The following is a 56,775-nucleotide window of genomic DNA, read 5'->3' on the forward strand; positions in this document are numbered from 1 at the left end:
GATCTGCTGGTCAATGTGGACGCCCGGCAGACGGATGGTTCGGGGCGGTCGGGAATCTTCAAGTCGGCGGTGCTCGTCGGTCCCGACGGGCCGACCGGGGGCCGCTACGACAAGATGCGTCTGGTCCCGTTCGGCGAGTACGTCCCGGCCCGCTCCCTGCTGGGGTGGGCGACCTCCGTGGGCAAGGCGGCGGGCGAGGACCGGCTGCGCGGCGAACGCCAGGTGGTGATGGCTCTGCCGGACGGCGCGAGCGGGCTGCGGATCGGCCCGCTGGTCTGTTTCGAGACGGCGTTCCCCGACATGAGCCGCAGGCTGGTGCGCGACGGTGCGCAGGTGCTCGTCGCGCAGTCCGCCACCTCGACGTTCCAGGACAGCTGGGCCCCGGCGCAGCACGCGTCGCTGGGGGCGCTGCGAGCCGCGGAGAACGGCCGCCCGATGGTCCACGCCACGCTCACCGGGATCAGTGCGGCGTACGGGCCCCGGGGCGAGCGGGTGGGCCGCCCGCTCGGCACGGACGCGAGCGCGGCGGAGGTCTTCGACCTGCCGCTGGCCCGCGGGGAGACGCTCTACGGCCGGTTCGGCGACTGGCCGGTGTACGGGGCGTTCGCGGCGCTCGCCGCGCTGTGCGCCGTCGAGGGGCTGCGGGCGCTCAGGCGGCCTGCTCCAGGGCCTCCCGGACCACCCGCTCGCACAGCTCATGGGTCGCCAGGGCGTCCCGGGCGCTGAGCGTCTCGCCCCGGCGCACGGCGCCGAGGAATGCATGGACACAGGCCTCGATGCCGCGCTGCCGGGCCACGGGGACCCAGTCGCCGCGCCGCAGCACCGAGGGCCGGCCCTTGTGGTCGACGATGTCCGCGAGGTTGAGGACCTGTCGTTTGGTGTCCTGGCCGGAGACTTCGAGGATCTCCTCGGTCGATCCGTTCAGCCGGTTCATCATGCCGATCGCGGTGAATCCGTCGCCGGACAGCTGGAGCACCACGTGGTGCATCAGGCCGTCCACGATCCGGGCCCGCACGGTGGTGTGGTCGACGGTGCCCGGGGCCAGGTAGCGCAGGGTGTCGACGACGTGGATGAAGTCGTCGAGGATCATCGTCCGGGGGTCCTCGGGCAGTCCGACGCGGTTCTTCTGCATGAGGATCAGCTCGCGCGGGTGCTCCGCGCACTGCGCGTAACCCGGGGCGAAACGGCGGTTGAAGCCGACGGCGAGGCTGACACCGCGTTCCTCGGCGAGGTTCACCAGCCGTTCGGACTCGGCGTACTCGTAGGCGATCGGCTTGTCGACATAGGTGGCGACGCCGGCGTCGAGGAGGCGTTCCACGATCTGCGGGTGCACGGCGGTCGGGGCGTGTACGAACGCCGCGTCCAGCCCCGCGTCGAGGAGGGAGTCGAGGGTCTCGTGACGGCCCTCGGCCGGAACGCGGTGGGCGTCGCCGACCGCCTGGAGCGTGGCGGGGGTGCGGGTCTGCAGATGCGGTTCGACCCCCGGTACGGCGGTGAGCACCGGCAGGTACGCCTTCTGCGCGATGTCGCCCAGTCCGATGCAACCGATCTTCACGAGGGTCTTCCTGTCGCCGTGCGGGCCGCTGTGCGCGGCTGTTCGCGCCCCGGCAGCATACGTCGCCGCCGCCTGCGGCCCGGCTGCCGGTCCGCCACAAAACCCCTGGCCAGCCCCGTGATCATGGGTCACGTTGACTCCCGATGTTGCTGCCGGACGTCAGTGGACCCCGGTCAGCGCGGTGCGGGGCGCCGTGCTGACCGGGTCACTCGTGCGGGCCATTCCCCGCCCACCCGGTCCCCCGGGGCCGGGCCGCACCGCAGAGTTGCCCGGGTGCAGAGAACCAGAATCGCCGTGAAACTCCTGGTCGGGTTAGCGGCCACCGCCGTCTCCGGATGCGTCTCCGTGGCGCCTGGGACCGTTCCTTCCCCGCCGCCCGGTCCGGGAGCCACCGGGCCGGCCCAGGACGTGGCTGCGCAGATCGTGCAGCCCCCCGCCCGTGAGGGGTTGGAGGTCGTGCCGGATCCGAGCCCCCCGCCGGCCTGGCCCTCCTCCCCCGCCCCTCCGGCCGCCGGCTCCCCCGCAGAGGTCCGGGGCGCCGGACCGGTGGGGGCCGCCCGGCCGCCCGAGCGCGCGGACCCGCCGCAGCGGCGGGCGCCCGACCGGGCCCCGAGGGTTCCGTCCGTCAGCGTGCCCGTCCTGCCACGCGTCCCCGGCGGCGCGGACGTCTGTGCGCTCGGCCGGGGGTACGGCGGCTGGCCTGCGGGCAGCCCGCAGGCCCGCATCTGCTCGGAGGCCTACGGCCGCTGACGCCCCCCGGGGCCTGCGGGGTCCCCGGGGTCACTGTTCCCGCAGGCGGAGCTCCAGGCGGTCGATGGCGGCGCGGACCCCGCCGCCGTACCCGTCGTCCGCGAGGGACTCGGCCGCGGCACGGGCCCGCTGGAGGTGGATGCGGGCGGAGTCGGGGCGCTGGAGCTTGAGGTAGTCCGCCGCGAGGTTGAGGTGCAGCGAGGGGTAGAACGCCCGGACGGCCGGAATCTCCCGGTGCTCCGCCGCCCGCCCCTCGCCCGCCCCCTCGGCGGCCGTCAGGGCGCGCAGGTCCCAGGCCAGCTCGTCACCGGGGTCGTCCTGGGTGTCGGCCATGTAGTGCGCGAGGGTGCAGCGGTGGAGGGCGTCGCCGTCCGCTCCGAGCTCCGACCAGAGCGCGCCGAAGCGGTTGCGGGCCTCCTCCCGGTCACCTCCGTGGAGCAGCATGATCGCCTGGCCGATCCTGGTCATGACGGCGTCCTCGGACGCCTCCTGCCGCTCCACCACTGCGCTCTCCTCGTCGCCCGTCCGGCCGGTCACCCGTCCGTCCGACGCTAACGCCGGGCTTCCGCATAACCGGTCAGACACCCCCTGGGAGGGTGTCTTGCCGATCGTGCCGGGGGAACCCGTCAGCCGAGGTCGGGGATCCGCCAGTCGATCGGCTGGTGCCCCTGGGCGGCCACGGCCTCGTTGATCTGCGTGAAGGGGCGGGAGCCGAAGAACTTCTTGGCGGAGAGCGGCGAGGGGTGCGCGCCCTTCACCACGATGTGGCGCTCCTCGTCGATCAGGGGCAGCTTCTTCTGCGCGTAATTTCCCCAGAGCACGAAGACCGCCGGGTCGGGCCGGTCGGCGACGGCGCGGATCACGGCGTCGGTGATCTTCTCCCAGCCCTTGCCCTTGTGGGAGTTGGCCTCGCCGCCCCGGACGGTCAGCACGGCGTTGAGCAGGAGGACGCCCTGTCGGGCCCAGGGCATCAGATAGCCGTTGTCCGGGATGGGCAGGCCCAGCTCCTGCTGCATCTCCTTGTAGATGTTGCGCAGCGACGGCGGCGTCTTGACCCCGGGGCGCACGGAGAAGCAGAGCCCGTGCCCCTGGCCCTGGCCGTGATACGGGTCCTGGCCGAGGACGAGGACCTTCACCTGGTCGTAGGGCGTGGCGTCCAGGGCGGCGAAGACCTGCTCGCGGGGCGGATACACGGGGCCCTTGGCCCGCTCCTCCTCGACGAAGTCCGCCAGCTCCTTGACGTACGGCTTCTGCAGTTCTTCGCCGAGGACGCCGCGCCAGGACTCGGGCAGCAGGTCGATATCGGTCACGTCCACAACCTCCGGTGAGCAACAGGTTCTTGATCCCAGAACCTACCGGTGGCCACTGACAACGGGCCCCGAGGAGGCCCGTCGTCCCTTCCGCCGGGTCCTCTACCAGCTGGCCTTGCGGTACAGCTCCCACAGCTGCATGACGGTCTGCGGGTCGAGCGCCCGCTCGCCGCCGCCGATGTCCTCGCCCGCCGCGACGTACAGCTTGCCCTGCCACAGCGGCAGCAGGCGGACGTCGTCGACGAGGATCTCCTGGGCCCGCTCGAACTGCTTGCTGACCGCTCCCCGGTCGCTCTCCTGGCGCGAGGCGGGGATCAGCTGCTGGGTGATCTCCTTGTTGATGTACGGGCTGCCGGTGACGGGCTCCTGGCCCACGAACGGGGCGACGAAGTTGTCGGGGTCCGGGAAGTCGGGGAACCAGCCACGGCCGAAGACGGGGTACTCACCCTTGTTGAAGCCTTCCTGGAACTTCTGCCAGGGCTCGCCCCGCAGCGTGATCTTGAACAGTCCGGACTCCTCCAGCTGCCGCTTGAGCTCCTCGAACTCGGGCTCCGTGGCGGATCCGTAGCGGTCGGTGGTGTACCAGAAAGTCATCTTCACGGGCTCGGTGACACCGGCCCCGGAGAGGATGTTCTTCGCCTTCTTCACATCCGTGTCGCCGTAGGCGTCGAAGAAGCTCGTGGTGTGTCCGGCGATGCCCTTGGGGATCATGGAGTAGAGGGGCTCGGCGGTGCCCCGGTAGACCTTCTCGACCAGCGCGTCGCGGTCGACGACATGGGCGATGGCCTTGCGGACGGCGGGGTTCGCGGCGGCCGGGTCCTTCGGGTTGAAGACCAGGAAGCGGATGTCGGCGCCCGTGCTCTCGACGATCTGGAGGCCGGCGTTGTCGTCCTTGTTGTCCTCCAGGCTGACGACCTCCTCGGCGGTCAGACCCCGGTAGGTGGCGTCGATCTCGTCGGCCTTGAGCGCGCTCACCATGTCCGCGGACTTCTCGAAGTAGCGGATGGTGACCGCGTCGTTCTTCCGGTTGGCGAAGCCCTTGTAGTCCGGGTTCTTCTTCAGCTCGGCGGTCTTCCGGCCCTCGTAGGACTCCAGGAGGTACGGGCCGGAGCCGGTGACCTTGCCGTCGTCGCGGATCTTGTCCTTGCGGTAGTCGCCGGGGGCGACGAGCGACATGGCGGGCGTTGCGAGGATGAACGGGAACGTGGCGTCGGACTTGTTCAGGTGGAAGACGACCGTGTCGTCGCCCTTGGTCTCGATGCGGTCCAGCGAGCCGAGCATCCCGGCCGGGCCGCCCTTGAAGTGGATGTCCACGACGCGGTCGATGGAGTACTTCACGGCCTCGGCGTCGAGCTTCTCGCCGTTGGAGAATTCGAGGTCCTTCTTGAGCGTGCACCGGTACGCCATGCTCGTCGCGTCGGTGAACTTGCAGGATTCCGCCGCGTCCGGCTCCGGGCTCGTACTGCCGGTGGGGAAGCTCACCAGGGTCTGGTAAACGTTCCGCATCAATTCCCAGGAACCGTCCCAGGCCGCCGCCGGATCGAGTGTGGACGGGGAGCTGGTCGTCCCGACGGTTATCTTCTGGTCCGTTTCCGATCCGCTGTCGGAAAGGAGACCGCAGCCGGCAAGCAGAGAAAGGGAAGCAAGGGCTGCAGCAGCCTGCAGACTGGCCCGGTAGAACACGCGCACGCTCCTCGATCAGCCATGGGTCGGCAGACCATACCGCAGCGCCCCGCCAGGTCAATCCGCTGACCCGGCGGGGCACTTGACTCAATCGGGGCCAAATCGGTTCAGGCTGCTCTCAGCCCACGCCCGCGTTGAGGAAGATTCCTCCGTCGACCACGAGGGTCTGCCCGGTGATCCAGTCGGACTGTGCGGAGGTAAGGAAGGCCGCCGCGCCTCCGATGTCCTCGGGCACACCGAGCCGGCCCAGCGGGTAGGCGGCGGCCGCCTCCGCTTCACGGCCCTCGTAGAGCGCCTCGGCGAACTTCGTCTTGACCACGGCCGGGGCGATCGCGTTGACCCGGACGACCGGGGCGAACTCGTGCGCCAGCTGGGCGGTCAGGTTGATCATGGCCGCCTTCGACATCCCGTACGCGCCGATGAACGGCGAGGGGGCGACGCCGGCGACGGAGGCGATGTTGACGATCGCCCCGCCGTTCTCCTTCTGCCATGCCTTCCAGGTCTGCTGGGCGAAGCCGAGCGCCGAGATCACATTGGTCTCGTAGACCTTGCGGGCCACGTTGAGGTCGAGCTCCGCCATGGGTCCGAAGACCGGATTCGTCCCGGCGTTGTTGACCAGGTAGTCGACCCGGCCGAACGCCTCCATCGTGCGCTCGACCGCCGCGGCCTGGTGCGCCTCGTCGTGCGCCTTGCCCGCGATGCCGACCACCCGGTCGGAGCCGAGCCGCTCCACGGCCTCCTTCAGGGCGTCCTCGCCCCGCCCGGTGATGACGACCCGGTCGCCGCGGGCGACGAGCGCCTCGGCGATCCCGTAGCCGATGCCCCGGCTGGCGCCCGTGACGAGGGCGACCTTTCCGCTGTCCTGCACCGTCATGATGTCCGCTGCCCTTCGGATCAGTTGAGGGGTCCGCCGGCCACGTACATGACCTGGCCGGAGACGAAGCCCGCGTCGTCGCCCGCGAAGAAGGCGATGGCGTTCGCGACGTCCTCGGGACGGCCGACACGCTGGACCGGGATCTGCGTGGCGGCCGCCGCCTGGAACTCCTCGAAGCCCATGCCGACGCGCTCGGCGGTCTGCGCGGTCATCTCGGTGACGATGAAGCCGGGCGCGACGGCGTTGGCGGTGACGCCGAACTTGCCGAGCTCCTTGGCGAGCGTCTTGGTGAGGCCCTGGAGCCCCGCCTTGACCGCGGAGTAGTTGGCCTGGCCCCGGTTGCCGAGGGCCGAGGAGGAGGAGAGCGAGACGATCCGGCCGAACTTGGCCTCGACCATGTGGGCCTGGACGGCCTTGGCCATCAGGAACGCGCCCTTGAGGTGCACGTTCATCACGATGTCCCAGTCGGACTCGCTCATCTTGAACAGCAGGTTGTCGCGGAGCACGCCCGCGTTGTTCACGAGGATCGTCGGCGCGCCCAGCTCGGCGGCGACCCGCGCGACGGCGGCTTCCACCTGACCGGCGTCCGACACGTCGCAGCCGACGGCCAGCGCGGTGCCCCCGGCGGCGGTGATCTTCTCGACCGTGTCCTTGCAGGCCGCTTCGTCGAGATCGAGTACGGCGACGGCGCGGCCCTCGGCCGCGAGGCGTACGGCGGTGGCGGCGCCGATGCCCCGCGCCGCTCCCGTCACGATGGCGACGCGCTGCTCGGTGGTGGACATGCTTGGTTCTCCTCGCCCTTGGATAGCGGCTCAGCGGACAGCGGGGCGCTTGCCCGCCAGTCCCTGACACTCCCTGGCGGAAAGACCCCCGATTGCTGAGCAACCGCTTAGTACCTTCAGCAGACGAGACGCTAGAAGCCCTGGCACCCGGTGTCAACGGCGCACGCCCCGGCGGGCCGTACGTCACACCGGGCGGGAGCGTCCGCCGCCGGCCGTCGCGGCCCGGCCGGGGCGCGGATCAGCGCACGAGGAGGTCGAGCAGCCGTTCCACCTCACCGGCCGGGTCGGTGGTCAGCCCGCTGTGCACCGCCCCGGGCTGGACGACCGTGGAGCGCGGGGCGATCAGCCAGCGGAACCGCCGTCCGGCGTCGTCGCCCGCAGCCTGGCCGGCCTCCGCACCGCCGCCGCAGACCCCTTCGACGGCGCGCAGGGCGGCCCGCACCCCGACGACGTCGGCGGCCGGGTCGAGCGCCTTCAGCTTCGCCTCGTCGAGGTACGTCCGGGCGGCCACGAAGGAGTGGGCCCGGCAGTAGACGAGCACCCCGGCGTTGAAGCACTCCCCCCGCTCGACCCGGGGCACGACGCGCAGGAGCGCGTACTCGAAGACATCGCGCCGCGTCATCGGCCGCTCTCCTCGCCGGTACGGGCGACCGCCGCGGCGCGGTCGCCGCCCGCGGCCTGCTTCCGCCGCGGGGGCAGCCGGTCGGTGAGCCAGCCCGGGGCCTGGGAGGGCCGGGTCGCGGTGGGCGCGTCCAGCGTGATCCGCTCGTGGATGGTCGCGGCCCGTGCGAGCAGCGGGGCGACATAGGCCCGGCGCACCTCGTCGGCGGAGTCGAAGCCGGGCTCGTCGGCCAGCCAGACGTCCGGCACATCGGCGGCCACTTCGGTGAGCAGTTGCTCGGTGACCAGCGGGGCGAGCTCGGCGGCCGCGGCCGCGATGTCCGGCCCGAAGGGGGCCAGGACGTGGTCGGAGGCGTTGTACGGCTTGGCGGCGGAGGCCCGGGCGCCCGGCCAGTTGTGGTGCCAGATCATGGTCGCGCCGTGGTCGATGAGCCAGAGGTCGCCGTGCCAGACGAGCAGGTTGGGGTTGCGCCAGGAGCGGTCCACGTTGTTGATCAGCGCGTCGAACCAGACGATCCGCCCGGCCTCGGCCGCCCCGACCTCGTAGGCGAGCGGGTCGAACCCGAACGAGCCCGGCAGATAGTCCATCCCGAGGTTCAGCCCACCGCTCGCCCGGAGCAGCTCCTGCACCTCCTCGTCGGGCTCGGCGAGACCGATGACGGGGTCGAGCTCGATGGTCACCAGCTCGGGCACCCGCAGCCCCAGCCGCCGGCCGAGCTCTCCGCAGATGATCTCGGCGACGAGCGTCTTGCGCCCCTGCCCGGCCCCGGTGAACTTCATGACGTACGTGCCCAGGTCGTCGGCCTCGACGATCCCTGGGAGCGAGCCACCCTCCCGCAGGGGCGTGACATAGCGGGTCGCTACGACTTCTTGCAACACTTTCCCAGGTCACCCATCTTTTCAGCCTTACAATCAACGGAGGACTACTGCCGGGCGCAGAGGCGGGAACCGCCGGTCGACGGCGCCGGGGAGAATCTGGGGAGTTTCGGCTAGCGAGCCGATGCCCCGCCCTTCCCAAGCAGACCGTCGATGGTGCCGCGCCCCCTTGCTGCCGGCATCCGGCATGAAGTGAGCATAGTAACCGAGAGTGATCGCCGGCGAGGAATGTCCGAGCCACCGCGCCATGGTCACGACGGACTCTCCGGCTTCCAGGATGGTCGAGGCGTAGGTGTGCCGAAGCACGGGGAAACCGTCCGTTCGGGGCCGCCGCCCACTGCCAGGCTTTCGTCCCCTCGGCACGTGGCGGGATGACACCGGCCTTGGCCAAGGCCGGCTTGCAGGTGTAGGTGTTCCATGTGTTCCCCGCGATGGCGTTGCCGAAGCGGGTGGTGAGCAGCAGGGAAGACTTCTTCCTCTCCCCCTCCGGCTTCCCCCACGGCAGCTCCATCCCAACTGGCGGGAACACTTCGATGTGACGCCTGAGTTCCTCGGCCACCGAGGGGGCAGATCCACGGTGCGGATCTTCTTCCCCTTCGGCGAGGTGAAGTACAGCCTTCCGTATATCGCCCGCACTTGGCGCCGAACGTGAAGCATGCCGCGTTCACGGTCGATGTCCTTTGGACTCAGTCCGAACACCTCGCCCTGGCGGAGTCCGCGGCCCGGACCGACTACGACGGCGATCCTGTTCCGCTCGTTGACGGCATCGCGGACCCGCAGTGCCGTAGCCATCGGCCACGCGCCGCGCCGCTCCCGTGGCGACTTGGGCCACCGCGCAGATTTTGCGTGCACGGGGTTGCGCGCGAGGCGCTTGTCGCCGACGGCCGCTTCCAGGATGGAGGAAAGCTCGGACAGGATGCCGCGCTGGTAGTCGACCGACGAGACTGTCGACTCCAAGTTGGCTACGAACGCACGGAGATCGGCGATACTCCTGAGAGGAAGCCGGCCCCGGTACGGGATGATATGGAGACGCGTTCCACGCTCCTGCCTGTCCTGGGTTTTCGGAGCACCTCCTCGACCTGGCGTCCAGTGCGACAGCCGGTCCCACAAGGCGTTCTCCACACCTGCGTTGAATCCCACGTGCCGCCCTCTCGAGCGAGCGTGACCTACTCAGCTTCGCCGCCTTGTCAAACGCCCCTGGCGGAACAACAAGCTCTTTGACTCTCCCTGTCATCGACACCAAACCGAGAGATCGCACCTTGATTCCTCACGCCTCGTCAAAGGCCTCGATCAGGCGCTCGTACGCCAGCTTCGGCCGCAGGGCCGCGTCCCACGGCAGGGAATCGGCCGTGCGCGGAGGATAGATCTTGGTGTCGGCGGTGGAACCGTACCGGTCGGTGAATCCCCAGGTGGAGAACGATGTGCAGGTCGGCTCCTCCAGGCAGACCCGCAGCTTGCCCGCCATCTCATCAGCCTGGGTCTGCCGCCCGTCCTCCTCGTCCTCACCTATGGGGACGTCCATCTCCGACACCCGCGCCTGAACCCCGAGCTCCGCCAGATCCCGCACATGGCTGCGGAAGGTCTCCGGGTCGATGCGGTCGCCGGGTGCGTACTCATGGTTCTGGAAACCCACGCCGTCGATCGGCACGCCGCGTTCCTTGAGCCGCTTGATCAGATCGTAAAGGGCGTCCCACCGCTCGCCTTCCTCCTCGACCCCGTACTCGTTGAGGAACAGCCGTGCCTTCGGATCGGCCCGGTGGGCGGCCCTGAACGCCTCGTCGATGTACTCCTCCCCCATGGCCTCGAACCACGGGCTCTGCTCGGAGCGCAGACCGAGATCCCCGTTGGTGTAGCTCTTCTCGTCGTCGGACATGGGCTCGTTGACCACATCCCATTCCGCGACTTTTCCCTTGAAGTGCCCGGCGACCATGGCGATGTGCCGGAGCATGGTCCGGCGCACCTCCTCGGGGTCGTCGTCCTCCCGCATCCAGCTGGGCAGAGCCTCGTGCCAGACGAGGGTGTGCGCGTGCACCTTCATGTCGTTTGCGCGGGCGAAGCGTACGAGTAGGTCCGCGTCGCGGAAGTCGTAGACGCCCCGGCGTGGGTGGAGGAACTGTGGCTTGAACGCGTTCTCCGGAGTGAGCATGGAGAACTGGCTCCCCGCGAGCGCCCGGTAGCGTGAGTCGGTGAGCAGCGGGTTCTCGGCCAGGGCGGCGCCGACGTCGAACGGCCGCCCCACGTCTGCGGCCCGCGCACGCAGCGACTCGTCGGACTGCTCCTGGCGTAGCCGCGGGGCCTTGATCACGCGGAGCGAGTCACCGCTCTCTGCCCGCGCGATCAGCTGGGTCAGACGCCATCCCTCGCGGCGCTCGTCTTCGCCCGCGTCCGCCTCCAGACCGAACCAGACAGTGCCCTCGGCGAACACCCCCGGGTCCTGCACGGTGCCCAGCCGCCGCCCGTCGGCTTTTATGCGGAATGTGTCACCGATACTCGACACGGCGAGCGTCACCGTCCCGGAGCAACCGCAGTCGAAATCCTTGGAGGTGGCCGGCTCATCGCCCTCGCCGTCCCATATCTGTACCCTCACTTGTCCGTCGGCGGTCACGCCGACGCGGAGTGAGGGCCGCTCCTGCCGCCACTCGTCGTAGATGACCGGTACCCGTCCGTACAGCCGCAGCCATGAGTCACCTCCATCGTCACCCACACCGGACATGCGCGCGGTGACGGTGAAGTCGCCATCGGACCTAAGATGCGGGCCGGCCAGGTTCAGCGGGGGGTTGGGCTGGCCGCCGGAGGAGTCCTGCTCCACGATGTGCCGATCCGATGCGCTGACCCGCAGGATGTCGTTCCGCGCGGTGGTGCCCGGCATCTGCGTCCAGTCGTGGTTCCGCAGCAGGTCTTCGTCGTTTCCGCCGCCCGCGCCTTCGCCCGGCCCCGTACACCCGACCGCCACCGCCATGACGAGCACCGCGGCGGTCAGTCGCTGCCACGTCCCCCCACCAAGGTCCACGGTCCCTCCCACTCTCTTGTTCGAGACGGGATCAACGTCTCTAAGCCGGGCCACAGTTCATCACGGATGAGGTACGGCGGCCTTGGGGGGCACGTCCCAGCTCGTGTGGCGGAGCGGGCCCCGGATCGTTGCGGCCTGCGCGGAAGGCGCACATCAAACACGCGTGTGCCAGCGAACTTTCTGAAGCACAGCACACACGGCGGCCGACCACCCCGCTTCGACCGATGCATCTACCGCCGTCGCAACGTCGTCGAACGCTGCTTCAACCGCCTGGAACAGTGGCGCGGACTGGCCACCCGCTATGACAAAACCCGCGAGTCCTCCCAGGCGGCCGTCACCATCGCTTCAATCCTGCTCTGGATCTGACCTTTGAAGACGCCCGGCAGGAAGCGGGGACTCGCCACCGACGTGCTGGGCCTGATCATCGGTGTGGTGATCCTCGCTGCGAGCGCGCACGACAACGAGGCCCCCGCAACCAGATCGACCCCACACCGCCCGGCAGCGGCAACGAGATTGCCCCCCTGTCCCAGGGCTCGTCACACCTTCGCTGGTGGTGGGGCCGGGACCGTACGGTCCCGGCCCCACCACCAGCTGATCCGGCTATCGGGACCAAGGCGGGTCTTCCGCCGGGAGCGTCCGGCCCTGAGCGGGAATCGGTGTGTGTGGAGGCATCCGGGGGCAGTCAGTTGCAGAAGGCGGTGTCCGTCGCGGACATGACTGCCTTCGCGCTCTTCTCCGCGTCGCTGAAGGTTCCGGGGAGAGCGGTCACCGCCAGACCGACCGAGCGGCCGTCGTCGGTGGCGCCGCCCCGGGTCTCGTAGCCGTCGATGTCGCCGCCGTGCCCCCAGTACACGCCGCCGCAGCTCAGCGGGATGCTGACGATGCCGAGACCGTAACGCCATCCGGGCATCACCGGGGCGTCGACCGTCTTGCGCATCTCGGCCAGTTGCCCGGGCGGGAGGAGCGTTCCGTCGAGGAGCCGGCGGGTGAACTTCGCCAGGTCGCTCGGCGTGGAGATCATCTGGCCGGCGGCTCCGCCCCAGGAGGGGTCCATCCGGGTGGCGTCGACGACCTCACCGTTCTCCAGGCTGCTGAGCGCGTAGCCGCGGGCATGGGGCCGGGGGACGGTCTGGTCACCGGCGTGTGGCCAGGAGGTGTGGCGCAGCCCCGCCTTCCGGATCACGCGCTCGGTGATCTGCTCCTGGACCGGCCGTCCGGTGACTTTCTCGATCAGCATGCCCGCCAGCAGGTAGTTGGTGTTGCTGTACTTCCACTTGGCGCCCGGTTCGAATTCCGCCGGGTGGGCCAGTGCCGCGGCGAGCAGATCATGCGGGTGGAAGAACGTGTGCTGGATCTTCCCGAAGTCCTCCAGGCCGATGTGCTCGGTGTAGTTGGGAAGGCCGCTGGTGTGCTGCAGCAACTGCCGCACGGTGATCTTCCCCCCGTCGATGCCCTCGCCCCGCACCACTCCCGGCAGGTACGTCTCGACGGGCTCGTCCAGCGCGACCTTGCCCTCGGCCACGAGTTGCAGAACCACGACCGCGGTGAACGTCTTGGTGTTGCTGCCTGCCCGTACGTATCCGTCGTGCGGGACCGGAACCTGCTTGCCGAGCCGCGCGGACCCGGCGACGAGCGAGGAGGTGCGGCCGTCCTTGCGGACCCACGCGAAGGCGGCCGGGAACTTGTCCTCGCTCACCAAGGCGTCGAGGCTCTTCTGAAGGGCCCGGTCCTTGCCGCCCCGACCGGGCGTGTCCTGGGGAGGATGTGCCACGGCGGCCACGGTGGTGGCAGAGCCCACCAGGCCCGCCGCCGCTATGACCAACAGTCCCTTGCGCAGCTTCGAGGCGGTCTTCGTGCGTATCATCCCAAACTCCCTGAGATTCGGTTGTGACGGGCCAGGTGACTCAGAAGCTCTGCGGGTTCTTCTCGCGCAGCAGCCACAGCGTGAACGCCGACCCCAGGAAGATCAGGCCGGAGGCGAGGCTGAGTGCCATCTGCGTCGTGCCGGACCACAGGAAGCTCGTCGTCGCGTTGAAGAGGAGCGAGCAGACGAGCACGAACCAGAGCAGGGCCTTCATGGGGAACTCCCGGGGCGAGTGTGTGACGCGGTGCGTCCTGATGCCTCCATCCTGGTCCCCGCACCCTGCGCCGTGGCAGGGCGCCCACTCGTCGGCGCATGGTGTAGCAGGCTCCACCTCGCAGAGGCGTGCCGGTCGCCTAGGCTGGTCGCCATGGAACGGGCGGTGGGCAGGGCATGGCGGGCGACCCGGCACCTCGTCGTCGGCTTCGGGCTCGGCTGCGCCTGTCTTTTCCTGGTCGCCCTGTTCCTCATCGGGCTTGCGGCGGCCGCCCTCGTCGTGGGTGCGGGGATGCTGCCCGAGACCGTACTGACCGTCCGACGGTTCGCGGGCTTCGAGAGGCGGCGGGTGGGTGCCTGGACCGGCGTCGAGGTTCCCGAGGCGTACGCCCCCTTGACCGGGACCGTCGTCGAGCGGCTGCGCGGAGCGGCCGACGACCCCGGCACCTTGCGCGATCTGCGCTGGGTCGGGGCCCAGATGGTGTACGGGATCCTTCTGTTCTGCGTCGCTGTGGTCCTCTGGGTGCCCGCGATCGTGGTCGACGGACTGTGGTGCGGGACGCTCGGCCGCACCCCGGTCGTCCTGCCCCTGCTCACCCGTACCGCCGATCTCGAATCCGCCTGGTCCAGGGCCCTCCTGACGCCTTCGCCGCAGGCCCGCCTCGCCCGCCGGGTCGAGCAGCTCACCGAGACCCGGGCCGGCGCGGTCGCCGCGCACGGCGCCGAGCTGCGGCGCATCGAACGCGATCTGCACGACGGCACCCAGGCCCGCCTGGTCTCCCTGTCGATGCGCATCGGGCTCGCCAAACGGGCCTACGACACGGATCCCGCGACCGGCCGTGCCCTGCTCGACGAGGCGCAGACGCAAGCAGAGGAGGCGCTCACCGAACTGCGGCACGTGGTGCGCGGCATCCACCCGCCCGTCCTCACCGACCGGGGCCTGGAGGGCGCGGTGCGTGCGCTCGCCGCGAGCAGCGGTCTGGACGTCGAGGTGAGCGTCGACGGCACGCACGACGGGACGCGGGCGCCTGCCGCCGTGGAGGCAGCCGCCTACTTCGCGGTGGCCGAGGCGCTCACCAACGCGGCCAAGCACAGCGGCGCCGAGCGGGCGTCGGTGAAGTTGACCCGGACCCCCCGCCTGGTGCGCGTGCGGGTCCACGACGAGGGCCGCGGCGGTGCCGAGGACGTCCTGACCGGCACCGACCCCGAACAGCCGCGCGGCACCGGCCTGATCGGCATCCGCCGCCGGGTCGCCGCCCTGGACGGAACCGTCCGGGTGACCAGCCCCGCCGGGGGCCCGACCGACATCGAAGTGGAGCTGCCGTGCGCGTGGTGATCGCCGAGGACAACGCCCTCCTGCGGGAGGGCTTGGTCCTGCTGCTGCGCTCATCGGGCCATGAGGTCGCGGGCGTCGCCGCGACCGGGCCCGAGATCCTCCCCCTGCTTCTCGACCAGCGGCCGGACGCCGCCGTGCTCGACGTACGGATGCCGCCGGACTTCCGTGACGAGGGACTGCGTGCCGCTCTTGCCGCCCGGGAGGAGTTGCCCGGTCTTCCGGTGCTCGTCCTCTCCCAGTACGTCGAGGAGACCTACGCGGCCGAACTCCTCGGCGGTGGGGCGCGGGGAGTCGGCTATCTGCTCAAGGACCGGGTGGGCCGGGTGGACGAGTTCCTCGACGCGCTCGACCGGGTCGCCGACGGGGGCACGGCGCTCGACCCCGAGGTCGTCACCGAGCTGATGTCCCGGCGGCGCCGCGACGATCCTCTGGCCGCCCTCACCCCTCGTGAGCGCGAAGTGCTGCACCTGATGGCCGAGGGCCATGACAACACGACGATTGCCAAGTCCTTGGTGGTGACCGAGCGTTCGGTGCACAAGCACATCGGCAACGTCTTCACCAAGCTCGGTCTGCCGCCCAGCGACAGCGGGCACCGCAGAGTGCGAGCCGTGCTCGCCTATCTCAACGCCTGAGCGGGGCCCCGCTCCCGGGGCCCCGCTGTGCGGTCACCGCAGTGCCTTGCGCGCCGGGAGCAGTGTCCCCGCGGCCGCCGTCACCGCGACCACGGCGACGATCAAAAGACCCTGGAGCGGCGGCAGGTAGGGCGTGGTGCGCGCCGTCGCGAAGCTGAAGGCGGCCAGCGGGATCGCCGCCACCCCCGCCCCGACGACCAGTCCGGACACGGCGACCAGGGCAACCTCGGCGTAGAGCATCCCGCGCAGCTGGGACCGGCCCGCCCCGACCAGACGCAGGAGTCGCAGGGCCGGGCGGCGTCCGACGCCGATCAGGGTCAGGGTACTGAGTACGGCGACCACGGTGAACGCCCCGATCGAGACCACGGCGACGCCCGCCAGGATCTCCCCGGCGCGCTGCTCCTCGGCCACGAGGCGTACCGGCGCGGGGTTCCGGCGCAGCGTCACACCCGCGCTGCTACCGGTGGCTTGAGCACCCGGGCCCGCGAGCGCGGTGGCGAGCCGCTCTCCCAGCCGGGCGCGCAGGGCGGCCGGATCGGTTCCGGCGGTGGCCGCGATCAGTACCTCCGTGCTGCGCGGAACGGTCAGATGTGCCGCCAGCTCCGCGCGTGAGAGGAGGAACTCCCCCAGGGCCAGGGAGCGCTCGTGCACGGCGGCCACGCGCAGGGAGCGCTCCGCGCCGTCGTCGAAGCGGAGCCGGACGCGGTCACCGGGGCGCAGGTCCATCGAACGAGCCCGGTCCCGGCCGACCGACACCGTGCCCGGGCCGAGATCCGCGAACGAGCCCTCGACGAGCTCCGGGTCCAGGGTGCGCGGCAGGTCGTCCGGGGTGACCCCGAGGACCGGCAGGCGTTCGAGGACCGGCGAGCCCGCTTCGCGTCCGGCCAGGACCACGGTTCCGCGCAGGACATCGTTGACGGCGGCGACCCCGGGGGCGTCCCGGAGCCCGTCGAGGGCGCCGGGCGGCAGGCCGTCGCCGGTGGCCGTGACGGACAGATCCGCCCGCATCGCCGCCGCCGCCTGCTCGTCGCCGGCCCGCGACAGGGTCGCGCCCGCCGCGAGCTGTACCAGGACGAAGGCGGTGACCAGGACGACCGGGGTGATCGCCGCCCCGAGCCTGCGGGCGCCGGTCGCGGACTCGGCGGCCGCGAGCCGCCCCGCGGGGCCGCCGAAGCGCCGCAGCGGTCCGGCCGCCACCCGACTCGCGCCGCGGGCGATCCACGGGCCGAGCACCGCGCACCCGACGACCATCGTGAGCGCCGCCGCACTCGCCGAGGCGGCCGCCACCGCACCGCTCTGCAGGGTCGCCGTGCCGGCCGCGCTGATGCCGAGGGCGAGCAGGACGAGGCCGGTGATCCGTCGGGCCGGGCGCTCCTTCACCGGTTCGGCGGCCGTCGCCCCGAGGGCCGCCGCGGGCCGGGCCCGGGCGATGGGCTCACAGCCGAGGAACGCGGTCAGGCGGGCGATGCACACGGTCAGCCCCGCCGTCACCAGGAGACCGGCGAACAGCCAGGCGGGCGTGGCCGGTTCGAACCCCGACGGCAACGCGCCGCCGGACCGCAGCAGGCCGAGCAGGCCGAAGCACGCCGGCACCGAGGCGACCGCCCCGAGCAGCGCCGGACCCACCGAGACCCGCAGGACCTCCCGGCCGACGGCGGCGCGCAATTGCCGTGGCGCGGCGCCGACGGCCCGGAGCAGCGCCAGTTCGCCTGCTCGCTGGCGCAGGGCCTGCGCCACCAGGGAGGCGATCACCAGAACGGCGATGAGGAGTACGGTCCCCGCGACGGCTCCGCCCATCGCGAGCAGCGCCGACCGCGCCGGTGCCGCCGCCAGCTGCTCGGCCACACCCCGGTCATCCCCGGTGTACACCTGCGGGGCGGTGACATCGTCGGCTGCCCGCGCCTCGGCCCGGGCGTCCTGGACCCCGGCCCGGTCGAGGGCGGTCCTGACCCGCGCCCGCAACTCGGCGGTCTCCACGCCCGGTTCGGCCAGCAGTCCGATGGCGTCCACGGTGCCGGGATGTCCCGCGAGCCGCCGCGCCTCGCCCGCCGTGAAGTGCACCGCGTCCCGGCCGTCCGCGACGCCGACCACCGTGAACGTGCGGGCCGCCCCTCCCGTACGCAGGCGCACACGGTCTCCCGGCGAGGCTCCGTGCCCGGCGGAGACGACCACCTCGCCCGCCGCACCGGGCGCGCGCCCCGTCCGCAGGGCGTACGGCGCGAGCAGGGCTGCCTCCCACGCACCGCCCTGCAGGACAAGGCCACCGGTACTTTCCACCGTCACCGGGAACGTGCTGTCGGGCACGGCCGCCCGCACTCCGTCCACCTTTCGCAACAGCCCGACGGTGTGCCACGGCACCCCGATCCGCTCGGTGAGAGCTACCTCGGCGGTCTCCGAACCGCCGCCCCAGAGCTTGGCCCGGTAGCGGGTCGCCTGGTCGGCGGCCACCACGGCGTCGGCTGCCGCGTACCGCTCCACGCGCGCGTGGCCGAGCGCCGTGGCACCAATGGTCAGCGCGAAGGCGCCGAGGAGCAGCGAGACGAGGGCGAGCGCGACGACGACCGCCGACCACGCCTTGCGGTGCGTTCCCCGGGCCCGCGCGGCCAGCAGGGCGGCCGCAGGAGCGGCTCTCATCGCGGGCTCCGCTCGTATCGCGAGGCGGCACCAGAGCCGCGGTGGGCCTCGGCGCCCCGCTCGTACGGCGACGGGTCCGGCCACCCGTCCGGCACGCCATCGGACGTGAGTCCCAGCTCGTGCAGCAGGGCCCGTACGGCCTCGGCGCGTGGCGCGGCCTCATGGGCCACGATCCGGCCCGCGTGCAGGAACACCGCCTCGTCCGCCCAGGCCGCGGCGACCGGATCGTGCGTCACCAACACGACCGTGCGGCCTTCGTCGGCCGCGTGCCGCAGCAGCGCGAGGACCTCGGCCGCGGTGGCCGGGTCGAGCGCGCCGGTGGGCTCGTCGGCGAACACCACGTCCGGCTCGGTCACCAGCGCCCTGGCGACCGCCACCCGCTGCTGCTGGCCGCCGGAGAGCTGCGCCGGCCGGTCCTCGGCACGGTCGGCGAGACCGACCGCCGCGAGGGCGGCCCGCGCCCGGGCGTCCGCCCCCCGGGCCGCGAGCAGCAGCGGGAGCGCGGCGTTCTCCAGGACGCTCAGCGACGGCACCAGGTTCAGGGATTGGAAGACGAACCCCACCCTGTCCCGGCGCAACCGCGTGAGCGCCGCTTCCCCGAGTCCCGCGAGCTCTGTGCCACCGATCAGAACCGTCCCGGACGTCGGCCGGTCAAGGCCCGCCGCGCACTGCAGCAGCGTCGACTTCCCCGAACCCGAGCGGCCGAGCACAGCGACCATGCGGCCGGCCGGCACCCTCAGGCTCACCCCGTCGAGCGCGGTCACCCCGCCGGGGTACGTACGGCGCACGGTGTCCAGCACCAGTGCCGGCACCGGTCCGGCCGGGACCGTACCCGACGGGCCTTCGCCCCACTGGAGGGTCTCCGTACCTCTGCGTCGCCCGAACATCTCCACGTCCTTCCCAGATGGCTGGCGGACCGACGGAAACCTGGACCTCATCCGGCTCCCGCCCGGCCTGCACAGCCGGATCGTCCTCATGGAGAAACGCTAGAAAGCCGCCGCAGCGGCCACGAGAGAGCAGACTCCTGTCCGGGGGTGGAGCCAGCTCCACCCCCGCCCACCGCCCGCAGGGAAAGCTCTCGCGGCAGATCGTGAAACCGTCCGCTGGGAGCCGGGCGGCTCGGCGGCCGGGCGGCTGACGGGGATGGCCGTCGCTCCGGGGGTACCGGGACGGGAGCCGACGAGGGGAGCTTCCGGCGGGTCAGCCGTCCAGCGCCCGGAGGGCCGCGGCCACCTTCCGCGGTGCCGGCGACTGGGAAACCGGCCGGCAACGTCGAGAGCCGTCACCCGTGTCCTCGGCAGTGCCGACCGACGACGCCACCGTCATCCCTGACACGTTGCTGGATCCGGTCGCCTGCTCCAATCCGCTGGTCGCCGGCCCGATGGGGGTGCGGTTCTACGCCGCCACTCCCATCATCACCGCGGACGGGTACCGGCTGGGCACGGTCAACGTCCTCGACACCCGCCCCCGCGAGATCAGCGAGGCGGATTCGGCCACGCTCGCGGACCTGGCGGCGGTGGTGCGTGACCAGCTGGAGCTGCGGCTGTCGGCGTTGCACGTGGTGCGCGTCGAGCAGGAGCGCCGCAAGGTCGAGCAGGACAAGCGCCAGGCGGAGGAAGAGGCAAGGCGGCGTGCGGAGCGGGACAGGGCGGCCATCGCCGCGTCGCCTCCCCCCTGCAGCGCACCCTGGTGCCCCGGCACTACCCGCGGTGCCGGGGCTGGAGCCGGCCTGCCACTACAAGACCGCCTCCCCGCAGGAGGTGGGCGGCGACTTCTACGACGTCTTCCCCGTCGGCGGCGGCCGGTGGGCTTTCTTCCTGGGCAATGTGTGCGGCAAGGGCACGGAAGCAGCCTCGGTCACCTCACTGACCCGCTACACGCTGCGGGCCGCAGCCGTCGACGAGGGCTGCGGGCCGCAGCCCTCGTCGACGCCGAACCCACGGCCGCGTTGCAAGCCCTGAACACGGCACTGCTCCTGGACGCGGCCGTGGGGACGCGATTTTGCACCGCCGTCTTCGGCCTGCTCGATCCCGCCCAGGATGGCGGTTTCACGGTCACACTGGCCACCGGCGGCCATCCGCCCGCCTACCACCTCACCCCTTCCGGGGGCGGTGGTGTGCGGGTGGAGGCGGTTCGCGCCAAGGGCGGCATGCTGGTCGGCGCATTCGCCGAAGCCGCCTTCGCCTCACGCACCTGGCACCCGGCCAGCGCCTACTGCTCTACACCGACGGGCTGACCGAGGCCCGCACCGCCGATGGCCACATGCTCGCCGACACGGGCCTGACCGACTTCCTCGCCCAGCGGCCGACGCCGGTCAGCGCCGGCGCCTTGATCGACGACACCCTCGCGCTCGCTCCTGAACACCCTCCCCGACACCGAACGCGACGACGTGGCATCGCTGGCCCTGTCCGTCCCCACCGCGGACGCCGCTCCCGCCGGCATCACCACCACCGCTCACAGCGCCGCCGCCCCGACCGCACCCGCCCACGCCTCCGTCGGGCAGGAGATCCGACGCCCATGACCGACGCATTCCACATCGACGTCCCGCACACCGACGGCGCCCTGGCCGTGATCGCCCTGGCCGGTGAATTCGACATCGCTGCCGCACCCGCCGTACGGGCCCGCGCCTTGGACCTCATCGCGAACGGCCACCCCGCCTGGTCGCCGACCTCTCGGGCGTCACCTTCTGCGACTCCTCCGGCCTGGGCGCCCTCGTCGGCATCTGGCGCTACGCCATGGACGCCGACGCCTCCCTCACCCTGGCGGCCATCCGGCGCGGCCTCGGCGCTGGGATACCTGCCGTCCGCCAGGGCAACCGCACCACCGCCTGAAACCTCTCCCTCGCCGGGGCGGCACCCAACAGCTGGCCAGCAGTGCACGGCCCGGCCCTTTCCTCCCGCAGCACACCGGGCAGGGCCAAGCGCGCCGCGACCAACGAACTGGTCGCGGCGCGCACTTCATCCGATCCACCAGGCGCTACACGGCGAGCGGCGTCGTGCAGCCCACGGGATGCTGTCTTTCCCCCCGGGTCGGTGTGACCCTCTTCGGTGCCTACGACCATGGAAGCGGTCCGTACCGCGCCCACAGAGGCGAGGCAGCTCCAGGACGCGTTCCCCGAGGCGGCCGACGGCTCCCGCACCGCGCGACCCGTTACACCGAACAGGACGATGCCGACGCCTGCGCCTGGTGCGCCAGGACGACCACCAGGCACACCGGCCGCAGGAGTCCGGGCCGCACCGCGTCCGGTAGGCCGGCCACTGAGTGGACCCGTTGGCGCGGACCCGATGCCGTGCTGCGCACCAACGATGTCCGGCGTCCACTTCACCGAGTGGAGCCCACCGAGTGGAGTGGGCGATCTTATGAATGGTGCTCCTGCTGTTGACCGTTGTGGCTTATTGTATTCGAACGAATACTTAGTGTGCTTACTGGTGTGGATCAGGGGCAGTTTTCGAAGCGTTCCGAAGTCGCATGGAAGGACGCTTGGTTTCATGGCTCACCGCAAGGTGTATCTCGCCGTGGGCAGGACCCACACCCGGATCTACCGCTTCGACCCCATCGATGGTGACACCCGTGCCGTCGAGAACGTGCGGCCCTACGAGGCGGGCTACACCGCTATGGGGGCGCAGTACCGCGGCGACGACAAAGAGCCCTTGTTGCTGGCGGTGAGCCGCAACAAGCTCATCACCATCGACGTGGCGGCCGGCACCCTCAAGGAGCAGGTCATCGACGGGCTGTCCGACGGGCCCTGGTTCGACGGCGACATGGACCCCGACGGCAAGACCCTCTTCGCCGTCAGCAATCCCGGCACACCCAGCTATGCCATCGATGTGGCAGCCGGGAAGGCCACACCCCGCAACGCACCGGGAGGCGGCCGGTGGGACGACTTCGCCTACCACCCCAAGGACGGGCGGCTGTACTCGGTGGAGGGCGACAACGGCGACCTGCTGCTCGTCGACCCGGCCCGGCAGCCCATGAAGACCGTCCTCAAGCAGGGTGTCTTCCCGCCCGCGCAAGCCAGCAGCGCGGCAGGCTCCCGCAAGGCGTACTCGGCCACCTTCTTCGACCAGGACGGCAACTTCTACGCCGTCGACTCCGCCGGCAACGTCAACCGCCTCGACCTGACCACGGCGACGATCCCCGACCACTCGCAGCGCATTGGACGGGGCAGGGTGCCCGTCGGCAACCTGGAGATCATGAACGGCGCCGGGCGCATCACCCCTCTGCCCGTTGCGCCCAGTTACGACGAGATCACCGTGACGAAGAAGTTCAACCGGACATGGGAGAACAGCGAGCCCCGGGGCCGGGTCTACAGCTTCGACCTCACGCTCACCGCCATCGGCAAGGAAAGCGGCACGGCGGAGGACGTCAGGAAGTTCCGCATCTCCTTCGACCTGCCGACGGTCAAGAGCGCGAAAGCCGAAGCCTCCGGCGTGGAGGTCATCGCCCAGGACGGCAAGGCATACCTGAGCTCGTTGGGCGACCAGTTCCTCGCCGCGGGCACGTCCCGGCCGATCACCGTGCTGATCACCGTGCCGGGCGACCCGGCTCGCCTGCCCCAGGAGTACCCCCTCGACGGCCTCAGGGCCACCCGCCTGCCCAGTCACTGACACGCCACCAGAGACACCGCCCTGCAAGGCGCGCACCCACTGCGCAGGGCTGCGCCTCACTCGCGCGCGGCCGCCCCCTTGCAGTGGCGGGCGGTCACCGAAGCGGCGTCAACACCACCGGATCCGTAAGCGCGGACGGGTCACCGGATCACCCACGGGCTGCTGAGCGCGTCGCCTCGCAGCCGGCGCGAGCTGCCCCGCCAGGTGCCGAGCCGCCATCTGTGCCCGCACCTGTGTCGCACCGCCCGGACGGAGTGCGCCGCCCCAGTGCACCCACGCCGGTACGTCAAACCCGAACACCCGCCTATCCGGTCCAGCCCCAGCTCAACGCGACGTGTATGTGTGCCGCGCCGAGCCGCGGCACACATACACACAAAGGAGTCCCCACTGATGAGCCTGACCGCCGCCCAGACGCCCGCCGGACAACCGGAATACGGCGATGCACAGTACCCCTTCCACATCACCAAAGAAGAAGAACGGCAGCTGCGCCTCAGGGGTGCCGAGGCAGCCCCGTCCCTCGTGATCGGGCAGGCCACGTCCTTCGACGAGTACGCCCGCCAGCTCATGATCCCCCCGGCCGTCATGGACCTCGCACGCAAGGCCGAGGACCTGCGCCTGTCGGCGTGGGAGATCGAGGCGATGCGCAAACACCTCGCCCCCGCCACCGCACCCGGCGAGAAGGTGGGACTGCTGCGCCAGATCCTGGTGGAGAAGTACAACCACGACAAGACCCACCCGCCGTACATCCGCGTCGCCTGCACCGGCCGGGGCGACTACGACCACCTGGCCGCCGAACACGGCCACCTCCACCCCCACGACCACCCCAAGGGCGACATCGGCTCGCCCGTCGTCCTGGAGATCTGGCCCGCCCAGCACTACTCGCCCATCCACTCCCACGGCCACACCACCGGCATCGTCTTCTGCCTCGCCGGCCAGCTCGACGTCATGGTCTACGAGCACCTCGACTGGGACGCCCGCAAACTCGGCCTGCTGACCCTCACCCCCGGCCAGTGCGCCTGGTTGTCCAGGGACAACTACGCCGTGCACCAGGTGTACTGCCCGATGGACGGCGGCGGCGGCACCACCGGCCCCGGCTACATGAACGCCTCCGCCGACTTCGGCGCCAGTTTCCACGTCTACCTCAACCCGGAGCAGACCGGCGTCGAGGACAAGGACGGTGACAGCTACAGCCGTGACTCCTTCAACTACATCGACGAGGAGTCCAAGAAGCAGCGCCCCTTCGCCACCGAGTCCGACCTCTCCTGGGCCATCCTGCGCCGGGTCCTGGCCAGCACCCCACTGACCTGAGCCCAGCGACGACGCCACCCCCTCTGCCGCGGCTTCGCATACAGAGAGGATTCAGCGCCAACTAATGTCTGAGCGGCAGCGGCCGGGCAGCGAGGTCTTGCCCGGCCGCTGTGGCTGCTCCAGGACCGAGGCAGTGCGTGCCGCAGAGTTCTGAGCCGCCCATCGGCTCACCCGAGCATGCCGCCGCCCTGGCCGAGTACCGCGACGCGCTGACGGTACTCGGCAACCGGCCGGATGGCTTCTGGATCGCCGGACCTGACCCGCGAACGGCTGAGCACGCCTCACCGGGGCCCTCGCGTTGGACTCGCTGACCTCCGTGCCGCTGTTGAGCGACAGCGCGACCGGGCTCGTCGACCGCTTCCAATTCCCCACCTGATACGAGACGTTGGCCATCCTCAGCTCGCCTGGGTCCGCCGAGTTGATCCGCCGTATCCGGGAAGTGGAGGCCGCCGACCCCGAGGGTCGGCGTGGCCACGGGGCTGACTCACCCAACGGATCGGCCCGGGGCACGCTGGAAAGCGGGACCAGCGCGCATCCTTCAGCAGGATGGAACAGATTGCATATCCCACATCTACGGCCCGTAGCAACCTCCCAGTGATCTCTGGCATTTCGCTACAACCGTTTAGTGAGGACGTCAGTGGGACTATCTGCCAGTGATCGCCTGCGGTGAAAGATTGGACATGACTATCCCGTCTCCCGCCGACATCCTTCAGCCCAAGGCACTGCAGGTCCCTGTCGGCACAATTGAACTGCTTGAGGGGATGAGCGAGGAGCAGGCTGCGCTGACTTTTGGCCCGGGGGCGCTCGTGCAGCGTGCTGCGGAAGCCGAGTACATCCTGCACGGCCTGTACGCCCACCTTGGCGGCGTCGAGAGCCCCTCCACGGACAAGCCTCACGAAACGGTGAAGTCGCCAAGGCCAGGACCCGGCTGGCCGCACTCCCCGAGGAGCGGATCCCAGCTCACGACCGCTCCGCGCCGCTGCACGACCTGGACCTGTGCACGTCTCGCTTCGAGCAGCGCAACCGGTACCTCCACAGCTGCTGGGTGTACCACGAGGAAGTCCATGGGTGGCGGACTGTAAAAGGGACCAAAGGCTTGAGCCGTCCAGAGATCGCCCTGGTGTCCAGCGATGACGTCTGGGACCCGGCCAGCGCGTTCGCACGCCTGCGAGACAAGCTCATCACATGGGACGCCCACGTCTTCGGCACACCCGGTGATCCGGATCGGGGTGAACCTCCCGCTTCATCAAAGAGTCTGTGTGCTGGTCTCTTCAAAGCGACAGAAGGCTCTTGATCACAACCGCAGACATACAAACCACGGTCTGTCTGACGGGTGTGTGCGCGTGCAGATCAGCCGGTGCGCGAGAGGTTCACCGAAAGGCGGTCCGCCTACCAGGGTGTCCGCGTCAGCCGCCAGAAGACCGCTCCGCAGCCGCGGTGGCCTTCTGGGCGCGTACGAGGGCGACCGTCAGGTCCGTCTCAAGGACTCCGGAGACGAGAAGGGCAGGCGTAGCGGCAAATCGGACACGGGGTAGTCCTCGTGCGGGCGGGAGGGTCAGCCAGCGCCGCGTACGTCCTCGGCGAGCCTCCCGGCAATCGTCGAGCAGATACTCGCGAGCACCTCGTATGGAGCGGGGCCCGCACGCTGCTGGGTGCGGCGACATGCGTACTACGCCATTCGGCCCCATCCTGAGAAGCAGCACCATCGGCTGCACAGTCGCCGGCCGCCCCCACCAGGGAGGTCCCGTGGTCATGCTCGCTCTGCTCGTACCCGCCCTCATGCTGGCAGCCGGTGTGCACAGCATCCCAGGCCGCGGCTCCTTCCTTGATGCCGTGCGCTCCCATCGGGGGCCGGCACGAGGGATTTATGGACGTACGTGCCAGGGGTGACGGCCACCCGTTTGGCCGGTCAGAGCCGTTTCACACTGTCAGACTTTCGGGAGGCAACACGCCGGTGGGGCGTGCGCGTGGCGGGGGTGGGTGTCGGAGTGGGCGTAACCGAGCGCGGTACGGCTGGTCGTGCCGCTCCGGACGGGACAGGGCCGGTCGCGACGGACCACGGCGTCCCGCGCGCACGCCCGGCGGCGGACGAGCGACAGGGCGACGAGGGGCCCGTCGGGCAGCGGCCAGGCAACGGCCCACGCCCGGAGCGGGGCAGCGATGGGCCCCGTGAGCAACGGCGGGGCGGCGGGCCTGAGCGGGCAGTGCCGCGGCACGTGGCCTGTGTCATGGACGGCAACGGCCGCTGGGCTCAGCGGCGTTCGCTTCCGCGCACGGCGGGCCACCAGGCTGCGGAGGCCACCGTCATCGACGTCATCGAGGCGGCCCGGGGTGCCGGCGTGGAGTGGCTCAGCCTGTACGCCTTCTCCACCGAGAACTGGAACCGGCCGGGCAGCGAGGTCGACTACCTGATGCACCTCGTTCGCCGGGTTGTGCGCAAGCACGCGCCGCTGTTGCTCGCCCGGGGCATCCGCTGCCGCTTCCTGGGGGTCGCCGACTCGCGCATTCCTCGTGAACTGGACCGGGATTTCGACGACCTGGCGACGCTGACCGCCGAGAACCGGGGGATGACGCTGACCGTCGCCTTCGATCACGGTGGGCGTCGGGACATCGTCGAGGCCGCGAGGTCTCTGATCCGCAGCGGGACGCCGGCTGACGAGGTGACCGAGCGGCTTTTCGCGGATCATCTGCCGTTTCCCGACACCCCCGACGTGGACCTGGTCATCCGCACCTCCGGCGAGCAGCGCATCTCCAATTTCATGCTCTGGCAGGTCGCCTACGCCGAGTGGGTCTTCCCCGAGGTGCTCTGGCCGGACTTCCGGGCCCCTGACTTCCTCGCCTGCCTGCACACCTACCGGCGCCGCGATCGCCGTTTCGGCGGCGTGCCGCCCCGGACGAACGGAGACCCAGCATGACCACCGGAACCGCCCGAACGGCCGACGAGGCTCCCCTGTTCGGTCCGGAATCGCAGTTCAGTACCTTCTTCGACGACCCGCGCTGGGCACTGGCCATGATCCGGGCCACCGTGCTGGAGGCCGCTCACCCGCAGATCGGCGCCGCTCTCGTCGACAACTCCACTTTCGTCGCCCACCCCTGGCGTCGGCTGCGCAACACCTTCCTCAGCATGCGGCGCATGTTCGGCACCGACCCGGCCGTCCGCGAACGGGAAGCTGCCCGGCTCAACCGGCTGCACGCCCGCATGAGCGGCTCCGACTCCCGCGGCCGCGCGTACGACGCGATGGACCGCGCGACCCGGGCCTGGGTGGTCGCCACCCTCTTCGAGAGCGCCGTCACCATGTGCCGGCTGAGCGGCCAGCCGCTCGACCAGGACACGATGGCGCAGATGTACGCCGAGTACCGCGCGTTCCTCGCCGCGCTCGACGGTGATGCCGGTGAACTCCCCGAGGACGTGAACGACTTCTGGCGGTATTTCGACCGGGTCGTCGAGAACGAGCTGGAGAACACCGAGGCGGCCCGCGTCATCCTCTACCGGCTCTTCGACCACCTGCCCGCCCCCGCACTCCTCGATGGCGCGCCGACGCTGTGGGCGGCAGGCCGGGCCGTCGCCGGACCCCTTCTCGGTGCGATCACCGTCGCCTCGCTCCCCGAGCCATACCGGCGCCGGGCCGGCCTGCCGGAGATGCCCGGCGCCCCCACCGTCATGCAGGGCGCCTACCTCGCCGCCGGACTCACCCGCTTCCTGCCCGAGGGCTGGATCAACGCCGAAAGCATCATCGAAGCCCTCTCCCTCTCGCCCGACAGCGACGACCCCCGCGCCCGGACCGTTACCGCCCTGACCGCCCGCATGAAGCGGGCGTCGGCCCTGCTCCGCCTCCTCACACCGCTGAGCGGCGAGGCCGAGCCGGTCCCGACTGGTTCGGCGGGCTCAGGGGAGGGCCGACGCTCGGCGGAGGAATTCTTCCGCAAGGTGCTCGACCAGACCGGCGACGGGCACCTCGACTGGCCCGACCTCGCCGCCATGGCCCGCGAACTCTCCACCCGTCTCGACCTCGACGAACCCGAGGAGACCCGGCTCTACGACGCGTTCGCCGCCTGGTGGCGGGAGCTTCAGGCCGCCCTCGACACCGACGGCGACGGCCGCGTCAGCGCCGACGAGTACGCCGCCGCCGTCCCCTCCCTCGCCGGGCCCGCCCTTATCCGCGTCGCCGAGGTCCTTTTCGACGCCACCGACAAGGACCACAGCGGAACCATCGACGCCGACGAGTACCGGACCCTGTTCCGCACCGCCTTCCACCGCGACCTCACCACCACCGACGGCACCTACGGCAGGAGCGCCTTCGTGGGCGACTTCCTCTCCTTCATGTCCGGTCGCCGCACAAGCACCCCGTACGACCCCCTCCTCGCCGACGCCTGACGTACGTTGCGGCACTGCCACGCGGTGTCGCGGCGTCGTTCCCGACAGGGAGCCTTGCCGCTGAAGGGTGGGCACGGCTCCCCGGCTGTGGGGTCGCACCCAGACCGGTCCTGTCAGCGGACGCAGCTGCTCCTCCCCGTCTACAGACCCGAACCCCGGTCCGCGCGACAGGCGCCAGGCAAGTCGGTGACCGGCCTCCCTCATACGGATACTTCTCCCCGGCCGGCGACCCGGGCGAACCGGCGGATCCGTCGGTGGAGACATGGATATCGATGAGCACCACATCGCCCAACTCGGGCTCGTGGTCCTGGAGGTCACCGGCGCTAACACGGACACCGTCCGAGCGGTGCGGCCGCCCTCAACAGCAGTGGGCAATCCCCGGAATCACCCCGGTCTGGCGCACTCCGGGAGAGGCCGGGGTCAAGGCCCGGGTGTACGCAGACGTTCACCGCCGGCCACGCGGTGCGCTGCGCGGTGAACGGGATGATGCCCAGCGAGTAGGACGCGAGCGGCAAACGGCCAGGAGGTAGCGCAGCTGCCCGCGCAACGCTTCAGGGTCGCCGGGCCTGCGCCTCGTACGCAGCGCCGTGGGAGCCACACTCGACGACGACACCGACCCGGTGCTCCTCGCTGCCGCCGACGCAGCCCTCGCCGCCTCCGGCCTCATCGACACCGCCGGCCGGCACCGTACACGTCCCGCCACCGACCGCGCGCCCTTCTCCCCCATAGCGGGCACCTCCGCGAGGACAACACCCAAGACGGCAGGGACCCCACCGCTCCGTCCATGCCGAGACCGGAGTCGGGTAGGTCCGCCAGAGGGCGGGCGGTTCCGCAAGGGGCAGGCATCAGGCCGCCAGAGGCCCGGTGCCGGGGGCAGGGCCGCCGCCGGCACCAGGGGCCCGAGCCGTACTCCACAAGATCCGGATCTCACCCGCACATCCATACGGCACAGGCTGACCCGACCCTGATCAGCGTGTAAGACGGCTTGGCCGCACCGTATGCCCGGGGGCCATCGGTCACCTGCTATCCCTTCGCCTGATATCTCGTGAGGAGCAGCGCGCCGCGGTTGTGACGGACCTTGCGAAGGCGATGATCGCCGGGCCTGCTACTTCAAGTCACACCCGCTCACCCGGGATCAACCGAGACCAGACGAGAGCAGCAACAGCAGCACGAACAGGGCGATGGGCGAGAGCAACATCGTCGACACGTGCGCGAGCAGAGCCTTCGGCATGCGCAATACGGCGAGAGACGTCGCTCCTACCACCAGCCAGCCGACGTACAGCTGACCGGCAGACTGCCAAGCAGCGGTCTCCTCCGCCCGGGTGGTCGGTTCCGTACCGATGACCCCTATGGATGCCAGGAGCAGCACGGCACACACAAGCAGGTCACCGAGAACGGTGATCGCAGCCACGGTCCCGCCCGCAAGCTTGGCCTGGCCCCAGGGGCGTATAGCACTCATAAGATCCGGAGCCTACCCAGGCCCACAACGGGCACGTCAGTCGAGCACGCCGAGGGGTAGGCGGTGCGGTCGAGGCGGCAGAGTGTTTCGCCGCGTCGTCGGCGTCCCTTGATCTGGTCGGTGCGTTCGGGGATGGTGCAGGCGATGCCGCGTTTTCGCAGGTAGGCGCGGATCTTGCGGACGAGTAGCCCTTGTCGCCGGCCACCCGGTCGGGCCGGGTGCGGGGCCGGCCGGGCCCGGACCGCTTGATGGCGATGCGGGCCATGACCGGCTCGAACTGGGATCCCGTTGAGGACCTGCCGCCGGTCCCGCACCGGCCGCCCCATCCGAGGCGAGAGCGAAGCGGGTGACGACGGTGTCGTGGCGGGTGGTGGCCATGGCGTGGAAGACGTCCGCCTGCTCGAGCTCGTAGCGCCAGCCTAGCCGGGATCCTCGCCGGGGAGCGCTTCACACACACATCTCACCAACAGAGTCGACGTGCCTGGACAACAAAGGCCTGACCTTGCCTTATACGGCTCACCTGGACCAACCAAGACCCCGCAGACACGATTCGCTCAACTCCGTCAGCCGCTGATGGGGGCAGGCACGACGCCCCCCCGTGATCACTCAGCGTGCTGGATATACAGCCAAACGAGCACCCGCCCGCCCAGGCACAGCGCTCGCGGCATGAACACCCCTGGGGAGACTCTGGGGAGTATTCGAAGACTTGGGGAGCGCGTGGGGGGAATCAGCTGCAAAACGCAGCACGAAACTGAAAGACAGTGAAAGCCACATCCACGCGGGCCAGGGGCCTGTAGGAGCACAAATCCGCAGGTCAGTACCACCACCTAGACAACTTCATGACGTACGTACCGAGATCGCCGGCCTCGACGATGCCGGGGAGCGAGCCGCCCTCACGCAGGGGCGTGACGTAGCGGGTCGCAATGGCCTCTTCTAGCTTTTTTCTCGGGCCACCCATCCCTTGTGAATGTGCATTTCAACCGGGGGATCACCGGGCAGGCCGGCCTCGGAGCCGGTTCCCCTGCCGAACGGTTCGTGCCGCGCGGTGATGTCGGCGTTTCGGCCACTTCCTGTCCGGGCCCGCTCCGGGCCCCACCAGGGCTCCCGCGCCTGCGGGGTTCCCGACGCCGGAGATTGCGGGCCCCACAGCACGACCGGATGACGTGTGTTCGATATTGCGCCCGCCTCGTTGGACCTCGTGACTCTGCCGCAGCGACCGTCCGAGGGGGATCGATGACGTCGGCCATCACACAGGAGCAACCGCCGCGACGACCACAAGGGGGCTCGCAGGACGACGCGCCGGAGGAGACCGGTGTTCGAGAGGAGGAGTATCTCTACCGCGACGAGTCCCGGCTCCGGGCCGGATCCCAGTTGACCTCACGGACCATGGCACGGCGCCTGCCCTCCCTCGTCCGGCGCTCGGTGCGGATGGCCTGGCACGTGGATCGCGGCGCGACCGTCGGCCTGCTGGTGTGCCAGATCGGGACCGGCGTCCTCGCGGCCCTCGGCCTCCTGGCGGTCACGGGCACGATCACCGCGCTGGTCTCCTCGGGCGAGATCACCGAGCGCCTGCGGGACGCCGCCCCGCAGCTCGCGGTCGTCGCCGCAGCCGCCGGTCTGCGCGCGCTGCTGGGCATCGCCGTCGTCTGGCTGACCGGCCGGCTGCGCCCGGTGCTCGGCCGGGCGGCGGAGCTGACGATGATCGAGGCCGCGCTCGGCGCGGAGCTGGCCGCCAACAACAAGCCCGGCTACAACGACGCCTACGACATCGCCGACCGCGGCGCGCAGGTCACCCCCGACCTCGTCGAGGAGGCGCAGGACGTCCTCGCGGCCACTGCCACACTCGCCGCCGGGGCAACCGTGCTGACCGTCCTGCACCCGCTGCTCCTTCCCCTTCTCCTTCTCGCATGCCTGCCGCAGGCCGCCGCCTACGTCCGCTCCGCCCGCGTGATCTACCTCGCCGGCCTGGAGACCTCCGGGCGGCGCCGGATGCTGGGCAAACTGCGCTGGCACATGGCCTACACGGAGTCCAGCGAGGAGATGCGGGCCTGTCTGGCCGGCCCTTTCCTCACCGGCCGCTACCGAAAGCTGGCCGCCACCGTCAACGCGGCCGAACGCGGGGCCGCGAACACCGGTGCCTGGATGGGACTGGCCGGGGCCGCTGCCGGCGGAGTCGCCTCGATCGCGGTGTGGGCGGCGCTGCTGTGGCTCCTGGCCTCGGGGCGGATGGACCTGGCGGCGGGCGGCGGCGCCGTCTTCGCTCTCCAGACCGCCACCGGCTCGGTACGGGGCATCATCAGCGGCGGGGCACGCCTGGTGCGCACCGGCTGGTATGTGCAGGACTGGCAGAACTTCCTCGACAACGCCCACGGCCAGGCCATGGCCGACTCCCGTGGCACCGCCTCCCTGGCCACCGCCCCGCGGCGCTTCGAGGTCCGCGACGTCACCTACCGCTACGACGGCGCCCCCAAGGACAGCCTGCGCGACGTCTCCCTGCACGTGAAGCGCGGCGAGATCGTGGCGCTGGTCGGGGAGAACGGCTCCGGCAAGTCCACGCTCTCCCGCCTGCTGTGCGGGCTGCTGCTGCCCACCAAGGGCGACGTGGCCTGGGACCACGCCTCCACGGTGGACCTCGATCCATGGGGGGCCTGGGAGCATGTCGCCCTGGTGCCGCAGAAGTTCACGTATCTGCCACTGACGATGCGCGACAACATCACGTTCGGCCAGGGCGACACCGGCGATGCGGCCGTGCTCGCCGCGTGCGAGTCGTCCGGCGCCGCAGAGATCCTGCCGGACCTCCGCTCCGGCCTCAACACCCTCCTCACCAGCGAATGGTTCGGCGGGTAGCAGCTCTCCGGCGGACAGTGGCAGCGCCTGGTCCTCACCCGCGCCTTCCACCGGCAGGCCGCGCTGCTGGTGATGGACGAACCCACGGCCGCTCTCGACGCCCGCGCGGAGCACCGGATCTTCACCGGCCTGCGCGAACTGGCCAAGGACCGCGCCGTCCTCCTGATCACCCACCGCCTCACCAACGTGGCCGTCGCCGACCGGATCGTCGTCCTGGACGAGGGCCGGATCGTGCAGGAGGGCACCTACGCCCAGCTCACCCAGGAGCCGGGGCTCTTCCGGTCCCTGTGGGAACTGCAGCGCCGTATGAGCGACGGCACCGCCTGACCACCCCGGCACGCCGCGCCCCGGTGCGCCGGTTCACCAGGGCACGGGGCCCTCACCATCGAAGAGGCCCCCGGTCGGCCCGCCGTCGGGGAGAGCGGCCCCTTCCCCGGGGTCCGGCATACCCCGTCCCGGTGACGGGTAGTGGCCTGTTCTCCACCGGTGCGGCGAGCGGTAAGCGGTCCGTTCCTCGCCGGTGTTCGCACGGCGTGCAGCCGGCCGGGGCGCGGATGGCTGGTCGGACCGCGCGTGCGGTGGCCCGGCCCGCCTTCCCATGGAGCGTCCATGCTGCGGATCCACTTCACCTCCGAGGACCTGACGCGGGTCAGGGTGGCCCCGGGGCCGGACTTCCTGTGGGAGATCACCAACAGCGTCCAGACCCTGCAACGGACGGACGGGGAGCGGGTGTTCGGTGCCTGGCGGCGCTGGGCGCTGCCGCGGCTCCCGGAGAGCCGCCGACTGCTCTCGCCGCTTCTGCCGCCCCGTGGGTACTCCCCCGACTTCCTCACCCCCACTTCCGGCGACCGCACCACGCTCGGGGCAGCCGTCGACACCCTGCTCGGCACGCCCCGGCCGAGGCTGCGGGCGGAGCTGACCCGGCTGGCCGGGACGAGGCGGCTGCCCGGCTGGGCCGCCTCCCTGGCCGAGGGCGACCCGGACGCGCTCGCACGGCTGGGCAAGGCGCTCCACGCCTACCAGGCGGAGGCGCTCGTACCGCACTGGCGGCATGTCCGCGCGGCACTGGAGGCGGACCGGGCGCTGCGGACACGGCATCTCATGGACGGCGGCACCGAGGCGCTGCTGGCCGGCCTCGGGCCCGACGTCCAATGGCGGCCGCCCGTGCTGGAGGTCACCTACCCGGTCGACCAGCACCTGCGGCTGAACGGGCGGGGCCTGGTGCTCCAACCGTCGTTCTTCTGCTGGCCCGCCCCGACCACCCTGGCGGACGGTGACCTACCGCCCGTCCTGGTGCATCCGATCCACCACGCGGCCGACTGGGCGGACAGCGCGGAACCGGCGACGGGCGGCCGGAGCCCCCTCGGCCGCCTCCTCGGGCAGACCCGCGCCGATCTGCTGCGGGCCGCCCGCACCGGATGCTCGACCGTGGAGGCGGCCCGGATGCTCCAGGTGACCCACCCGGCCGTGAGCCAGCACATGAACGTCCTGCGCGCGGCGGGGCTGACCACCACCGTCCGCACGGCGGGCCGCGCCTTTCACGTCGCAACCGCCGAGGGGCGCGCCCTCCTGGCCTCGGAGGACCGCCGGACGGGACGCGGAGTCGGCGTCAACCCACGCCCGTAAGCCTGGACTTACAGCGCTTGTGCCCGTCGCCGCCGGGCCACCACGCTGTCCCCCGTCACCGCTTCGCCCGGGCGGACGGCCCCACCCCGGTCCCGCACGGCGACGTTCCCGTACGGCCCCGTCCCCCACAGGAGCCCCCATGCGCGCGAGACTTGTCCCGGCCACGATCGCAGCACTCACTCTGGGAGCACTTCTGCTCCCCGGCACCGCTGAGGCCTCCCCCGCCCCCGCCGTCCCGGTCGTGAACGTACGGGTCCACGACTCGACGGCCGGCACGGCCCTCGCCTCCGGATACGACGAGCCGGGGGCCAGGCTGCGTGTCGACGCCGGGAGGACGGGCGACGCCCGTTGGCTGGAGATCGACTACCAGGTCCAGCAGACCGGCTACTGGTGCGGTCCCGCCGCGACCCGCATCGCGCTCTCCGCCCGCACCGCCGCGCCGAGCCAGGGCGAGCTGGCGGCGCAGCTCGGCACGACCGAGGCGGGCACCGATCACATCGGCCAGGTCACCGCCGTGCTCAACGCCCGTCTGGGCGGGGGTTGGTACGAGACCAAGGAGATGCCCAGCGACCCGCCCACGCAGGCGCAGCGCGACCTCCTGTGGCACGACATCGTCTTCGACATCGACCGCAACTATCCGCTGGTCGCCAACATCGTCGCCCCGCCGGGCAACCAGCCGCCCGGTTACCCGCCGGACCAGACGATCTACCACTACTTCGCGGTCTTCGGCTATGACGCGGTCGACCGCACGGTCCTCATCGCGGACCCGGCGTCCTTCGGCGGCAACCAGATCTACTGGATCTCCTTCGACCAGCTGGCCACCCTGATCCCGCCGAAGGGCTACTCCGCCTGACGCCCGCACCCCGCACCCCCACTCCCCTGACCAGGAGGTCACGTTGAGCACCCAACGGCCCACCCGCAGAGGCGTCCTGAAGGCCGCCGCCGGTATCACCGCGACCACGGCGCTCGGCGCCGGAGGCGTCCTGGCGTCGGCGTCCGCCGCCCAGGCGGTGGGCGACGGCTTCGGTCTGCGCATCGTGGACCGCGACGAGCGCGATCCCCGTATGCGCTACTTCCGCTTCGCGACCGGAGCGATCGGCTGGAACCCCGGCGTCCACGTCCTGCTGCCGGACGGCTACCACTCCGGCGGGCGCAGGTATCCGGTCCTCTACCTGTTCCACGGGGGCGGCACCGGGCAGGACTTCATCACCTTCGACCGGATGGGCATCCGCGCCTGGACCGCCGGAAAGCCCCTCATCGTCGTGATGCCGGACGGCGGCGCGGCGGGCTGGTACTCCAACCCGGTCGCCTCCAACGTAGGCCCCCGCGACTGGGAGACCTTCCACATCGCCCAGCTGCTCCCGTGGGTGGACGCCAACTTCCGTACGTACGCGGAGTACGACGGCAGGGCGGTCTCCGGCTTCTCGATGGGCGGATTCGGCGCGCTGAAGTACGCGGCCAAGTACTACGGACACTTCGCCTCGGTCAGCTCCCACTCCGGCCCGGCCAGCCTGCGCCGCGACGCCGGCCTCGTCACGCACTGGGCCAACCTCTCGTCCGCTGCCGTGGAGTTGGGCGGCGGCACGGTCTACGGGGCGCCGCTGTGGGACGAGGCGCGGGTCAGCGCCGACAACCCGGTGCAGCGGGTCGGGAGTTACCGGAACAAGCGGGTGTTCCTGGTGGCGGGCACGAGTCCCGATCCGGTCAACTGGTTCGACACGGTCAATGAGACTCAAGTCCTGGCCGGGCAGCGGGAGTTCCGTGGGGCTCTCGGCGCGGCGGGGATTCCGCACGAGTGGCACGAGGTGCCCGGCGGCCACTTCGTCCGCCCCGATCTGTTCCTGCGGGACCTGGACGGGATCGTCGCCCGCCTCCGTAAGGCCTGACGGTCCGGGCCAAAGGCCTGGCGAGCCGGGCCGTCGGCGTACGGCGCGGTCGTCGGCGTGAACATCGCGGTCGCGGGGCACGTACCTCTGACCGATGTGCCCGAGACGGGGACACCGACGAAGGGAATGCCGCCATGAGCGCAACGCAGGGGTGCCGGAGCCTCCTCGGACGCCGCACGGTCGTCGCCGCGGTGGGAGCGGCCGGAGCGGCTGCCGCCCTCACCGCGTGCGGCGGCGGATCGGACGGTACGAAAGGCTCCGACACGGTCGAGCAGCCCGGGACCGGCGGTGAGAAGCAGGGCGGTGCGGTGCTCGCCGCCACCGGCGACATCCCGGAGGGCGGCGGGGTGGTCTTCGCCGCGCAGAAGGTCGTGGTGACCCAGCCGAAACCGGGCGAGTTCAAGGCGTTCTCGTCCACGTGCACCCACCAGGGCTGCGCGGTCAAGGACGTCTCGGCCGGGACGATCACCTGCCCCTGCCACAACTCCACCTTCGACGCAGCCACGGGCAGCCCGACCGGTGGGCCCGCCACCCAGCCGCTGCCCGCCCGTGGGATCACCGTCGAGGGCGATTCGATCAGGCTGGCGTAGCCGGGGCCCCCTGTCTGCGAGGTCGCTTCCAGCCGCCGAGGACCGCGTCCGTGGTGGTGAGGGTGGCGACCAGGGCCAGGGTGTTGCGGACCATGGCGGGGGTGTACTCGGCAGGCACCCCCGCGACGGCGTCGGACGGGACGACGGCCGTGTAGCCGAGGTTGACCGCGTCGAAGACGGCGTTGGGGATGGCGATGTTGGCCGAGACGCCGGTGACGACGAGCGTGCGGCAGCCGAGGTCGCGCAGCAGCGGGTCGACGTCGGTCCCGGCCAGCGGCGAGAGTCCGTGCAGTCGGCGGACGACGAGGTCCTCCTCGGCGACCTCGATGGGGGGTGCGACCCGGACGGCGGTGCTGCCGGTGTGCTGTTGGACGGGCAGCCGGGCAGCGGCGCGGAAGAGCCGGGCGTTGTGGTTGCCGCCGTGCCCGTCGGGCCGGCTCTCGGCGACCGCGTGCATCACCTGTACACCGCTTCCGTGGGCGGCGGCGACGAGGCGGGCGATGTTGGCCGCCGCGCCCGACGAGCGTGCGGCGGCGGCGAGTTCGGGCAGGGCGCTGTCCGGGCCCACGACGCCCGGCTGGCACTCGACGGTCAGCAGGACGGTGGTGGCGGGGTCGAGCAGCGCGGTGAGCCGCTCGCGTGATTGCCTCGACGGCACAAGCACTCCTCTCCCTTCTTCTCCGGGCGCGCGCGAGTAGCGGCCATTGCGTCACGAAGGAAGAGCGTCCATGATTCCTGACACCCAGTCAGTAAAAGGCATCGAGGAGAGGGCGGCCATGACCGACACCCAGCGACGAGGCCGCCGGATCATGATGACGCCCGGGGAACGGGACGCCTATCTCGGCGAACGGCGCACCTGCCGGGTGGCGACGCTCGGCCCGGACGGCGCTCCGCACATCGGTGCGCTGTGGTTCGTCTGGGACGGCCGCTCGCTCTGGCTGTACTCCGTCACGCGCAGCCTGCGCTGGTCGCAGCTGCGCGGGGACGCCAGGATCGCCGTGGTCGTGGACGACGGCGAAGGGTACGAGGAGCTGCGCGGCGTGGAGCTCACCGGCCGGGCGGAGTGCGTCGGCGAGGCGCCCCGAGTCGGCGAGCCCTGCCCCGAACTCGTCGAGCCGGAGCGGCTGTTCCCCGTGAAGTACTTCGGCATCACGGAGATGCCGCACGACGGGCGGCACGCCTGGCTGCGGCTCACCCCGGAGAAGATCACCTCCTGGGACTTCCGCAAGCTCGCCGATCTCACCTGAGCCCGGGGGCCGCTGCCCTTCGGGCCCGCCGCCGGAGGCTTACCCGCCACCGGCCGCCACGCCCGCACCCGCCGCGCGCAGCGCCGCCACCGCGGCCCGGACCGACGGGCGGCGGTCCGCGTCCGTGCGCCAGACCGCGTGGACGTGCCGCCGCATGGTCTGCCGCACCGGTACCAGGCGCACCCCGTCGGGAACCGGGCCGCGCCCCAGCCGCGGGGCCACGCAGACGCCGAACCCGGCCGCGATCAGGGCGAGTTGTGTGTGGTGCTCACCGGCCAGGTGGGCGATGCGCGGCTCGATGCCCCGAGAGCGCAGGGTGAACATCAACCAGTCGTAACAGAATTCACCCTCGGGCCAGGACACCCACGGGTCGTCCGCGAAGTCCTCCAGGTCCACCTCGTCGCGGCCGGCCAGCGGATGCCCGACGGGCATGGCGATGTCCGGTGCGTCGTCGAGGAGTTCGGCCTTGGTCAGCCCACCGGGCACGGGCAGTCGCTTATTGCTCCAGTCGAGCACGACGGCCAGGTCGATGTCTCCGCGGAAGACCGCGCGCAGCCCCTGCTCGGGCTCCAGCTCCCGGGTACGGACGGTGAGATCGGGGTGGTCCGCGCGCAGGGAGGTGAGCGTCGCGGGGAACAGCCCCCGGGCCGCGGTCGGGAAGGCGCAGATCCTCACCTCGCCGACGACTTCTCCTCGCTGGGCCTCGATGTCGGACTGGGCGAGCTCCACCTGCGACAGGATCCGCGCGGCGTGGTCCGCGAGCAGCCGGCCGGCGTCGGTGAGGCGGACACCGCGACCGTTCTTGGCGAGCAGCCGCTGCCCCACCTCGCGCTCCAGCTTGGCCATCTGCTGCGAGACCGCCGATGTCGTGACGTGCAGACCGTCGGCCGCACCGCTCACCGAGCCGTGCCGGGCGAGGGCGTCCAGGGTGCGCAGCCGCTCCAGGTTCAACATGTAAGCGATGCTACGCGATTCATCGCAGAAACATTCGCTTGTCCTACGACGTCTGCTTCGTCAGGCTGGACCCCATGAGCGCTCCCTGCGAGCCGAGGTCCACGGCCCCGGCGTCAGCCCCACCCCCTCCCGTTCCGCCCGTGCCCTCCGCGGCGCCCACGGCATCGGCCTGGGCCCCGGCCGCCCGGCGCCCGGCTCTCGACTGGCGGATCCGGTTCGCGGGGCTCTCACTCATCTGGGGGTTCAGCTTTCTGCTGATCAAGGTCGGGACCGAGGGGTTCGCCCCGTTCCAGGTCACCTTCGGCCGCCTGCTGGCCGGTACGGCGGTGCTGGTCGCCGCCATGGCGGTGCGCCGCGAACGGCTGCCGCGTTCCGCCCGGACCTGGGGGCACCTCACGGTCGCGGCACTGCTCCTCAACGCGCTGCCCTTCTCGCTCTTCTCCTACGCGGAACTGACGATCCCCTCGACGCTGGCCGGGATCTGCAACGCGACCTCGCCGCTGTGGGGCATGGCGCTGTCGGTGGTCGCCCTGTCGGAGGACCGCCCGACGCGCCGCCGGGTGGCCGGCCTGGGCGTCGGCTTCCTCGGCGTCCTCACGGTGCTGGGCGCATGGCAGGGCTTCTCCGGCCTGGATCTGCCGGGCACGGGCATGGCCCTGCTCGCCTCGTTCTGCTATCCGGTCGGGTGGATCTACGTCCGCCGCACCCTGGCCGGGACCGGCTCCTCGACGCTGACGCTGACGGGCAGCCAGCTCTGTCTCGCCACGGTGCAACTGGCCGTGGTGACACCGCTGTTCACCTCGGCCCCCACCTCCTTCCCGCTTCTGCCCACGCTCTCCGTCCTGGCCCTGGGGGCGCTGGGCACGGGCCTCGCGGTGCTGCTCCAGTACGGCCTGGTCCAGGAGGTCGGTCCGACGACGGCGCAGCTGGTCACGTACTTCATCCCGGTGATCGCCACGGCGGCGGGCGTCGCGCTGCTCGGCGAACAGCTGAGCTGGAACACTCCGGTCGGGGCGCTGGTCGTCCTCGTCGGGGCGGCACTCACCCAGAGCCGCCCCCGCCGGACCGGCGCCACCGCCCCGGCCCCCGCCCCGGCCCCGGAGGGCATCTCGCCCGCCGCTCCGGCCCCCGTTCTGCCGCCGGTCGAGCCCGCCGGTCGCGGCGCGCGTCCGCCTCAGCCGTAGCTGACCGGCCGCGCCGGCCCCGCGGCGGCGGCCACCGCGTCCGCCAGGGGACCGATGTCCGCCGCGGTCAGCGGGGAGACCGTGAGCCGAACCGCCTGGGGCGTGTCCAGCCGGAAGCGGGCCCCCGGGGCGGCCGCCCAGCCCGCGTGGAGCAGCCGGGCGACAGCCCCGGTCTCGTCGCTCACGGGCACCCACAGATTCATCCCGCTACGGCCCCGGGCACTGACACCGCGCTCCGCCAGCGCCCGGATGAGCGCGTCCCGCCGGTCCCCGTAGGACCGCGCGACCGTACGGGTGTCGACGGCGCCCGAGGTCCACAGATGGAGCACGGCGCGCTGGAGCAGTCCGCTGACCCAGCCGGGCCCGAGTCGCTGCCGCCCCTCCACCCGGTCCACGGTGACGGCGTCCCCGGTGAGCGTGGCGACCCGCAGATCCGGCCCGTACGCCTTGGCCGCCGAGCGGATGAACGCCCAGTGGACCGTCGCCCCGGCCAGCGGATGCAGCGGCAGGTCGACGATGGCGTGCCCGTGGTCGTCCTCGATCAGCAGCACGTCCGGGTGGCGGGCGAGGACCGCGCGCAGTTCCCGGGCCCGCCGGGAGTCCACCGACGCACCGGTCGGGTTCTGCGCCCGGCACGTGACGATGAGGGCCCGCGCCCCGGCCCGCAGCGCCCGCTCCACATCCGCGGCCAGAGGGCCGGAGTCGTCCACGCCGACCGGTACGGCACGGAGCCCGAGCGCCGGCACCAGGTCGAGCACGCTGCCCCACCCGGGGTCCTCGACGGCCACCGTGTCGCCCGGCCTGAGGTGCGCCGCGAGAACCCGCTCGACCGCGTCCAGGGCACCGGACGTCACGGCGACCGGCCCTGCGGGGACCCCGTCCGCCTCCAGCGCGGCACGGGCGTACGCGGCGAACTCCGGGACCACCGGGGGCTGCCCGTACAGACCGCGGCTCTCCGCATCAGCGGCGGCGGCCACGGCGAGCGCCGGCCCGAGGTCGGGCAGCAGCTCCGGATCGGGATTGCCCTCGCCGAGGTCCCGGACGCCCGGCGGCGCCTCGATCCGCAAGGAGCCGCGCGAGGTGCTGGCCGGGGCGTCGCGCACCCGGCTCCCCCGGCGGCCCGCCGTCTCGATCACCCCGCGTTCGCGCAGCGTCCGGTAGGCGGCCGCCACGGTGTTGGGGTTGACCTCCAGACGCGCGGCCAACTCCCGCATGGGAGGCAGCACATGGCCCGGCGGGAGGTCTCCGGAGCCGACCCCGCGCTCGACGCTGGCGGCAATCTCCGATGCACGCCGCCCACTGATCCGATACTCTCCTAGCACAAACAACATTATGCACTAGTGCAATGGAGATCGCCATGCAGCACACCGCAGCGCCCGAAGGCACGGGTTCCGACACCCCGGAATCCGCTGTCCCGGACGGCGTCGCCGCCCCCTACCTGCCCACCGACCGCACGGTCCCCACCCGGTCCCGGGACCGCGCCTCCTACGACCGGGAGCTGGTCCACTCGATCCTCGACGAGGCCTACCTCTGCCATCTGGGCTTCGTGCGCGACGGTGCCCCGGTCGTCCTGCCGACCCTCTTCGGCCGGATAGGCGAGCGGCTGTACGTCCACGGCTCGACGGGCTCGCGGCCGCTGCGGGCGGCGAAGAGCACGGATCCGGGGCTGCCGGTCTGTCTGACGGTCACCCATGTCGACGCCCTCGTGCTGGCCCGGTCCGCCTTCCACCACTCGATGAACTACCGCTCGGTGGTGGTGCACGGCACGGCCGTGACGGTGACCGACCCCGAGGAGCTGCGGCTCGCTCTGGACGCGATCGTGGACCAGGTGGTGCCCGGCCGCTCCCAGGACTCCCGCCCCGCCAACGGCAAGGAGCTGGCCGCGACCGCGGTGATCCGGCTGGACCTGAACGAGGTGTCCGCGAAGGTCCGCACCGGCGGCCCCAACGACGAGCCCGAGGACGGCGCCCTCCCGCACTGGACCGGCATCGTCCCGCTCACCCGGGGCTACGCCCCGCCGGTCCCGGCGGACGACCTGGACCCGGCCGTCGGCGTACCGGACTACCTGTCAGCGCTCTGACGAGGGCGAGGACCGGGCCGCCACGAGAAACGGCGGAGGGCGGCAGCGACGGGGCACGTCGGCGGAGGCCGGCCGCAACGGGGGCACGAGGCTGAAGGCCGGCCGTCACGGGTTGGGAGGCTGCCGCCGACCTCATCCGGCTCCGGCCGGGCCCGTCACACCGCCACGGGCTCCTTCCGGCGGGCGAGCGCCGCGCCGCGCGCCTCGGCGAGGGCCAGTCCGGCCACGGCGGCCAGCAGGAGCAGCGTGCCGAGGACCGTGGCAGCCGTCAGCCGCTCCCGGAGGACGGTCACCGCGATGACGGCCGCGCTCACCGGTTCCAGGAGCATGATCACGGAGACGGTGGCCGCCCGGACGGCGGCCGCTCCGGCGAAGTACAGCGCGTAGGCGAGGGCGGTGGGGACCGCCGCCACATAGACGATCAGCCACAGCACCTGCCCGGTCTCGGCGGTGTGCGGCACCAGCCCCTCGGCCAGGGCCATGGGCAGCAGGCCCACCGCTCCGATGCCGAACGCCCAGGCGCTGGTGGTCAGCGCGTCACCGCCGCCGCCCTCCCGCCCGAGCCACCGGGTGAGCAGGGTGATCGCCGCGTACCCGGAGGCGGACAGCAGCGCGAGCAGCACCCCGGCCGGTACGACGTCGCCGCCCTCGCCGCCCAGGACCAGCACGGCGAGTCCGGTCAGCGCCCCGGTCACGGCGGCGAGGCCGCCCCGGCCGAGGCGTTCGCCCAGCAGCACACGCGCCCCGACGGCGATCAGGACGGGTCCGGCGCCGAGCGTCACGACGGTGCCGACGGCGAGACCCGTGACCTCGACCGCAGCGAAGTACGCGCTCTGGAACACGGTGAGCCCGACACCGGTTCCGAGGATGCGGAGCAGCCGGCGACGCCGGGGTTCGGGCTCCCGGGGCGCGCGGCGGGGGCGCAGCGCGAGCGCCCCGGCGAGCAGGACGAGACCGCCCGCGCAGCGCCAGAAGGACAGGGCGAGTGGACCGAGATCGCTGACCCGGAAGATCAGGGACGCGGCCGCACCGGCGGTGCCCCAGGCGACTCCGGCGATGACGAGGTACAGCAGGCTCCGCCCGACGGGCAGCGCGGATGCGACAGGGAAGGGCATATGACTTCTCCAGCGGGAGACAGGGGTGACGGGTCGCTCGGCTCCGCACGCGGGCAGCGACGAACCGCTCGGGGACTGCCCGAGCCCGGTCTTCGTCGGGAGTGGCCGCGCGCGCTAGGCGGCAGGCGGCGGCAGCACAGTCAGATGCATGGTCCGCACACTAATGCGGGGCCCGGCCGTGGGACAACTCGCCCTCGACCGGCCCGGACACCGCCCCGGTGCCGGCCCCGGCGGCTACCGGACCCGAGGGGGGCTTCGGGGCGGCGGACTGGGCGATGAACGCACCGGTCAGCACGACGAATCCACCGATGAGCTGCGGCGCGGAGAGATGCTCGCCCAGGAGCACCCAGGCCAGCCCGGTGGCGATGACCGCTTCGAGGCAGGCGACGACCCCGGCCACCTGCGGCGAGAGCATCCGGACCGAGACGACCCCGGTGACGTACGCGAGGACGGTGGCGAGCAGCACGATCCAGCCGAGCAGCAGCCAGGCGGGGACCTCGTCGCCGTTCATGCCCGCGCTGCCGCCGAGCAGCGCCCAGTCCATGCCCCAGGGGCGGGCGACGGCCGTGAGGACGGCCGCGCCGACGATCAGCCCGTACGCGATGACGCCGACGGGGTGCGGGGGCTCGGCCCGCTCGCCCTCACCGTCCTCGGAGCGGCCGTCCTGCCCGCCGTGGTCGGACAGGACGAAGTACCCCACCTGGCAACAGGCGGCGCCGAGGGCGAGCAGCAGTCCGAGGAGGTCGAAGCCGAGCCCGGCCCAGACCTCGACGACACACGCGAGTCCGCCGACGGCCAGCACCACACCGACGGCGGCGGCCCGGGTGACGGGCCTGCGCTGCACGAAGCGGACCCAGCCGAGAACCAGCGCGGGCGCGAGATATTCGACCAGGAGCGCCACCCCGACCGGGATACGGGAGATCGAGGCGAAGTAGAACGCCTGGACCCCGGCCACCGCGAAGAGGCCGAACCCGGCGAGCAGGGCGGGGCGTTCCCGTACGAGGTTCCGGTGGCGCCAGGCGACCGGCAGCATGATGACGGCGGCGCCCGCGACGCGCAGCCAGACCACGTGGAGCGGGTCGAGCCCCGCCTCGATCAGCGGCTTGGCCGCCACTCCCGAACCGCCGAACGCAAAGGCGGAGAGCAGGGCGAGACCCAGCCCGGCGCTTCTGCCCTGAAACCTCGAAGACGCGTGCATCGGCACATCATGGCAGCAGTCGACAGCACCGTCACCCTCGTGACACCTGTCGAGACGACGCCCCCGGGGGCGGGCACCAGGGGCACCTCAACCGCGCCGCGACTCCCCGGCCGCGAGCACGCCCGCCACGCGATCGGCCAGCCATCGGGCGTCCACACCCCCGCGGGTGAGCACTTCCACCGCGCGCGACTCGGCGTCGGCGGCCAGCGCGGCGAGCAGGTCGAGACCGGCGGCCCGGTCCTCGCCGCGCGACGCCGCGCGGTACAGCGCGTCGTCCAGCGCGGCCAGCGCCGAGGGCGACCAGCCGTCGGCGGCCGGGGCGCGCACCACGGGAACGGCCCCGGAGTCCTCGACGGAGCCCTGCCAGCGGAGCCCGTAACCGATGCTGCGCTGGACGAGATAACCGAGCACCCTGGCGAGCTGCGGCCCGCCGTCGAAGGCCTCACGGACCTCGCGGTCCGTCTCGATCAGCGAGTGCAGGAGGTGGGCGGTGTCGATCTGGCGGTCCCCGTCCCGCAGCGCACGCCTGCGCGCACCGGTCAGCACCGCTGCCAGTTCGTCGGTGAAGCCGGCATCGGGTCCGGGATGGTTCGGTGCGGGCTGCTCAGGGATCCGCGGCGTCCGGTTTTGCACCCCTCTACCCCATCAGTCCGGGAGCCGAAAGGCATCGCCGGAGCGGCCCATTGAGCATCCCACCGAAGTTGGGGACGGTAGAGCGGTCCGTCATCCTTGCGGATGAGATCGTGCCGGGGGACGCATCCATGCGGCCTCCGGGGCGCGCGCCGCCTTGCATCGCGCGCCCCGTCGGCAACCGCGGACCCCCGCGCGCACGTCCCTCACGCCACAACGCACACAGCGGGGACGGGAGGGGAGGAACGGGTGTTCTGGATGGTCGCCCTGCTCGCCCAGGACGGGCTGCAGTACGTCTACCGCGTGTACGCACCCGCCGACGCCCTGCCCGCAGATGTCTTCTGGACGGCCTTCCACTGCCACGACGACGGACCCCACCCCCGCGCGTCGGACCGCTTCGACGCCGCGGTGATCTGGCGGCACCGACAGCCCCAGCAGATCTGACGATTCATCAGTATTGAAGGTGGGAGCGGCCCCCGCTACGTTCCGCGACACCGATACCGGACGAACCAGGGGTGGCCGCATGGCCGAAGTCAGCGCCGAGGCACGGATCGAGGCACCCGCCGGGAAGGTCTGGGACCGCCTGGCGGACCACTCGTCGTACGGGGAGTGGAACGCCACCCACACCAGCTTCCCCGGGGGCGGGCCGGCCGAGCTGAAACTCGGGGCCGCCTAAGAGGAGAACATGAAGCTCATGGGCTTCCCGGCCGAGGTGGCCTGGACGGTCGACGCCCTGGAGCAGGGCCGCCTGCTGGCGACCCGGGGCAAGGGCCCGATGGGGGTCGACCTGGCCATGCGGTACTCGCTGACCCCGGAGGGCGAGGCCACGACGGTCCGCATCGACGGGGAGTTCACGGGCGCGGCGGTCTCGCTGATGGGCGGCAGGCTCACGGACTCCGCGACGGCGGCGCTCCAGGAGTCGCTGCGCAAGCTCGGCGGGCTCGTGACCCCGTGATCCACGCCCGGACGGTACGTGACGGGCCCCGCGGGGTCCGTTCCCGCGGGGCCCGTCACGTACCGCCTGCCACGCCGCGCCGCGTACCGCGCACGGCCGGGCCGCGGGCGGAGGTCGCGTTCCTCGCCGTCCCGACATCGCGGCGGCGCTACGCGCCGAGCGACATGGGCGTCGGCTGGGACCTGTCGGTCGCGCAGCCGGATCGGCTCAGGGCGCGTCGGCGTAGCGGGCCACGATCGTGGCCGCGCGGTCGCGCAGGGCGGTGCGCAAGGACTGCGGAGACAGGACTTCCGCGTCCGTACCGAGGTGCCACACCGCCCATTCGGCGTGCCGGGCGTCCTGGAAGGTGACCTCGAGGCGCGACCAGCTGTCCGCTTCGAGGCCCTCCGCGCGGACGGCCCGGACGGTGCCCAGCAGTTCCTCCCGTCGCATCGGGCTCACCCGTACCAGCGCGGTGATGTGGTCGTCGGAGAGGAACCGCGCGGAGCGCTCCCGCCAGATCCGGTCCAGGTCGACGCGGTCCGGCCGCTCCGCCGCATCGGGCAGTTCCTCGGCCGCGAGCACGCGCGACAGCCGGTAGGTGCGGTCCTCGCCGGATCTCGTGGCCAGCAGATAACCCCGGTCCCGTACGGTCACCAGGCCGATCGGGTCCACCGTGCGCCACTGCGGCGCCCGGCCCGCGGCCGCGTAGTGGATACGCAGCTTGTGGCCGGTGAGCACGGCACGGCGGACCGCCGTCATGGTGGCGTCGGGCACCTCGTCGGTGACCGTGCGGCGTGAGAGCAGATCGGTCTCCGGGTCGACGAGGAACCGCTGGGCCGCGTCGCCCGCGGCGGCCTGATGACTCTCGGGCAGCGCGTCGACCACCTTCCGCATGGCTGAGGCGAGCGCCGCCCCGAGGCCGAACACCTGCTCCCCGCGCCCCGATCCGGCGGCCAGCAGGGCGAGGGCCTCGTCGTGGTTCAGCCCGGTGAGCTCGGTCCGGAAGCCGGGCAGCGGCGCGAACCCGCCGTACCGGCCGCGTTCGGCGTAGACGGGGACGCCGGCCGAGGACAGCGCCTCGATGTCACGCAGCACCGTGCGGGTGGACACCTCCAGCTCGCGGGCCAGGGTGTCAGCGGTCATCCGGCCGCGCTGGCGCAACAGCAGGACCAGCGAGACCAGTCGGTCGGCGCGCATGCGGGAACCCTAACGACATACCTGACCAACGGTGTCGTCATTTGCCGGAAGGCTCTCCGCACGACGTCGGAGCCGGCGGCTGCCGGGCCGATGGCCCCCCTACCCCTCGCGATCGGATGGAGCTGAAGTGGCAGTGGAACGAACGGCCGTCAACCCGGTGACCTGGTCGGTGGATCTGGGCTTCAACCAGGGCGAACTCGTCTCCGGGCAGTCCCGGACCCTGTACATCGCGGGGCAGACCGCGACGGGCGGCGACGGCAAGCCCCAGCACGCCGGTGACATGGCGGCCCAGTTGGCGCTGAGCGTCGACAATCTGGAGGCCGTGCTGGCCGAGGCCGGCATGTCCCTCGCGAACCTCGTCCGGCTCAACGTCCACACGACCGACGTCGATCTGCTCTTCCAGCACTACGGCGCGCTGGCAGGACGGCTGGGCGCGGCCGGGGCGGCGCCGGCCAGCACGATGCTCGGGGTGACACGGCTGGCGCTCCCCGGGCTGATGGTCGAGCTGGAGGGCACCGCCGTCGACTGACACGGCCTCGCCGCCGGACCGGCACGAGCGTTGTGAGGTTCTCCCCCACCGCAACGGCGGCGCCTCCTGCCCCTGAGGCGCCGGCCGGCTCGGAGCCGCCGGAGGCCCAGGAGCCAGACACCGCGAATTGGCCTTGGCCGGTCTCCGCTCGGGCGCTCTACGGTCGGCGTATGAGGATTCGCATCGTCGACGCGTTCACCGACCGCCCCTTCTCCGGCAACCCCGCCGGTGTGCTCCTGCTGGAGGGCGGGGCGTTCCCGGCCGCCGAACGCCTTCAGGAGATCGCCGCCGAGCTCAACCTCTCCGAGACGGCCTTCGCCCATCCGCTGCCGCCGGGCGCCACGGCCGACTGGGCGCTGCGCTGGTTCACCCCGGTCGCCGAGGTCGACATGTGCGGACACGCGACGCTCGCCACCGCCCACGTCCTGCACACCACCGGCCTGGCCACCGGCCCGGTGCGTTTCACCGCCCGCTGCGGGATCCTGAGCGCGACCGCCCACCCGGACGGCAGCCTCACCCTCGACTTCCCCACCGCCCCGCTGTCCGAGGAGCCGGTGCCGTACGGACTCGCCGACGCCCTCGGAGGCGACCCCGTCTCGGTGCACGGAACCGGCGAGCACATCGGTGACCTGCTCGTCGAGCTCCGCGACGAGGCGACCGTACGGGCGCTCGCCCCGGACTTCGCCGCCCTGGCGGCCCACTCCCGGCGCGGCGTCATCGCCACCGCCGCGGCCGAGGACCCCGGCCGGGGCTACGACTACGTCTCGCGCGGCTTCTTCCCGGGCGTCGGCGTCGACGAGGACCCGGTCACCGGTAGCGCCCACACCGCGCTGGCCCCCTTCTGGTCCGCCCGCCTCGGCCGCGACGACCTCACCGGGCTCCAGGCGTCGGCCCGCCCGGGGCTGGTCCGCACCGCGCTGCGCGGTGAGCGCACCCTGCTGACCGGCACCGCGGTCACGGTGATCGACGGCGACCTGCTCACCACGCTCTGACGACGCCGACCACGTCCGACGAGCGCGCCCGTCCACCGCGGCGGACGGGGCGACGGCCGCACCGTCCGCCCTCGCGCTCAAGGCGTCGGCAGCCAGTCCACCCGGCCCGCGAGCAGCGCGTACCCGACGAACGCCCCGATGTCCAGGAGCGCGTGCGCGACGACCAGCGGGCCCACCCGGCTCCAGCGCCGGTAGAGCAGCACGAAGACGACGCCCATCACCACGTTGCCGATGAAGCCTCCGATCCCCTGATAGAGGTGGTACGACCCGCGCAGGACGGAGCTGGTCACCAGGGCGGCCATCGGTGTCCAGCCCAACTGCCCGAGCCTTCGCAGCAGATACCCGACGACGATGACCTCCTCCACCACGGAGTTCTGGATCGCCGAGAGGATCAGTACGGGGAACTTCCACCAGACGTCGGGCAGGGATTCGGGAACGACCGTCAGGTTGAACCCGGTGGCGCGGGCCACGAGGTAGAAGGCGAGGCCGGCACTGCCGATGCCGGCCGCGACGAGGGTTCCCCGGCCGAGGTCGAACCAGGGCCTGGTCCGGTCGAAGCCGACGGCCCGCAGGCCCGCCCCCTCCCGGATCAGCAGATGCGCGACCAGCGCGACCGGCACCAGAGCCGTTGCGATCCCGAACATTTGCCAGGCCAGATCAAGCCATGGACGGCCCGGAGCGTACGAGCCGTTGAGCGTCGCCGCCTGATCCTTCAATCCTCCCGGTTTCGTCAGGGATCCGACAAAACTGATGAGGGCCGACAGTGCGCTGGCCCCCAGGGAGAGCGCCAGGACCAGCACCACCTCGGACCGCAAGATCCGTCGTGACACGACCTCTTGAGGATAAGAATCAGCCACGCGCCCGGCCTCCACCTGCACACCTGCCCTCCTTGTTCGATCCTCAAGGAGGGGTACCACCGACATGGGACGTCATAGCTTGCCCGACAGCAACGCGGCGGGGGGACGCCGGGCCGCCCGAGCACCCTGCGTCGGCGCCGTACGGTCGCGGTCGCCACCCTGCTCGTCCTCGCCGTGGCGACGGGTACGGCTGTCGCGGCCAAGGGCGGCCTGTTGTCGTTCCCCGAGTCCTGCGAAGGACTCCGCGATGCACCTGTCCGTGGTCGCGTCCCCGGACATCGCCCCCGCCGTACGCTCCATAGCCGAGCAGGCCGGCGCGGACGAGGTGAAGGCCGACGGCCGCTGCCTCGTGGTGGAGGTGCTGGCCCGCGATGCGCACAAGCTCGCCGAGGCCCTCGCGGCAGGGAGAAAGGAACCCGACTTCCAGGACATCATGGCGGCGGGGCAGAACGGCCGCGCCGTCCAGGAGTGACGGGCCGCGAGCCGGTCCCGCCACTCCCTCGCGTACGACCGCCCTCAGGGCGCCGGGAACCCCACCGGCCAGGTGTGCACCGGCTCCCCTGCGTGCATCAGCTCGGCGTAGCGCCGCGTCATGGCCGCGAGGGCCGCCTCCCGACCGAGCCCGGCCTCCAGGGCCCGGTCGTACGTGGCGACCTGCCAGGAGGCCCCGTTGACGCGCCGCTTGCACCGCTCCTCGATCACGCCGAGATAGCGGTCCCGGTCCGCGGGCTCGATGTGCCAGGCGTCCAGACCGGCGGCGGCCAGCGGCAGCAGCTCCTCCAGAACCAGCTGTACGGCGGGGATCCTGGCCAGTCCGCCGGAGCGGCCCGGCCGGGGCCAGAGCATCTCGGCCTCGATGCCGTGCCGGCAGGCCTCGGTGAAATTCTCCTCGGCGGCCTCGAACGGCAGCCGGGTCCACACCGGCCGGGACTCCTCGGCGAGCGCCCGCACGAGCCCGTAGTAGAACGCGGCGTTGGCGATCACGTCGGTGACCGTCGGGCCTGCGGGCAGGACGCGGTTCTCCACCCGCAGATGGGGAACGCCGTCGGCGATCCCGTACACCGGGCGGTTCCAGCGGTAGACGGTGCCGTTGTGCAGCACCAGCTCGCCCAGCTCGGGCACTCCGCCTTCGTCGAGCACCTTCAGGGGGTCCTCGTCGTCACAGATCGGCAGGAGCGGTGGGAAGTACCGCAGGTTCTCCTCGAACAGCTCGTGCGCGGAGCCGATCCAGCGCTCCCCGAACCAGGTTCTGGGGCGTACGCCCTGGTTCGCCAGCTCCGGCGGCCGTACGTCGGTGGCCTGCTGGAACAGGGGCGGCCGGGACTCGCGCCACAGCTCCTTGCCGAACAGGAACGGGGCGTTGGCGCCCAGCGCGATCTGGACGCCGGTGATCGCCTGGGCGGCGTTCCAGACGTCGGCGAACCGGCCCGGCGTCACCTGGAGGTGCAGCTGGACCGAGGTGCAGGCCGATTCCGGGGCGATCGAGGGAGAGGTGCAGACCAACCGCTCGACGCCTTCGATATCCAGGGCGAAATCCTCCCCCCGGGCGGCCGCCATTTGATCGTTGAGCAGGGTGTAGCGGTCCACGTCCGAGAGATTCGCGGACACCACGTCGTGCTCCCCCAGGGTGGGCAGGATTCCGATCATCACGATCCCCGCGTCCACCTCCCCCGCCTTCCGGTGCGCATAGGCGAGGCCGGTCCGCAACTCCTCCGAGAGCTGATCGAATACCCGGCCGCCGAGGCGGTGCGGGACGATATTCACTTCGAGATTGAACATCCCCAGTTCGGTCTGGAAATCCCGGCTCGCGATGCGCTGGAGCACTTGCTGATTCATCATGCGCGGCATCCCGTCGGAACCCGCGAGATTCAGCTCTATCTCCAGCCCCATCAAGTTCCGCGGACGGTCGAACCTCCGCTCCTCCAGAAGCCTCTCCAGCCCCTCCAGGCACCGGTTGAGCTTCGTCCGGTACGCCTGTCGATCGGACAGGTCAAAGGCTCCCGCCACGACCTTCTCCCCCATCGAGGGGTCCCTCCTCCAGTGGGCGGCCCGCGGTCCAGGCCGCTCGCATCACGATCGATAATGCCCCGCGAGAGTGATCCGTAACGCCCCCACGGGCCTCCGAGACCCGGTAGTCTGGTTGCAGGAGACCGGGGGCACATTCCCACGGCATGCGGCACGGGGCATTGCCGACTGGTCCATGCGTGGTGAAAACACGGACGAGTTTCGGCCGTCCGTGCCACCGGAAGGGTGCCAGGTCGCAACCGACCGCGGCAGATCAAATCCCCAGGAATACCGCGATTTGAAGGCCGGATGACGCCTTGCGGCGCATATCCCGGACTGCTAGCGGAAACACTGTGTGAACACGCGTCATATAAACTCCGCTCAACGAGGCAGAGAGTAGATACGACTCGCCCGTCGCCGGCCTCTTCTGGCCCGCACGCCGACAGCGCCGTCTGCACCCGCCCAAGCTCCACCGTGTCTCCGAAGTGAGAGGCGACCCACCATGCCGCTGCATGTCCCCTCGGCTCCCGCGCCCGCCCTGCGCAGCGTTCTCGCGGCCCTCGGTTCTCCCACCGCCGTCCGCGAAGCCCGAACCTCCGCTCTCCGGTCCGTCCAGGGACCGCTGAGCCCCGAACTACCGCTTCCCGTGCATGTGCTGGACCGGATCGCGCCCTCCGGCACGGCGCCGCTGACACGCCTGGCGGCCTGGCGTTTCCTGATCCGGAGCGAGGGCCGCGCGGTCGCCGCGGCGGACACCGTGCTCACCCCCGACGGCTGGACGTTCTCGCACTTCTTCGAGGGCCCCTACCTCGCCTCGACCGAGCTGGCCGTCCGGCAGGCGGAGGCGTCGGCCACCGGCTGCCAGGCGCGGCTCCTGTCCATCCCGGAGCTGTACATGCTCACCCTGTGGCTGCACGGCGACACCGAGGCCGATCCCTCCGGCGGGGTGCTCGCGCCGACGGACGTCCTGGTGCCCCTGGCGCCGGCCCCCCCGGGCATCGCGGCCCACCGCCCGCACCGGGTCGCCGACCTGCTGCCCGTCATCTCGATGCGGGTGGCCCCGGGGCCACTCCTCAGCTCGGCCTGACCGGCGTCGGCAGGGCCCGGGCACAGCGCCCCCGCGGCGGCCCCGATCCGTCCCGCACCACCGGGCAGCGGCGAGGGGCCGCCGCGGGGGCGCTGTGCTGCCCGTTCGGACTAGTCCCATCCGGCCACCCCGAACCACCCAAAGGGACAGTGCAGTTGCGGTGAACCGTCCGCGCGGGTGACGCGTCATGGGAGGAGTACGGGTGCTGCAGCGAAATCCCTGCGGATTCTTCCCCGTAGGGCAACACTGGGACCGGACCGACTGATACGGGGGCGGCCATGAAGAACTCATCCAGCCGCAGGACACTCGACTCGACGCAGCGAAAGAACCCATCCATGTGCCAGCACCAGCCACCCTGCCCCACCGCCGATTCGCCCGACCGGGAGGCCGCCCGCCTGACGGCCCACCACCCCGAACAGGGGTGGAGCCTCCTGTGCAACGGCGTCCTGCTCTTCGAGGACACCGGCGAACTGCTGCCCGACGGGCAGATCATCGCCCCGCACCGGCCGCTGGCAGCCGGCCGCGTGGTGAAGGCCGCCTGAGAGCTTCCGTACGGACCGGGAGCGGCCGTACGGAAGAAGTCGTACGAAAAAAAGGGGCCGGCCCGGAGAGATCTCCGCACCGGCCCCGACGCGTGTCCGGCGCGCGCCGCTCCCGGCGCACGCCCTACGACAGGCTGATTCAGTTGTCGTACTCGTCCAGCGGGGGGCAGGAGCAGACCAGGTTCCGGTCGCCGAAGGCCCCGTCGATGCGGCGCACCGGCGGCCAGTACTTGTCGGCTGCGGACACCCCGGCCGGGAAGACGGCCTCCTCGCGGCTGTAGCCGTGCTCCCAGTCACCACCGAGCGCGGCGGCGGTGTGCGGGGCGTTGGACAGCGGGTTGTCGTCCGCGCTCCACTGTCCCGAGGCGACCTTCTCGATCTCGGCGCGAATCGCGATCATGGTGTCGCAGAACCGGTCGAGCTCCGCGAGGTCCTCGCTCTCCGTCGGCTCGATCATCAGCGTGCCGGCCACCGGGAACGACATGGTCGGCGAGTGGAAGCCGTAGTCGATCAGGCGCTTGGCGACGTCGTCGATGGAGACGCCGGTCGCCTTGGAGATCGGGCGCAGGTCCACGATGCACTCGTGGGCGACCAGTCCGGCCGGGCCGCTGTACAGGATCGGGAAGTGCGGCTCCAGGCGCTTGGCGATGTAGTTCGCGGCCAGCACGGCGACCTGCGTGGCCCGCTTGAGGCCCTCGCCGCCCATCAGACGGACGTACGCCCACGAGATCGGCAGAATGCCCGCGGAGCCCCACGGGGCGGCCGAGATCGGGCCCACCCCGGTCTCCGGGCCCGCGGCGGGCTGGAGCGGGTGGTTGGGGAGGTACGGGGCGAGGTGGGCGCGGACGCCGACCGGGCCGACGCCGGGGCCGCCGCCGCCGTGCGGGATGCAGAAGGTCTTGTGCAGGTTCAGGTGCGAGACGTCGCCGCCGAACTTGCCGGGCTTGGCCAGCCCGACCAGCGCGTTGAGGTTGGCGCCGTCGACGTACACCTGGCCGCCCGCGTCGTGCACCTCGCCGCAGATGTCGGCGACGTGCTCCTCGAACACCCCGTGCGTGGACGGGTAGGTGATCATCAGCACGGCCAGCTCGTCGCGGTGCAGCTCGATCTTGGCGCGCAGGTCCGCGACGTCGACCTCACCGTCGTCGGCGGTCTTCACCACGACGACCTTCATGCCCGCCATGACGGCGCTGGCGGCGTTGGTACCGTGCGCGGAGGACGGGATGAGACAGACGGTGCGCTGGTCGTCGCCGTTGGCCCGGTGGTACGCCCGGACGGCCAGCAGGCCCGCGAACTCGCCCTGGGAGCCGGCGTTGGGCTGGATGGACACCGCGTCGTAGCCGGTGACCTCGGCGAGGCGCTCCTCCAGCTCACGGATGAGGGTGAGGAAGCCCTGCGCCTGCTCGGCCGGTGCGAAGGGGTGCAGCGCGCCGAACTCGGGCCAGGTGATCGACTCCATCTCGGCGGTCGCGTTCAGCTTCATGGTGCAGGAGCCGAGCGGGATCATGCCGCGGTCCAGCGCGTAGTCGCGGTCGGCGAGCTTGCGCAGGTAGCGCAGCATCGCGGTCTCGGAGCGGTGCTGGTGGAAGACCGGGTGGGTCAGGATGTCGTCGGAGCGCAGCAGCGCCTCCGGCAGCGCGTCGGCGACCGTGGCGTCGAGCGCCTCGATGTCGCCCTCGGCGCCGAAGGCGGCCCAGACGGCGGAGATCTGCGCACGGGTGGTGGTCTCGTCGCAGGCGATGGAGACGTGGTCGGCATCGACGAGGCGGAGGTTGACCCCGCGCTCGCGGGCGTCGGCGACGATGCCGGCGGCCTTGCCGGGGGCCCGGACGGTCAGGGTGTCGAAGAACGCGCCGTGCACGACGTCGGCCCCGGCGGTGCGCAGACCGTCGGCGAGGATCACGGCGTAGCGGTGGGTGCGGCGGGCGATCGTCCGCAGCCCGTCGGGGCCGTGGTAGACCGCGTACATCCCGGCCATCACGGCGAGGAGGACCTGAGCGGTGCAGATGTTGCTGGTGGCCTTCTCGCGGCGGATGTGCTGCTCGCGGGTCTGGAGGGCCAGGCGGTAGGCCTTGTTGCCGTCGGCGTCGACGGAGACGCCGACGAGGCGGCCGGGCAGGGAGCGGGCGAACTTCTCGCGGACCGCCATGAAGCCGGCGTGCGGGCCGCCGAAGCCCATCGGGACACCGAAGCGCTGGGTGGTGCCGACCGCGATGTCGGCGCCGAGCGCGCCGGGCGAGGTGAGCAGCGTGAGGGCCAGCAGGTCGGCGGCGACGGTGACGATCGCGCCCAGCTCGTGGGCCTGCTCGATGACGGACTCGATGGCGCGCACGGCACCGGAGGCGCCCGGGTACTGGAGCAGGACGCCGAAGACGCCCCGCTCGGCGATCTCGGCGGGGATGCCCTCGCTCAGGTCGGCGACGACGACCTCGACGCCGGTGGGCTCGGCGCGGGTCTCGATGACCGCGACGGTCTGGGGCAGGGTGTCGGCGTCGACCAGGAAGACGCCCTTCTTCACCTTGCCGACGCGCCGGGCCAGGGCCATCGCCTCGGCGGCCGCGGTGCCCTCGTCGAGCAGGGAGGCGCCGGAGGTGGGCAGCCCGGTCAGCTCGGCGACCATCGTCTGGAAGTTCAGGAGGGCTTCGAGCCGGCCCTGGGAGATCTCCGGCTGGTACGGCGTGTAGGCCGTGTACCACGCGGGGTTCTCCATGACGTTGCGCAGGATGACGGGCGGCGTGAAGGTGCCGTAGTAGCCGAGGCCGATCATCGGGGCCAGCACCTCGTTGCGGTCGGCCAGCGAGCGCAGCTCGGCCAGCACCTCCGCCTCGGTGCGCGCCGAGGGAAGGTTCAGGGCCTCCGCACTCTTGATCACGTCGGGCACCGCGGCGGCGGTCAGCTCGTCGAGCGAGCCGTAGCCGACCTGGGCGAGCATCTTCGCCTGGGCCTCGGCATCGGGCCCTATGTGGCGCTGCTCGAACGGAATGCCCTGCTCCAGCTGGGAGAGCGGAGTGCGACGGGGGGTCATGGTGGAGGCCTCCTGGTCTGTCACGACCTGCGAGGGGCACCACGGCGCGGGTGCCCGGACGGCCTCCCCCTCTGTCATCTCAACCTGAGAGCTTCACCGGCCCGCCCGGGGGCGTGCCGACTTTCACCGTCGGTGAGGGTCGGGTCCACCCGGGCCTGCGCCCGCACGGATCCGCCCTGCTTTCCAGAGTGACCTCGTCCGTGCGGTACGGGGGCCTGAGAGATTCCGGGGAGGAGTTGCTCCTTCGGCGCCTCCGGATTCTCCACCGGAGGACTCTCCCGCACGGGGTCAGCAGCCACTGCCAGCCTACCAGCGGCCATCGAGCCGGAGCTCTCGAGTGGCCGAGACCACGGATCTGC

46 protein-coding genes, 9 pseudogenes and 1 riboswitch (1 of these 56 cut by a window edge) are annotated in these 56,775 nt (G+C 71.6%); of the genes and pseudogenes, 29 read left to right on the forward strand and 26 right to left on the reverse strand.

What is annotated here, in order from left to right:
• A protein-coding gene (lnt, locus tag RNL97_RS04070) for an apolipoprotein N-acyltransferase (RefSeq protein ID WP_313750386.1) crosses the window boundary here: on the forward strand, window positions 1–726 show its end. It extends 966 nt beyond the left edge of the window; the window shows 726 of its 1,692 coding nt (coding positions 967–1,692); the start codon falls outside the window, past its left edge; its stop codon occupies window positions 724–726.
• On the opposite strand, the gene RNL97_RS04075 is transcribed toward lnt, so the two are convergent.
• Window positions 650–1,555 (reverse strand): Gfo/Idh/MocA family protein, encoded by a 906-nt coding sequence (locus RNL97_RS04075; RefSeq protein WP_030588307.1) that lies wholly within the window; start codon window positions 1,553–1,555, stop codon window positions 650–652. The genes lnt and RNL97_RS04075 overlap by 77 nt on opposite strands.
• Before the next feature lie 456 nt (window positions 1,556–2,011).
• Here RNL97_RS04075 and RNL97_RS33040 point away from each other — a divergent pair, with 456 nt between their 5' ends.
• On the forward strand, window positions 2,012–2,305 hold the full coding sequence (locus RNL97_RS33040) for a hypothetical protein (protein WP_390334328.1): 294 nt from the start codon (window positions 2,012–2,014) through the stop codon (window positions 2,303–2,305).
• A gap of 30 nt (window positions 2,306–2,335) precedes the next feature.
• Here RNL97_RS33040 and RNL97_RS04085 read toward each other — a convergent pair whose 3' ends face one another.
• The 8 genes from RNL97_RS04085 to RNL97_RS04120 form a co-directional block, all read right to left on the reverse strand.
• On the reverse strand, window positions 2,336–2,809 hold the full coding sequence (locus RNL97_RS04085) for a hypothetical protein (protein ID WP_030588301.1): 474 nt from the start codon (window positions 2,807–2,809) through the stop codon (window positions 2,336–2,338).
• Between the two features lie 122 nt (window positions 2,810–2,931).
• Window positions 2,932–3,615: a uracil-DNA glycosylase gene (locus RNL97_RS04090; protein WP_313750387.1), complete on the reverse strand. Its 684-nt coding sequence runs from the start codon at window positions 3,613–3,615 to the stop codon at window positions 2,932–2,934.
• A 102-nt stretch (window positions 3,616–3,717) separates the two neighbouring features.
• Window positions 3,718–5,298: an ABC transporter substrate-binding protein gene (locus RNL97_RS04095; RefSeq protein WP_313751604.1), complete on the reverse strand. Its 1,581-nt coding sequence runs from the start codon at window positions 5,296–5,298 to the stop codon at window positions 3,718–3,720.
• 118 nt (window positions 5,299–5,416) lie between these two features.
• Window positions 5,417–6,172 (reverse strand): SDR family oxidoreductase, encoded by a 756-nt coding sequence (locus tag RNL97_RS04100; protein ID WP_030588293.1) that lies wholly within the window; start codon window positions 6,170–6,172, stop codon window positions 5,417–5,419.
• 20 nt (window positions 6,173–6,192) lie between these two features.
• The gene (gene fabG, locus RNL97_RS04105) at window positions 6,193–6,954 is read right to left on the reverse strand and encodes a 3-oxoacyl-ACP reductase FabG (RefSeq protein WP_006122981.1); all 762 of its coding nucleotides are present in this window, start codon (window positions 6,952–6,954) and stop codon (window positions 6,193–6,195) included.
• A 238-nt stretch (window positions 6,955–7,192) separates the two neighbouring features.
• Window positions 7,193–7,576 (reverse strand): DUF3037 domain-containing protein, encoded by a 384-nt coding sequence (locus tag RNL97_RS04110; RefSeq protein WP_030588288.1) that lies wholly within the window; start codon window positions 7,574–7,576, stop codon window positions 7,193–7,195.
• Complete coding sequence (locus RNL97_RS04115; protein ID WP_313750388.1) at window positions 7,573–8,454, reverse strand: HipA family kinase; 882 nt, start codon at window positions 8,452–8,454, stop codon at window positions 7,573–7,575. The genes RNL97_RS04110 and RNL97_RS04115 overlap by 4 nt, the downstream gene beginning before the upstream one ends.
• Window positions 8,455–9,718: 1,264 nt before the next feature.
• A complete protein-coding gene (locus tag RNL97_RS04120) occupies window positions 9,719–11,461 on the reverse strand; it encodes an endo-1,4-beta-xylanase (RefSeq protein ID WP_030588282.1) in 1,743 nt (580 codons plus the stop codon).
• 213 nt (window positions 11,462–11,674) lie between these two features.
• Here RNL97_RS04120 and RNL97_RS04125 point away from each other — a divergent pair.
• Together RNL97_RS04125 and RNL97_RS04130 are read left to right on the forward strand one after the other, a co-directional pair.
• Window positions 11,675–11,827: pseudogene (locus RNL97_RS04125) on the forward strand (IS5/IS1182 family transposase); the annotation flags it as partial.
• 6 nt (window positions 11,828–11,833) lie between these two features.
• Window positions 11,834–11,929 (forward strand): annotated as a pseudogene (locus RNL97_RS04130) (IS5/IS1182 family transposase); the annotation flags it as partial.
• 214 nt (window positions 11,930–12,143) lie between these two features.
• Here the strand turns inward: RNL97_RS04130 and RNL97_RS04135 are convergent.
• Complete coding sequence (locus RNL97_RS04135; protein ID WP_030588279.1) at window positions 12,144–13,325, reverse strand: serine hydrolase domain-containing protein; 1,182 nt, start codon at window positions 13,323–13,325, stop codon at window positions 12,144–12,146.
• 40 nt (window positions 13,326–13,365) lie between these two features.
• Window positions 13,366–13,539, reverse strand: a complete 174-nt coding sequence (locus tag RNL97_RS04140) for a hypothetical protein (RefSeq protein WP_199814235.1) — start codon at window positions 13,537–13,539, stop codon at window positions 13,366–13,368.
• 153 nt (window positions 13,540–13,692) lie between these two features.
• Here RNL97_RS04140 and RNL97_RS04145 point away from each other — a divergent pair, with 153 nt between their 5' ends.
• The gene (locus RNL97_RS04145) at window positions 13,693–14,874 is read left to right on the forward strand and encodes a sensor histidine kinase (RefSeq protein ID WP_313750389.1); all 1,182 of its coding nucleotides are present in this window, start codon (window positions 13,693–13,695) and stop codon (window positions 14,872–14,874) included.
• Entirely contained in the window at window positions 14,862–15,506 is a 645-nt protein-coding gene (locus RNL97_RS04150) for a LuxR C-terminal-related transcriptional regulator (protein ID WP_030588273.1), read from the forward strand. The genes RNL97_RS04145 and RNL97_RS04150 overlap by 13 nt, the downstream gene beginning before the upstream one ends.
• Window positions 15,507–15,539: 33 nt before the next feature.
• Here RNL97_RS04150 and RNL97_RS04155 read toward each other — a convergent pair whose 3' ends face one another.
• Window positions 15,540–18,140, reverse strand: a complete 2,601-nt coding sequence (locus RNL97_RS04155; RefSeq protein ID WP_030588270.1) for an ABC transporter permease — start codon at window positions 18,138–18,140, stop codon at window positions 15,540–15,542.
• Window positions 18,137–19,027: an ABC transporter ATP-binding protein gene (locus RNL97_RS04160; protein WP_050500132.1), complete on the reverse strand. Its 891-nt coding sequence runs from the start codon at window positions 19,025–19,027 to the stop codon at window positions 18,137–18,139. Before RNL97_RS04160 ends, RNL97_RS04155 begins: the two co-directional genes overlap by 4 nt.
• 377 nt (window positions 19,028–19,404) lie before the next feature.
• Here RNL97_RS04160 and RNL97_RS33045 point away from each other — a divergent pair.
• From RNL97_RS33045 to RNL97_RS04200, 8 genes and pseudogenes are all read left to right on the forward strand, one after another.
• Window positions 19,405–19,650 (forward strand): annotated as a pseudogene (locus RNL97_RS33045) (GAF domain-containing protein); the annotation flags it as partial.
• Window positions 19,651–19,966: 316 nt separating this feature from the next.
• Window positions 19,967–20,101 (forward strand): hypothetical protein, encoded by a 135-nt coding sequence (locus RNL97_RS33050; RefSeq protein WP_308381912.1) that lies wholly within the window; start codon window positions 19,967–19,969, stop codon window positions 20,099–20,101.
• A pseudogene (locus RNL97_RS33055) lies at window positions 20,101–20,438 on the forward strand (PP2C family protein-serine/threonine phosphatase); the annotation flags it as partial. The gene RNL97_RS33050 and the pseudogene RNL97_RS33055, both read left to right, overlap by 1 nt.
• A 91-nt stretch (window positions 20,439–20,529) precedes the next feature.
• Complete coding sequence (locus RNL97_RS04170; RefSeq protein ID WP_313750390.1) at window positions 20,530–20,661, forward strand: hypothetical protein; 132 nt, start codon at window positions 20,530–20,532, stop codon at window positions 20,659–20,661.
• 967 nt (window positions 20,662–21,628) lie between these two features.
• Window positions 21,629–22,747: a YncE family protein gene (locus RNL97_RS04180; RefSeq protein WP_030588262.1), complete on the forward strand. Its 1,119-nt coding sequence runs from the start codon at window positions 21,629–21,631 to the stop codon at window positions 22,745–22,747.
• Between the two features lie 390 nt (window positions 22,748–23,137).
• A complete protein-coding gene (locus RNL97_RS04185; protein WP_030588259.1) occupies window positions 23,138–24,055 on the forward strand; it encodes a cupin domain-containing protein in 918 nt (305 codons plus the stop codon).
• A 2,204-nt stretch (window positions 24,056–26,259) separates the two neighbouring features.
• Entirely contained in the window at window positions 26,260–26,970 is a 711-nt protein-coding gene (uppS, locus tag RNL97_RS04195) for a polyprenyl diphosphate synthase (RefSeq protein ID WP_267882071.1), read from the forward strand.
• Complete coding sequence (locus RNL97_RS04200; RefSeq protein WP_313750391.1) at window positions 26,967–28,430, forward strand: oxygenase MpaB family protein; 1,464 nt, start codon at window positions 26,967–26,969, stop codon at window positions 28,428–28,430. The genes uppS and RNL97_RS04200 overlap by 4 nt, the downstream gene beginning before the upstream one ends.
• A 431-nt stretch (window positions 28,431–28,861) precedes the next feature.
• Here the strand turns inward: RNL97_RS04200 and RNL97_RS04205 are convergent.
• The 3 genes and pseudogenes from RNL97_RS04205 to RNL97_RS04215 form a co-directional block, all read right to left on the reverse strand.
• Window positions 28,862–29,004, reverse strand: a pseudogene (locus RNL97_RS04205) (Scr1 family TA system antitoxin-like transcriptional regulator); the annotation flags it as partial.
• A gap of 561 nt (window positions 29,005–29,565) precedes the next feature.
• Window positions 29,566–29,841 carry a hypothetical protein gene (locus RNL97_RS04210; protein ID WP_234313466.1) on the reverse strand — a complete coding sequence of 92 codons (276 nt, stop codon included), beginning with the start codon at window positions 29,839–29,841 and terminating at the stop codon, window positions 29,566–29,568.
• Between the two features lie 104 nt (window positions 29,842–29,945).
• Window positions 29,946–30,172, reverse strand: a pseudogene (locus RNL97_RS04215) (IS5 family transposase); the annotation flags it as partial.
• A gap of 950 nt (window positions 30,173–31,122) precedes the next feature.
• Between RNL97_RS04215 and RNL97_RS04220 the strand changes: the two are divergent.
• From RNL97_RS04220 to RNL97_RS04240, 5 genes and pseudogenes are all read left to right on the forward strand, one after another.
• Window positions 31,123–33,063: pseudogene (locus RNL97_RS04220) on the forward strand (ATP-binding cassette domain-containing protein).
• A 282-nt stretch (window positions 33,064–33,345) separates the two neighbouring features.
• Complete coding sequence (locus RNL97_RS04225) at window positions 33,346–34,362, forward strand: ArsR/SmtB family transcription factor (protein ID WP_243313381.1); 1,017 nt, start codon at window positions 33,346–33,348, stop codon at window positions 34,360–34,362.
• Window positions 34,363–34,501: 139 nt separating this feature from the next.
• Window positions 34,502–35,215, forward strand: coding sequence for a C39 family peptidase (locus RNL97_RS04230; protein WP_243313383.1), 714 nt, complete (start codon window positions 34,502–34,504; stop codon window positions 35,213–35,215).
• Window positions 35,216–35,258: 43 nt separating this feature from the next.
• Complete coding sequence (locus RNL97_RS04235; protein WP_313750392.1) at window positions 35,259–36,248, forward strand: alpha/beta hydrolase; 990 nt, start codon at window positions 35,259–35,261, stop codon at window positions 36,246–36,248.
• 134 nt (window positions 36,249–36,382) lie between these two features.
• The gene (locus tag RNL97_RS04240; protein ID WP_243313384.1) at window positions 36,383–36,838 is read left to right on the forward strand and encodes a Rieske (2Fe-2S) protein; all 456 of its coding nucleotides are present in this window, start codon (window positions 36,383–36,385) and stop codon (window positions 36,836–36,838) included.
• On the opposite strand, the gene RNL97_RS04245 is transcribed toward RNL97_RS04240, so the two are convergent.
• A complete protein-coding gene (locus tag RNL97_RS04245) occupies window positions 36,825–37,496 on the reverse strand; it encodes an isochorismatase family protein (RefSeq protein WP_030588233.1) in 672 nt (223 codons plus the stop codon). The genes RNL97_RS04240 and RNL97_RS04245 overlap by 14 nt on opposite strands.
• Before the next feature lie 118 nt (window positions 37,497–37,614).
• On the opposite strand from RNL97_RS04245, the gene RNL97_RS04250 reads away from it, so the two are divergent.
• A complete protein-coding gene (locus tag RNL97_RS04250; protein ID WP_030588230.1) occupies window positions 37,615–38,085 on the forward strand; it encodes a pyridoxamine 5'-phosphate oxidase family protein in 471 nt (156 codons plus the stop codon).
• Window positions 38,086–38,124: 39 nt separating this feature from the next.
• Here the strand turns inward: RNL97_RS04250 and RNL97_RS04255 are convergent, their stop codons facing one another.
• Window positions 38,125–39,039 (reverse strand): LysR family transcriptional regulator, encoded by a 915-nt coding sequence (locus tag RNL97_RS04255; RefSeq protein WP_313750393.1) that lies wholly within the window; start codon window positions 39,037–39,039, stop codon window positions 38,125–38,127.
• Between the two features lie 74 nt (window positions 39,040–39,113).
• On the opposite strand from RNL97_RS04255, the gene RNL97_RS04260 reads away from it, so the two are divergent.
• Window positions 39,114–40,223: a DMT family transporter gene (locus RNL97_RS04260; protein ID WP_313750394.1), complete on the forward strand. Its 1,110-nt coding sequence runs from the start codon at window positions 39,114–39,116 to the stop codon at window positions 40,221–40,223.
• Here the strand turns inward: RNL97_RS04260 and RNL97_RS04265 are convergent.
• A complete protein-coding gene (locus tag RNL97_RS04265; protein ID WP_078652111.1) occupies window positions 40,214–41,545 on the reverse strand; it encodes an aminotransferase class I/II-fold pyridoxal phosphate-dependent enzyme in 1,332 nt (443 codons plus the stop codon). The genes RNL97_RS04260 and RNL97_RS04265 overlap by 10 nt on opposite strands.
• 35 nt (window positions 41,546–41,580) lie before the next feature.
• Here RNL97_RS04265 and RNL97_RS04270 point away from each other — a divergent pair, with 35 nt between their 5' ends.
• A complete protein-coding gene (locus RNL97_RS04270; RefSeq protein ID WP_030588218.1) occupies window positions 41,581–42,303 on the forward strand; it encodes a pyridoxamine 5'-phosphate oxidase family protein in 723 nt (240 codons plus the stop codon).
• Between the two features lie 155 nt (window positions 42,304–42,458).
• Here RNL97_RS04270 and RNL97_RS04275 read toward each other — a convergent pair whose 3' ends face one another.
• From RNL97_RS04275 to RNL97_RS04285, 3 genes are all read right to left on the reverse strand, one after another.
• Window positions 42,459–43,418, reverse strand: coding sequence for a DMT family transporter (locus RNL97_RS04275; RefSeq protein ID WP_313750395.1), 960 nt, complete (start codon window positions 43,416–43,418; stop codon window positions 42,459–42,461).
• A 160-nt stretch (window positions 43,419–43,578) separates the two neighbouring features.
• Complete coding sequence (locus RNL97_RS04280) at window positions 43,579–44,616, reverse strand: EamA family transporter (protein WP_030588212.1); 1,038 nt, start codon at window positions 44,614–44,616, stop codon at window positions 43,579–43,581.
• 87 nt (window positions 44,617–44,703) lie between these two features.
• Window positions 44,704–45,249 carry a Clp protease N-terminal domain-containing protein gene (locus tag RNL97_RS04285; protein ID WP_243313392.1) on the reverse strand — a complete coding sequence of 182 codons (546 nt, stop codon included), beginning with the start codon at window positions 45,247–45,249 and terminating at the stop codon, window positions 44,704–44,706.
• Window positions 45,250–45,495: 246 nt separating this feature from the next.
• On the opposite strand from RNL97_RS04285, the gene RNL97_RS04290 reads away from it, so the two are divergent.
• Entirely contained in the window at window positions 45,496–45,690 is a 195-nt protein-coding gene (locus RNL97_RS04290; protein ID WP_030588206.1) for a hypothetical protein, read from the forward strand.
• A 79-nt stretch (window positions 45,691–45,769) separates the two neighbouring features.
• A pseudogene (locus RNL97_RS04295) lies at window positions 45,770–46,201 on the forward strand (type II toxin-antitoxin system Rv0910 family toxin).
• Window positions 46,202–46,408: 207 nt separating this feature from the next.
• Here the strand turns inward: RNL97_RS04295 and RNL97_RS04300 are convergent.
• Window positions 46,409–47,380, reverse strand: coding sequence for a helix-turn-helix transcriptional regulator (locus RNL97_RS04300; RefSeq protein ID WP_313750396.1), 972 nt, complete (start codon window positions 47,378–47,380; stop codon window positions 46,409–46,411).
• A gap of 133 nt (window positions 47,381–47,513) precedes the next feature.
• On the opposite strand from RNL97_RS04300, the gene RNL97_RS04305 reads away from it, so the two are divergent.
• Window positions 47,514–47,909 carry a RidA family protein gene (locus RNL97_RS04305; RefSeq protein ID WP_243316282.1) on the forward strand — a complete coding sequence of 132 codons (396 nt, stop codon included), beginning with the start codon at window positions 47,514–47,516 and terminating at the stop codon, window positions 47,907–47,909.
• 170 nt (window positions 47,910–48,079) lie between these two features.
• Complete coding sequence (locus RNL97_RS04310) at window positions 48,080–48,901, forward strand: PhzF family phenazine biosynthesis protein (RefSeq protein WP_243313398.1); 822 nt, start codon at window positions 48,080–48,082, stop codon at window positions 48,899–48,901.
• 77 nt (window positions 48,902–48,978) lie between these two features.
• On the opposite strand, the gene RNL97_RS04315 is transcribed toward RNL97_RS04310, so the two are convergent.
• Window positions 48,979–49,758, reverse strand: coding sequence for a CPBP family intramembrane glutamic endopeptidase (locus RNL97_RS04315; RefSeq protein WP_030588194.1), 780 nt, complete (start codon window positions 49,756–49,758; stop codon window positions 48,979–48,981).
• Window positions 49,759–49,822: 64 nt separating this feature from the next.
• Here RNL97_RS04315 and RNL97_RS04320 point away from each other — a divergent pair.
• Window positions 49,823–50,185 (forward strand): annotated as a pseudogene (locus RNL97_RS04320) (hypothetical protein); the annotation flags it as partial.
• Window positions 50,186–50,274: 89 nt separating this feature from the next.
• Here the strand turns inward: RNL97_RS04320 and RNL97_RS04325 are convergent.
• A complete protein-coding gene (locus tag RNL97_RS04325; RefSeq protein WP_030588188.1) occupies window positions 50,275–51,780 on the reverse strand; it encodes a hypothetical protein in 1,506 nt (501 codons plus the stop codon).
• Between the two features lie 484 nt (window positions 51,781–52,264).
• Between RNL97_RS04325 and RNL97_RS04330 the strand changes: the two genes are divergently transcribed.
• Window positions 52,265–52,849 carry a hypothetical protein gene (locus RNL97_RS04330; RefSeq protein WP_243313399.1) on the forward strand — a complete coding sequence of 195 codons (585 nt, stop codon included), beginning with the start codon at window positions 52,265–52,267 and terminating at the stop codon, window positions 52,847–52,849.
• 335 nt (window positions 52,850–53,184) lie between these two features.
• Complete coding sequence (locus RNL97_RS04335; protein WP_007452228.1) at window positions 53,185–53,391, forward strand: DUF5999 family protein; 207 nt, start codon at window positions 53,185–53,187, stop codon at window positions 53,389–53,391.
• A 139-nt stretch (window positions 53,392–53,530) separates the two neighbouring features.
• Here the strand turns inward: RNL97_RS04335 and gcvP are convergent, their stop codons facing one another.
• Window positions 53,531–56,416, reverse strand: a complete 2,886-nt coding sequence (gcvP, locus tag RNL97_RS04340) for an aminomethyl-transferring glycine dehydrogenase (RefSeq protein ID WP_243313400.1) — start codon at window positions 56,414–56,416, stop codon at window positions 53,531–53,533.
• Between the two features lie 193 nt (window positions 56,417–56,609).
• A riboswitch (glycine riboswitch) is annotated at window positions 56,610–56,707 on the reverse strand.
• Between the last annotated feature and the right edge of the window lie 68 nt (window positions 56,708–56,775).

The organism is Streptomyces parvus (genome assembly GCF_032121415.1).
GTDB lineage: Bacteria > Actinomycetota > Actinomycetes > Streptomycetales > Streptomycetaceae > Streptomyces > Streptomyces globisporus_A.

Bases quoted from the DNA above. Each gene is read 5' to 3' on its own strand.
- RNL97_RS04100 (WP_030588293.1), bottom strand. From the start codon at position 6,172: ATGACGGTGCAGGACAGCGGAAAGGTCGCCCTCGTCACGGGCGCCAGC.
- fabG (WP_006122981.1), bottom strand. From the start codon at position 6,954: ATGTCCACCACCGAGCAGCGCGTCGCCATCGTGACGGGAGCGGCGCGG.
- RNL97_RS04110 (WP_030588288.1), bottom strand. From the start codon at position 7,576: ATGACGCGGCGCGATGTCTTCGAGTACGCGCTCCTGCGCGTCGTGCCC.
- RNL97_RS04135 (WP_030588279.1), bottom strand. From the start codon at position 13,325: ATGATACGCACGAAGACCGCCTCGAAGCTGCGCAAGGGACTGTTGGTC.
- RNL97_RS04140 (WP_199814235.1), bottom strand. From the start codon at position 13,539: ATGAAGGCCCTGCTCTGGTTCGTGCTCGTCTGCTCGCTCCTCTTCAAC.
- RNL97_RS04145 (WP_313750389.1), top strand. From the start codon at position 13,693: ATGGAACGGGCGGTGGGCAGGGCATGGCGGGCGACCCGGCACCTCGTC.
- RNL97_RS04155 (WP_030588270.1), bottom strand. From the start codon at position 18,140: ATGAGAGCCGCTCCTGCGGCCGCCCTGCTGGCCGCGCGGGCCCGGGGA.
- RNL97_RS04160 (WP_050500132.1), bottom strand. From the start codon at position 19,027: ATGTTCGGGCGACGCAGAGGTACGGAGACCCTCCAGTGGGGCGAAGGC.
- RNL97_RS04180 (WP_030588262.1), top strand. From the start codon at position 21,629: ATGGCTCACCGCAAGGTGTATCTCGCCGTGGGCAGGACCCACACCCGG.
- RNL97_RS04185 (WP_030588259.1), top strand. From the start codon at position 23,138: ATGAGCCTGACCGCCGCCCAGACGCCCGCCGGACAACCGGAATACGGC.
- RNL97_RS04200 (WP_313750391.1), top strand. From the start codon at position 26,967: ATGACCACCGGAACCGCCCGAACGGCCGACGAGGCTCCCCTGTTCGGT.
- RNL97_RS04225 (WP_243313381.1), top strand. From the start codon at position 33,346: ATGCTGCGGATCCACTTCACCTCCGAGGACCTGACGCGGGTCAGGGTG.
- RNL97_RS04230 (WP_243313383.1), top strand. From the start codon at position 34,502: ATGCGCGCGAGACTTGTCCCGGCCACGATCGCAGCACTCACTCTGGGA.
- RNL97_RS04240 (WP_243313384.1), top strand. From the start codon at position 36,383: ATGAGCGCAACGCAGGGGTGCCGGAGCCTCCTCGGACGCCGCACGGTC.
- RNL97_RS04250 (WP_030588230.1), top strand. From the start codon at position 37,615: ATGACCGACACCCAGCGACGAGGCCGCCGGATCATGATGACGCCCGGG.
- RNL97_RS04255 (WP_313750393.1), bottom strand. From the start codon at position 39,039: ATGTTGAACCTGGAGCGGCTGCGCACCCTGGACGCCCTCGCCCGGCAC.
- RNL97_RS04260 (WP_313750394.1), top strand. From the start codon at position 39,114: ATGAGCGCTCCCTGCGAGCCGAGGTCCACGGCCCCGGCGTCAGCCCCA.
- RNL97_RS04270 (WP_030588218.1), top strand. From the start codon at position 41,581: ATGCAGCACACCGCAGCGCCCGAAGGCACGGGTTCCGACACCCCGGAA.
- RNL97_RS04275 (WP_313750395.1), bottom strand. From the start codon at position 43,418: ATGCCCTTCCCTGTCGCATCCGCGCTGCCCGTCGGGCGGAGCCTGCTG.
- RNL97_RS04280 (WP_030588212.1), bottom strand. From the start codon at position 44,616: ATGCACGCGTCTTCGAGGTTTCAGGGCAGAAGCGCCGGGCTGGGTCTC.
- RNL97_RS04300 (WP_313750396.1), bottom strand. From the start codon at position 47,380: ATGCGCGCCGACCGACTGGTCTCGCTGGTCCTGCTGTTGCGCCAGCGC.
- RNL97_RS04310 (WP_243313398.1), top strand. From the start codon at position 48,080: ATGAGGATTCGCATCGTCGACGCGTTCACCGACCGCCCCTTCTCCGGC.
- RNL97_RS04325 (WP_030588188.1), bottom strand. From the start codon at position 51,780: ATGGGGGAGAAGGTCGTGGCGGGAGCCTTTGACCTGTCCGATCGACAG.
- RNL97_RS04330 (WP_243313399.1), top strand. From the start codon at position 52,265: ATGCCGCTGCATGTCCCCTCGGCTCCCGCGCCCGCCCTGCGCAGCGTT.
- RNL97_RS04335 (WP_007452228.1), top strand. From the start codon at position 53,185: ATGTGCCAGCACCAGCCACCCTGCCCCACCGCCGATTCGCCCGACCGG.
- gcvP (WP_243313400.1), bottom strand. From the start codon at position 56,416: ATGACCCCCCGTCGCACTCCGCTCTCCCAGCTGGAGCAGGGCATTCCG.